This is a genomic window from Luteibacter sp. NPDC031894, from assembly GCF_050273135.1.
Lineage (GTDB): Bacteria > Pseudomonadota > Gammaproteobacteria > Xanthomonadales > Rhodanobacteraceae > Luteibacter.
The window spans coordinates 171999-224297 of record NZ_JBNNMV010000005.1; the positions used below are offsets into that span (position 1 = coordinate 171999).

The following is a 52299-nucleotide window of genomic DNA, read 5'->3' on the forward strand; positions in this document are numbered from 1 at the left end:
AAGGCGCGCGGCACGAACTGCGCACGCGACGGGCATTGGCATCCGCCGGAGCCAGGAGCGCCTTAAGGCGACAACCTCGGCACGCCGTGCTGATCGCGCTCTTCCACCGCGGTAACACGCGTGTCGATCCGCCGGCCGCGCAAGTCCTCGGGCAAGGCTTCGGCGGCTTCGCCACGTGCCAGCGCGAGGGCATTGCGGTAGCAGCGCTGCGCAAGTTCCGGCTCGCCTTCGCCGACGTAGACGTCGCCGAGCGCTTCCCACGCCGTGGCATTCGGTTCGATCGCCAACGCGCGCTCGAGGTAAGGCCTGGCTTTGCCCCACAGGCGCAAGCGCACGCACATGCGACCGAGCGCGGTAAGCAACGCGGCATCGTTCGGATGCGCGTCCACCCAGCTTTCGGCGCGACGCAGGCGCTGCTCGATGTCTTCGGCGCCCATGCCGCCGTAGGTAGCGATGAGTGCGGGTGACCAGTCGCGACGCAGCGCGGTCTCTATCTCATCCATCGCCGCCATCGTCTGGCCGTAGCGTGCGGCTTGCCTCGCGTACGCATCGACCGCCGCGGGCAAGCGTCGCTGTCCCTTGGGCAACTGCGACCACAGCGTCGCGAGTGACGCGCCATCGGTAGCGCTCATGACATACGCGCCGACGACGCGGGACTCGATCTCCGCGTAGCCACGGGAGCCCAGTTCGCCGCTTTTCTGCAGTGGCTCCAGCGCACGCATCACGTTGCGTGCTTCGCCCGAGGCCAGCGATGCCTCGGCGTATTCGATCCACCCGGCCGGTGTGAGCGACCCGGCATTCGCCTCGGGAGCCAGCAAGGTCGCCGCTTCGCTCGCCCGGCCGCTGTTGCGCAGGTAGCGCGCACGCAGCACGCGAGCGGCACGCGGCGTTTCCTGCGCGGCCTGGTCCAGCGTTTCCAGCGCGCGGGCGGATTCGCCATGACGCTCGGCGGCTTCGGCGGCGGCCAGGAGCGCCGGACCGCGAACCGACGGATAACGCGCCGCCCGGTTGAGGTCGCGCTCCGCCTCGCCGTGCCGTCCCTCGATGAGCGACACCATGCCGTCGGCGAGACGGCGACGGCTAAGGTGGCGATGGCGTCGTGTCATCGCACCGAACGGCCAGCGCAGGAGGGCGACGATCAGCGCGATCGCGGCCCAGGCCAGAAGCAGCAAGGCGATGGCCGTGACCACCGTCATCTGCACGTTGGTGCCGCGCAGGCGGATGAGCACGTAGCCCGGGTCTTCCGCCACCCAATGCCACGCGAAGGCCGCGACGACCGCGACGAAGATCAGGCCGACGATCCAGCGCCACGGTTTCATGGCGTGCCCTCCCCCGGGGCAGCGGCACTGGCGGCCCGCGCGGGCGCGGCGGTGGAGCCGCTGGCGGCAGGCCTCGTCGTCGAAGCCGCGCCTTGCAAGGCATGCACCGAACGCAGGTTGCGCAGCTCGGCGAGGGCGGCACCGAGCTTGGGTTCGCTGCCGCGCGCCTGGCTGGCCAGGAGGGTGGCGATGCGCGAACGCGCGGCGCGCACCGCGGGAGCGGTCGTGTCGAAATGTGAAGCAAGCGCGGCATCCGCCCGCTTGAGCGCCGCGGCGCGACCCACGTCGTCATACGCGAGCACGGCGGCTTCCGCGTGGGCGACATCGAGGGCGGCGAGTTCACGCGCGATGCGCTCGTCCGCGAGGGCCACCGGCGAGCCGTCGTCATGGCTCACCCGCACGATGCTGCCGAGCGCCGCCCCTGCGCGCTGCCAGAACGTGGGCGCGGCGTCGCCGGACGGCGTCACGTCGTTGCGCTTCAAGGGCAGGCCCGGCAGCTGCGCGCGCAGGTCGGCCAACGTGGAAAGATCGCCGGCACGCGCGGCGGGCGCGACGGCGGCAAGTGCCTCGCGTTCGGCGGCAAGGTCCTGGCGTACCGCCGCGAAAGCGCTGTCGTTCACCGCGGCGAGGGTCTTGTCGGCGAGGTCGTACGCGGAGAGTGCGCCGCTGGCGTCGCCGAACAGGGCGAAGCGCTCCTTCGCCATCCGCAGCAGCGACTCGGCCTCGTCGAGCAGCATGGCATCGTGCCCGCTAAGGCTGCGCTCGGACAGGTTCGCCACGGCGTCCTCGAGGTTGCGTGTGCGCTCGGACATGCCGAGCATCTCTTCCCGCGCCGAGCGATTGACGGCATCGGCGTCGTTGAGCCGCCGGCGCAGGTTGGCGTTCTCTTCGCGCATGCCGTCCACGCCCGCCTGCAGCGTGTCGACCTGACCGCGCAGGCCGTTGGCCGCGCCGAGGTCCTCGCGCATGCCCCAAACCGTCCAGGCGGTGTAGCCGGCGACGCCGAGCGCGGCGAGGGAGAACAGGATCGCGATGGCCAGGGCTCCGCCGCCGCGTCGCGGTGCGGGGGCGACGGGCCGGCGCGGCGTGGCGGGCGAGGGCGCGGCGGCCGGAGCCGGCGTGGCCGGCGAGGGATCGGTCGGAGTGGTCTCGTTCGTCATGCCCGCCATGCTAGCAGGCCATACTCGAACGCACGGAACACGTCGCTCAACGGCCGGTGAACGAGACCTCGGAGGCGGCCTTCAAGAGGTCGCCGGGCAGTGCGGATTGGGCGACGGCGACGCGGGCGAATCCCGCCTCCATGGCGATGTCCCTCAGGCGCTCGCTGCTCACCACGGCCACGGCCTGGACCAGCCTGCGCCAGGCCGGGGCGATCAGGGCCCGGCGCAGGTGGTCGAGGGCTTCCGCGCTGGACAGCAACACCGCGGAACGCCGGCCCAGTTTCAGCAAGGGATCGATGTGGCGGCGGTCGATCCGGGGCGCCACGCGGTGGTAGACGTGGATTTCCTCGAGGTCGGCGCCCCGGAGGGCGAGTTGCTCGCGGAGCAGGCCACGCCCCCCCGGCGCGCCCACCAGCGCCACGCGCCGCCCGCCCAGGTCGGCCAGCTCGGGCATGCCGAGGACGCCCTCGCTGTCCTGCGATTTTTCGGGGAAACAGGCGTCGGGGACGTTCGCGGTCTTCAGCGCCCGCGCGGTGCCCCGCCCCACGGCGATCACGGTGGCGTTCGTGGCCAGCGGCAGCACGTCCGCGGCGAAGCGCACCGCCGCGGGGCTGGTGAACACCAGGACGTCACCCTCCAGCGCGCGCCGCAGGGCCGCGTTGACGGTGGACGCATCTTCCGTGGCGCGCAGGGACAGGCCCGGCACGCTGACGGGAATGCCGCCGAGCTTGCGAACGCGCCGGGCCAGGGGGCCGGCGGTACCTGCGGGACGGGTGATGACGACGGTGACGTTACGAAGGGGAAGGGAGCGACTCACTACTGAGAGTCCTGTCTGGCATCCTGCGACTGGGGATCAGGATAAGAAGGTGGGGACGACACCGCCAATGCCGAAGGTTGGGTCTACACATACGGATGCGAACGGGGCGTCGCCGCCCGTACACTTCGCCGCTTATGACGACGATCCACGCCCCCCTGGCCGACCTCGAACGCTTCATCCGCGACGGCATTCCCCTGGCCCGCGCCATGGACCTCCGTATCGCCGCCTTCGACGGCGACCGGCTCACCATGACCGCGCCGCTGGCACCGAACATCAACGACAAGGGCTGCGCCTTCGGCGGCAGCCTCGCCAGCCTCATGACCGTGGCCTGCTGGGCACTGGTGGAGGCACGCCTGCGCGAGCGCGGCCTGGATTGCGACGTCTTCGTGGCCGATTCCACGGTGCGTTACCTGGATCCGGTGTGGGACGACCTGCGGGCGGACGCGACGATGGCCCCCGGTGCCACCTGGGAGCCCTTCTTCGCCACCCTCGAGGCTCGCGGCCGTGCGCGGGCCGATTTCACCTGTGTCGTACCGGGTACCGAGGGCAAGCCGGCCGCCAGCCTGGACGCGCGCTTCGTGGCCAAGCGCCGGGCATAATGCCGCCCGACGCCCCGGAAACGCCAATGGAAGCCGCCATGCGCCCGCTCGCCCTGCCCGCCCTCGTCTTCACCCTCATGGCCCTCGCCGGCTGCGCCACGGATAAGCGCAACCAGGCGCTCAACAAGACCCTCATGAGCTACGCCTCGGCTATCCGCTGGGGCGACTTCGCCGGCGCACAGACGTTCGTCGACAAGGATTACGCCGCCGAGCACCCCATGAGTTCCATCGAACAGGGCCGCCTGCAACAGCTGCGGGTGACGGGATACGATGAGGGGTCCGGTCCGCGGCCGGACGGCGAGGACGACGTGGTCCAGGTTGTCCAGATCAATGTCGTGAACGTCAACACCCAGTCCGAGCGCGGCATCGTCGATCGCCAGCGCTGGCATTACGATCGCGAAAAGAACAAGTGGACCCTGACGACGGGCCTGCCGGACTTCTCGCCGCACTAACCGCGCTCTGGCGATATAATCGGCCGTTTACCCCCTTACTGGGACGCGGAAAGACCCGATGAACGACGTATTCCAGAAGCTGCCCGGTTTCGTGACCAACCACGCCTTGCTGGTCGCGGCCTTCGCCGTGATCCTGATCGCCCTCGTGGCGGGCGAGGTGGGCCGTCTCTTCCGCAAGTGGAAGTCCCTGACGCCGGCGGGACTCACCCAGCTGATCAACCGCGACACGCCACTGATCGTGGACCTCTCCGCGAGCGCGGATTTCGAGAAGGCGCACATCCCCGGCGCGAAGAACGTCGCCCTGAGCCAGTTCGATCCGGAGACGCAGAAGGACCTTTCGAAGGCGAAGGACCTCCCCGTCGTGCTCGTCGACAAGGACGGCCGCGGCGTGGGCAAGGCGGCCAATCGCCTCATCAAGGCCGGCTTCGCGCGCGTGTTCGTCCTCGACGGCGGCACGTACGCCTGGCAGACGGCGCAGCTGCCCGTCGTCAAGGGCAAGAAATAAAATAAGCGATCAGAGCCCGTGGATGCCGGCCCTGCTTTGCAGGATCGCCGTCAACACATCGGGCGCCACGTCGAACGAGTCGAAGTACAGGCGGTCCTCGGGCAGGTTCGCGTCGAGGAAGAACTGGCGGCCCGCCGCGACCATCGCCGGCGGTCCGCTCATGTAGAGGTCAACGCCGGACAGGTCTGGGTGGTCCTCGAGCAGCGCCTCATGGACCAGGCCCTCGCGCATGCCGCTCGCGCGCGCCGCTTCCGGATCGGACAATACGGGCGTGAAGCGCACGTTCGGCCATTCGACCGTCCAGTGCCGGGCCAGGTCGATGAGGTACAGGTCCTCCACGTGGCGCGCGCCCCAGTAGACGTGCATCGGCCGCCGCGTGCCGAGCGCGATGAAGTGCTCCACGATCGCCTTCACCGGGGCGAAGCCCGTGCCGCCGGCCATGAACAGCATCGGCCGCTCCGAGTCCTCGCGCGGCACGAAGGTGCCCAACGGCAACTCGACGGTGAGGCGGTCGCCGACCCGCAGCGCGTCGTATACCCATGAGGTGAAACCGCCGCCGGGCACATGGCGCACGTGCAGTTCGATCAGGCCATCCGTACGCGGCCCGCTGGCGATCGAGAACGGACGATGCTTCCCGTCGTCGAGGATCACATCGAGGTACTGCCCCGGCAGCCAGTTCACCCGCGTACCGTCGAGCGGTCGCAAGCCCACGCCCACGACATCGGGCGCGAGCGCACGGCGCTCCACCACCTCGGTGTCCACGCGCCGGTGCGGGATGTCCTCCACCGAGGCGATCTCGCGGGCCTGGATGGCAATGTCGCCGCAGGGCACCGCCTGGCACAGCAGGATCGCCCGTCGGGAACGCGCCGCGCCGGAGAGCGCCACGGGAGGATTGCGCGGGTAGCGGCACTCGCCCTCGACAAGGGTGGCCTTGCAACTGCCGCACACGCCGCCCCGGCATGAATACGGGAGAGCGATGCCCGCGCGCTGGGCGGCTTCGAGCACGGTCTCGTCGGCAGCGGCGTCGAAGCGCTTGCCGGACGCTGTCAGGGTTACGGTGGGCACCCGCACATTGTAGGACAATGAAGGCTTGCCCCACAGGAAGCCGCAGGCCATGGCCATCTGGAAACACCCCATCGACCTCGCCCGCATCAACGCATGGAGCCGCGGCACGATGATGGAAACGCTCGACATCCGCTTCACGGCCTTCGGCGACGACTGGCTGCAAGGCACCATGCCCGTTGACCACCGCACCCAGCAGCCCTTCGGCCTCCTCCACGGCGGCGCCTCCGTCGTGCTGGCGGAGACGCTGGGCAGCTCGGCCTCGCTGCTGACGCTGGACGTGGAAAAGGAAGTGGCGGTGGGGCTCGACATCAACGCCAACCATGTTCGCGGCGTTCGCGGAGGCATCGTTACCGGCACCGCGAAGGCGGTGCACATCGGCCGCACCACCCAGGTGTGGGAGATCCGCATCGAAGAGGAGCACGGCAAGCTCGTCTGCCTGTCGCGACTCACGATGGCCGTGATTCCATCGCCGGGCGGCGCCCCGGGGAACCTCCGCGCGTGAGCGAGGCCGCGCCCTACGCCGCGCTCTCGCCCGACCTCGTGCTAGCCGCTGTCGACGCGGCCGGGAGTTGGAGCGACGGGCGCCTGCTGACGCTCAACAGCTACGAGAATCGCGTCTTCCAGGTGGGCTTGGAGGACGGTGGTTTCGTCGTCGCGAAGTTCTACCGCCCCGGGCGCTGGACCGACGCCGCGATCGAGGAAGAACACGCCTTCGCGCTGGAACTCGCGGCGGCGGAACTGCCCGTGGTCGCGCCGCTCGTCTTCGACGGACGCACCCTGCTCCGCCATGGCGGCTACCGTTACGCGCTGTATCCGCGCAGGGGTGGGCGCGCGCCGTCGCTGGAATCGCCGGACCAGCTCGAATGGCTGGGGCGCCTGCTCGGGCGCATGCACGCCACGGGTTCCCGCGAGCGCTTCCATGCACGCGGCACGCTCGACCGCAAGACGATGATCGACACGCCGATGCGCGCGGCCCTCGGGTCGGACCTGCTTCCCGCGCACCTGTTCGATGCCTACAGACAAGCGGCAGGTCGCGTGGACGAGGCGGTGGCGCGGCGACTCGACGCCGTGGGTCCGTTGCGGCTCATCCGCCTGCATGGCGACTGCCATCCTGGCAACGTGCTGTGGACGGATGCGGGGCCGCATTTCGTGGACCTCGACGACGCGCGCATGGGTCCCGCCGTGCAAGACCTGTGGATGCTGGCGGGCGACGAGGCGATGATGGACGCGCTGCTGGAAGGGTACGGGCAGTTCCGTGACTTCGATCCGGTGGAATTGGCCCTCGTCCCCGCGCTACGCGCGATGCGGCAGGTGCATTACGCAGGATGGATCGCGGAGCGCTGGCACGACCCCGCCTTCCCCGCCGCCTTCCCCTTCGCGGCCGAGGCGCGGTGGTGGGAACAGCACATCGCGGACCTGCACGACATCGCCGACGACCTCGGCTGATCTGACCCTTTATCCGGAGACTCCATGCATTCCTTCCTCACCCGCGTCATCGCCGTCTTCCAGATCGCTGGCGGCCTGTTCGGCCTCGTGCACCAGTTCAACCGGCTGCTCGGCGGACGCTTCGGTGGCGTGGACGCGATCGTCGCCGTCCTCGGCGTCCTCCTGTTCGCCTTCATCCTCGTCGCCGGCGTGCTCCTGGCCAGCAACGACGGGCGCGGTACCAGCATGTCGATCTGGGCGCAGTTCCTGCAGGCACCGCTCGTCGCCACGCCCTTCTTCAGCTACGCCCTTTCCAGCGGCGCCTACGCCAACCTCTCGCTGACCCTCCAGCACTCGCCGCGGCTCGGCTTCGACTGGGCCATCGCCGAGCATGGCTGGCTCCTCGCCATCGGCGGGCCGTCCGCCGCGCACATCGGGATCAACCTCCTCGCACTGGCATCGTGGCTGGTCCTGCGCTTCGGCCGCTGAGCACCGGTATCATTCACCGATGAACGCTCCCGCACTCCCCGTCATCCGCCTCAAGTCCGACCGCGTGCCGGGCCACCCCTGGATCTGGTCCGCCCAGATCGTGAAGCCGGCCGACCGCCTGCCGCCCGGCAGCGTGGTGGACGTCGAGGACGCCAAGGGCCGCTTCGTCGGCCGCGGCTTCTGGAATGGCCATGCCCGCGTGGCCCTGCGCCTGCTCACCACCCTTGCCGATGAAATCATCGACGATGGCTGGATTGCCACGCGGCTGGCGCGCGCGGTCGAGCTCCGCCGCGACCTGCTTCGCCTCGACGAGGTCAGCGACGCCTGGCGCGTGGTGCACAGCGAGGGCGACGGGCTCTCCGGGCTCGTGGTCGACCGGTATGCGAACCACCTGGTGGTGGAATACTTCGCGGCCGGCATGTGGCGCTTCCGCGACACCATCCACGGCGAACTGCAGCGCCTCTTTCCCGGCGCGTCGCTGTACTGGTTCGCCGAACAGCACGTGCAGCGCCAGGAATCCTTCGACGTCCGCTCCAACGACGCCCCCGCGGCGGTGGACGTGCACGAGCACGGCCTGGCGTTCCACGCCGCTCCCGGCCTTGGCCACAAGACCGGCTTCTTCGCCGATCAGCGCGAGAACCGCCGCCGCTTCGCCACGCTGGCGCGCGGACGGCGCGTGCTCGACCTCTGCTGCAACGCCGGTGGGTTTGCGGTGCATGCGATGAAGGCGGGCGCAAAGGAAGCCACGGGCGTGGACGCGGACGCGGCGATCCTCGAGGTCGCCCGCGAGAACGCACGCATGAACGGGGTGACGGCACGGTTCGAACAGGGCGATGTCTTCGAGTGGTTGCGCGCGGCCATCGCCCGCGGCGACACCTGGGACGCCATCGTGCTCGATCCGCCGAAGCTCACGCGCGACCGCAACCAGGTGATGAACGCGCTGAAGAAGTACTTCGCGATGAACCGTACCGCGCTCGACGTGCTCGCGCCCGGCGGCATCCTGCTCACCTGTTCCTGCACCGGGCTGGTCGGCGAGGGCGACTTCCTCGAGATGATCCGCCGCGTGGCCCTCAATGCCGGACGCGACATCCAGGTGCTGGACGTCACCGGCGCGGGTCCCGATCATCCGGTGGCGAGCAACGTGCCGGAGAACCGGTACCTCAAGGCGGTGTTCTGCCGGGTCGCCTGACGGAGCGTTCACCCGCCCTTGATTGGCCGCCGGACCATAGTGCCGGCCATGTCCAGAAACCCCCCGCCCGAAGCGCTCCAAGTGGCAAGCGTGGAACGGGCCCACGCGAAAGCGGCGGGCCTGGTCTATGTGTGCGATACCGATCCGGGCATCACCCGCTGCAAGCGCGGTCGTTCGTTCCAGTACATCGATGCGGACGGACGGCGCGTCACCGACGAAGCGGTACTCCAGCGCATACGTTCGCTCGCGGTGCCGCCGGCGTACACGCAGGTATGGATATGCGCCAACGAGCGCGGCCACCTGCAGGCGACCGGGCGCGATGCGCGCGGCCGCAAGCAGTACCGCTACCATCCGCGCTGGCGCAGCGTCCGCGACCGCGGCAAGTTCGAGCGCATCCTCGAGTTCGGGGAGGCCTTGCCGAAACTGCGTCGCCGCCTGCGCAAGGATCTGTCGCTGCCGGGCCTGCCACGGGAAAAAGTATTGGCGCTGGTCGTGAGCCTCTTGGAAGAGACCATGATCCGGGTGGGCAACGACGAGTACGCCAAGCAAAACAACTCCTATGGCCTGACCACCCTGCGCTCCCGCCACGTGGCGGTACGCAAAGGCCGCATCAGCTTCCACTTCCGAGGCAAGAGCGGCCTCTGGCGCGATGTCGACCTCGACGACCGCCGACTGGTGAAAGTGGTACGCCGCGTGCAGGAGTTGCCCGGGCAGCGGCTGTTCCAGTACATCGACGACGAGGGCCAGCCGCAGCCGGTGGATTCGGGCATGGTCAACGACTATCTGCGGGAGATTACCGGCGGCGAGTTCACGGCGAAGGATTTCCGCACCTGGGGCGGCACGGTGCAGGCGGTGGCGACGCTCGCCGCCCTCTCGCTGCCCGAGGCGGGTGGTGACCGGGCGGTGAAGTCGGCGCTGGCGGGAGCCGTGAAGGAGGTAGCGGCGGTGCTCGGCAACACGCCCGCCGTGTGCCGTGCCTCGTACATCCACCCGGAGGTATTCACGGGCTGGAGTGACGGACACCTGCACCGGTGGGTGCCGCAAGCCTGCGTACGGTTTCCGCGGAAATTGGAAGCAGCGACCCTGGTTTTCCTGAGACGGCGGCTTCGTGCAACGAAGCGCTCCCGTTAAGACGAATGGACGGCTATAGTGCGCGCGCGGGGTTCGCGTTCGAATGATCTTGGGGCTGTGGTGAAGATGTCACGGTGGAAGGCTATCCCCGTCGTGCTGTGCCTGTGGGCCGGCATGAATATCCATGCGCAGGACGCCCCCGTCGGGCCCCCGCTGGCGCTCCCCGGTCCCGGGGAGCATCGCGGCGTGGTCGACGACACCTGGATCGTCGCACCCAAGCGACTGGGCGATGCCACGCTGGCGGCCGTGAAGAACTACGCCGACGAAGGCGACATCGCCGCTGGCGTCTCGTTGCGCTACCGCATCGACAACGCCGAATGGATCATCGCCGACGTCTTCATCTATCCGGCGGGCGAAGGCGACAACACGACGATGCTGCGTCGGGCGATGGATGATTTCCGGGAGTCCGTTTCTTTCGCGGAGCGCCAGCAGATCTACCGCAACGTCTGGTGGGGCGATGAAAGTCCCTACGTGGCGACGCTGTCCGGTGGCCGGAAGATCGAAGGCCGTTTCCTGCCCATCGTGTTCGACGCGCAGCAGGACATGCTCACTTCGCGCGCCTACCTTTTCTACCGCAAGCTCTACTTCGTGAAAATCCGCCTCAGTACCACGGTCGATGCGGTGGACTCGCTGGCGGAAAACGCCGATGGCTTCATCGCGAGCCTGCTGGATGGCATCGACATCGTCAGCACGGGCACCTGCGGCAAGAAGATGGACATCGTGCTATCGGCCCCGGGGCAGTCGCCACCGGCCGGGCTGAAGGACGGCGTGAGCGCCGACGGCTATCGTCTGCTGTTGGCGCCCGACGGCAGCGGCACGACGGGTCGTGCCGCGCAGATGGCGAAAACGGCGGCGCTGGCGGCAAAGCGGCAGCAGGCGAACGGCTGCACCGCCCTGGAATACACGCCCCCACTCGAGGACGACACCCGCGCCGTGCTGCACCTGTCGTTCGGTCCGGACGACTGGGGTACGTCACAGAAGAAGCCTTGAACGAAGAACGGCCGGGGCGCGTCCCACGCCCCGGCCGTTGCCGTTCACCGGCCGGCGGACCGCGCTCAAGTCCTTGAGCGAACCCTGCCAACCTGCGGCGACCTGTCCATGATGCGCGACTTCATCGACGGGGCCCATGGAACGATTCTGAAAAACCGGTCGGTTTGGTTACGGCGCGAAGTCGGAAAGCTCCAGCGTCACCCTGCGACTGGTGGCCATGCCCAGGACGACCTTCTGTCCCGGCTTCGCCTGGTTGAAGACATCGCGGATGCCCCAGTTGCCGAGCTTCGCCGCGGACACGCCGTCGACGCTCAGGATGGCGTCGCCGGGCTTGATGCCCGCCTTCGCCGCGGGACTCCCCGGCACCACCAGCGCCACCGCGAAACGGTCCGGCCGCTCCGGTTTGCGGCCCAGACGCATGCCGGGGTCGAGGTTCCACGGACCCGCCGGCTTCGACGTCCGCGGCGCGAGGACCATGGCAGCGCGCCGGTAATCCACGTGCACGAGGAATTGCGAGAGGACGTCCTGTCCGATGTTTCCCGCTTCGCTCACGTTGGCGGTGGCACCTGCATCCGGCGGCGTCAGCTGGGCCACATGGCCATGGACGGTGACATCGCCGATGGCGAGCGAGTCGATATGCGAGATGCGGGAGACGAAGGCGCCGCCCACGCCACCGCCTCCACCCAAGGCATAGCCCTTGCTGTAGCGATCGAACAGGCCGTTGCGTTGCATCCATTGCGGAAAGACGAGGAGGTGGCCGCTATTGCCGGTGTCGATGCCGAACGCCCCCGGCTTGCCGTCGAGTGCGCCATCCACCAGCGGCATGTCGAACGTGAAGCGCAGCGGCACGGCCGTGCCCTTGCCCGGCAGGGGCGCGGCGCCGTGGTCGAAAGGGGCGAGGAGAAGCTGCTTCCGGTCGTAGTCGAAGGTGACGGCGAACCGCTCGAACACTTCCAGCCCAAGAATGCCGGCGACGGGCGTGCGATCGCCGCGATCGGAGAAACTGAATCCGAACGGCATCACCAGGACCGTCTGGTCGTGGATCTCCGCATCGCCGAGGGCGATGGAGGCGACGCGCGCATAGGCGACCGTCATCGATCCGGGGCCCGATCCCGTACTGACGCCCTTGCCTTGCCCCTTGATACCGAGCGCCTTCGCCGTCGCCTCGGTAAGGATGGCGTGCCCACCGGTGTCGAGGATGAACGGCAGCGGCTTCGCGCCGTCAATCGATACGTCCACGAGGAGCGCGCCGCCTTCCAGTGTCATCGGTGTCGAGGCCTCGCGTGCGCTCCCGCGCATGACGACGTCCCCGGGCAAGAGCGGCGGCCGCGCCAGTGACGTGGCGATCCTCGCGGTATCCGGAAACGCGTAGCGATCGATGCGTACCGTGTCGTTGCTGTCTTCGGTGCCGCTGTCCGTTTTCGCGACCGTCACGATGCGATGAGGCAAGGCGACGCCGCCGACGTCGCGGTAATCGGCGAAGTCGCGTGTCATGGTAAAAAACGACGAGCGCCATTGTGCACGCGTCACGCGCCCCGATGTGCGATCCAGCCAGAGCGTAACGGTACGTCCGGCGTGCGCCGTGGCGTCGACGCGCAAGAGGCCACCGTCGACTGTCGGCGCACCGTACACCGCATCGTCGGCGTCCAACCAGCCCATCCGCAACAACCAGCCCTCGGTCACCGCGACCTGTTGCGCTTCCCGCGAATCGAACGGATGTACGCCGCCGGATATATCCTGGTGCCAGCGGCCTTTCGCGTCCGCGCCGTCGGCATAGGAGCGTATCGGATGGGACACCGACACGCGCCATGCACCCGAGCGGCGATCGACCGTCTCGCGCCAATCGCTGACGAAGCCTTCGCTTTCCTGTTTGCCTTCGGCGGCGAAAGCACTTCGGCCCTGCCACGTTCCGGCCGCGGCCGATCGAGCGGCCTGCAAGGGCGCCGGAATGTCAGCGGCCCAAGCGGGCGGGAACGCGAGGACGAGCAGGAGAAGCAGGGACAGGCGCATCGTTCACCTCGTGCTACGTGGCTTTATCCCATCGTAGGGCGCACCGCCAACTGTGCGCCGGTGCCAGACGTCAGGGTCCGACGGGGTTCGAGCGGGCGATACGCCAGGATTTCAGGCCCATGGCCGCCAGGACGATCAGGGCCACGTAAAGCACCGCCGTGACCGGCAACGACTTATAGATGTACTCACCGACATAGATCACGTCCACCACGATCCACAGCCACCATGCCGCGGCGTGCCGGCGCGCCTGCCACCATTGCGCGACGAGGCTGAACGCCGTCAGCGCGGCATCCAGCCAAGGCAAGGAGGCGTCGGTATAGCGGTGCATGACGTAACCCAGCGCCAGCGCCGCCGCACTACCGATGGCGAGGTGCACGACCGCTTCGCGCGGCGACAGGCTGGCGACGCGCACATGCCCGTCGTCGTCGAGGTTGCGCAGCCAGCGATGCCACCCGTACACGATCAGCACCGCGAAGATCGCCTGCAACAACGTGTCCGAATAGAGTTTCGCGTCGACGAAGATCCACGCATACGCGACAACCGATACCAGGCCCACCGGCCAGCACCACGGGTTGCGCCGCGCCGTCAGCCAGACAGCTACCGCACTGACCACGGCGGCGGACACCTCGAAAGGCGAAAGCTCAAAAGTCATACGTCATCGACAGGCGTGCGAGGCGCGGCATGCCCGGGAACAGGTAACTGTCGCCACCCGAGCTTCCCGTGTCGCGCCAGTAGAAGCGGTTGAAAACGTTGTCGACGTTGAGGCGGAAGGTCAGCGCGTGACCGTTCGCGCTGGTGGTGTAACGAAGACCGGCGTCGAAGACGTGATAGGCAGGTACGCGATGCATGCCGTCCGGCGTCGCGACATTGGCGCTCGCGTAACGCCAGCCGCCGAGGACCGCGAGGTTCTGCACGAACGGGAGGCTGTAGTCGGCGTACACCGCCGTACGCCACTTCGGCACATTGACGACCTGGTGTCCCTCATAATCCGGTGCACCCGTATTCTCCGCGCGGGCGCGGATGATGTTCGCGCTCGCGGTCAACCGCAGGTTTTCGGTGACGCGTCCGGCGAGGTTCACTTCGACGCCGGTATGCACTTCCTGCCCTTGCTGCACGAAGGTGAAGCCTTCGGGCGTGCCGTCGGGCCGCGCGAACTGGTACGACTGGCGGATGCGATACAGCGCCGCCTGCAGGTCGAGCGCATCGTTCACGGCGACCTTCACGCCCGCTTCCACCTGGCGCGAATGCAGCGGCGCAAGCGTCGTGCCGCCATTGGACGTCCAGTACGGTGCCTCGCGGCCGAGCGACAGGCCCTCGCCATAGCTGACATAGGTCGTCAGCGCGTCACCGGGCTGCCAGAGGACGGCGGCCTGCGGAAGCGTCTTGCTCATGCGCGTCTGACGTTCCGGTGCACCCGCGTCGTCGTAGGCACGCTCGTCGAGGCGGACATGGCGCGCGCCGGCCAGAACCTGCCACGTGTCGCCCAGATGTACGCGGTCGATCGCGAACAGCGTGCGTTGCCAGCTCGTCAGTCGGCGCACCGACGGGCCGGGTTGATTGGGCGAGGGATCGAACACCGGCACCACGCGATCGCCGATGTTCGCCGTGCCCACGTAGTCGTACACGTCCGCGCGTTGGTCGACCGTGCGGCGGAACGACGTCGCACCGACGTTGAGTTCGTGATCGAGCGATCCGGTGGCGAAGCTGCCGGTGAGGACACCGCGCACTTCGTCGTTCTGTCGCGTGTCGTCGGGGCTGCGGTAATCGTAGACGTCGTAGTCGCCGTTCGGTGCGAAGAAGTAGCCCGGCGTGGCCCCGGAGGCGCAGTCCGCCGAGTAGAAGCAGCCATAGGCGAACGCGACGTTGTCGTCGATCACCGTATGGCTGTGCCCGGCCGACACCTGCGCGTTCCAGGTGTCGCTGAAGCGGTAGTTGAAGCGCAGCGCGCTGTTGCTAGAGTGGATGCCCACTGGCCGCTGCCAGGGTTGGTAACCGAGCAGGCGCGTGCGACTCGCATGCCGTGGTATCTCCGACCCACCGAGCAATTGATAGCCGGACGCCGAGCGCTGTCCGCTGGTCTGGTAGTCGGTATCGAGTAACAGCGTGGCTTTGTCGGTGATCTTCCAGTCCGCCGCGACGGAGACGAAACTGCGCCGGCCATCGGTATGCTCGACGGCCGCGTGCGTGTCCTCGTGGGCCGCGTTCACGCGCATGCCGAAGGTCGGCGAGAACCAAGCTCCGAGGTCCAGCGCCTCGTAATTCGACCCATGCGAGTCGGTGCCGACAGTCAGCGTATGCACGTTCGCGGCGCGCTTGCTCACGTAGTTCACGAGGCCACCCGGCTCGACGACGCCGGCCTCCAGACCACCGAGCCCCTTCAGGACCTCCACGCGCTCCTTGCCTTCCAGCGCCAGCAGTTGTTCCGCCGACATGATCATGCCGTTGAAACGAAAACCGGTGGCGAGGTCGAGGGGAAAGCCGCGGATGGAGACGTCCTGGTAGTAACCGGCCGGCGCGTAGTTGTCGTTGATCGCGGCATCGCCGCGCACCAGTTCGCTGAGGCTTCGCGGCTGCCGGTCGTCGATCTGCGCGCGGGTGATCACCGTGATGGCAGCCGGCGTGTCGTGCAACGGCGCACTGCCGAAGCTACCGAACGTGTCGAGTTGGGAGTCGGTGGCGCGGTAGCTGTTCGCCGTGGTCGCGTGGACGTCCACGCTCGGAAGCGTACGCGCCTGTTGCGGCGTCGACGCATCGTCGGCGGCGTGGGCGGTGGCCGCGGCGAGCAGCAGGGCGAGGAAAAGCGGGCTTCGGGAATAGGTCATCGTCGTCTTCGGGTCCACGGACGAAGCGACGGCGAACCACGTAGCCGCAACGGCCACCATGGTTCTGCAAGCTCCCTACGCCGGTACTAACCGGGTCAGGTTCCAAGGGACTCTCTCAGCCCGGCGATTGCCGGGCACCCCCGCTTCTAGAACGCCTATTGAACCACGAACGTCAGGCGATGTGGCGAATCGCGTCCAGCATCGCCCGGCCATGGCCGCCGGTGAACCAGGCGGCATGCCCCCGGAGGAAGGTGTCGTAGGCCACGTCGGCGTGGTCCCTGCGGCCCGTGACGCCTTCGAAGTACTCGACTTCGGAGAGAGCGAAATCCACGTGCACAAGGGGCAGGAGGTTGGCCAGCAGGTCCAGCGAGGCGGCGTCGAGGGGACGGACCGAGCGGTAACCCGCGATGAGCGCGAGCGCGAGGTCGTGCCGCCCGATATCGCCTCGGGCGATGTCCAACCAGGCGATGGCGTTCCGCTCGATGGCGGTGGCGAGATCGAACAGCGCGAGCGTCGCGGCGCTCAGGCCGAAGTCCAGCACGTCGGTGATCGACGCGTCGTGCTCCGGGCCGCTCCAGCACAGGTTGGAGACGTGCCAATCGCCGTGCGTCCAGAGGCGGGGCTGCAGGGCAAGCGCTGGGGCCACGAGCCCGTGCCATGGCGCGATGGCCGCACCGATCTCGCGTCGCCAGTCGCGACCCGAGAGGTAGCGCGCCAGCGCCGGACGCTCGGGCAACTCGCATGCGAGCTTTGCCAGCGGATCCGCCGAGGCGAGCAGATCGGCGCGGGCGACGAGGATGTGCGTGCGTCGCTGTGGCGCGTCGTAGCCTTCGGCCGCCGCATGCAGCGTTCCAAGCATGTGTCCCGCCGCCACGGCGTGCCCTTCCCCATCGATGGGCGACCACGAAAAGGCTTCGCGATAGATGTCGACGCCGCGCGCAGGGTCGTGCAATTCGTACACCCAATCGTCCGAACCGAACACGGTCGCGCCGTCCGGGGCGCGGTGAATGCGCGGCACGGGGAGGCCTTGCTCGCGCAGGAACGTGGCGAAGCGATGCTCCTCGGACAATGTGGCTTCGTCACGCACGCTCCGATGGTGGCGCTTCACGAAAACCCGCCCGGTCGTCGTCGTGGCCAGCGCCGCCGCGGACAACGGTCGTGGGCTACGCCAGTCCACGGCGACCAGCCCGCCCAGGGCCGGGACGTGCGCGATGGCGAAGGCGATCTCCTCCGGGGTCAGCGGCGGCCAATCCGGTGCAAGATGGTCACCGGCCAGCCCGTGCGTGAGGTGGGCATCGTCGATCACCGGCGCAGCCCGCGGATCATCCCTTCGGCGGTCCACGCCCCCAGACACCCTCCCACGATGCGAGCGGTCTGCTCGTCGTCGTAAAAGCGGCCCAGGCTGGCGCAGATTTCGCCGAAACTGGCGCCGGCCAGGGCGAGGTCCAGACAGGTGGACTCGTCGGCAGTCATGCTCGCGAAACGGGGGGACAGGCCGTGGCGCCAGACGCGGGCTCCCACCCCTTCAGCGACGATGACGACAGGCGGGGGCGTGGCACCGTCCGCGATCGCGCGCCAGATGGCGACCGCGTTGCTGCGCATGGGCCTGAAGCACAGCGTCGGTACGAAATCGATCTCGACGCTGTCCCAGTCGTCGGCGACGAGGTCGCGGACGGCCATCGGTTCCGCGTCGGGCCCGGAAAATGCGCGACGCAGGTACCAGTCCAACCACGCCAGCTCGCCCACCTCGACGTCCGCCGGGTAGCTGTCCTCGAGCCAGCGAACGAAGTGCTCGCCATAGGCGTCGAGCGTCCAGGACGACGGATGGTGGCGGTCGATGTAGCGCGTGGCGTTCGCATCGAAGGCGTCGTCCCCCAGCCAGAGGACGGTTTTTTCATAGGTCTCGCGCAGGCACGCACGGAGTTGGCCGCGGTAGTTGTTCGCGTAGACGGCCATGCCTTTCGCGTCGATGCCTTCGGGAACGGCGCCCGCCGCCAGCGCGACGGCGAACGCCCTCTGTCGGTCCCTCAGGCTCATACGGCGTGTCGACGTGCAGCGCGAGCCAGGTCGCGCGCGTGCGCCACCTCGGCCAGCAGTTCGGGGAGCGGCGGGATGTGGTCGTCGCGCTCGATCATCACGGCCACGTCGCCCAATCGTTCGATGAAGCGCGCATACAGCGCCCAGACCGGATCGGGGACTGGTGCGTCGTGCGTGTCCACGAGCATGTCGCGCCCCTGGCTGTGCCCGGCGAGGTGGACCTGGAGGACGCGGTCCAGCGGGAGCCGCCGCAGCCATTCGTCGGGGTCGACACCTTGGTTGGTCGCGCTGACGTAGATGTTGTTCACGTCGAGCAGGAGGTAACACCCCGTGCGCGCGCAAAGCTCGCCGAGGAAGGCGGCCTCGCTCATGCCCGCTTCGGGAAAGGCCAGGTAAGTGGACGGGTTCTCGAGCACGAGTGGCCTTCCGAGAGCATCCTGCGCGGCCTGCACGTTCGCCGCGACGAGCTCCAGCGCTTCGTCGGTATAAGGCAGCGGCAGGAGGTCATGCGAATTGAATCCGTCGATGCCTGTCCAGCACAGATGGTCGGAGATCCATAAAGGCTCGATGCGGTCGGCGAGCCGGCGCAGGCGCCGCAGGTAATCGATGTCGACGCCGTCGCTCGAGCCGATGTTCATCGACACGCCGTGCAACGCCACCGGGTAGCGCTCGCGCACACGGGCGATCACGTCCAGCGGCTTGCCGCCATCGACCATGAAATTCTCGGAGATTACCTCCAGGAAATCGACGGGCTGCGCGGTCTCGATGAACTCGTTGTAGTGCGGAATGCGCAGGCCTAGCCCGAAGCCGGACAACGGTGTCGGTGAAGGGTGGGACATGCTGCGCTCCAGGACGAGGGACCCGGCCGCCGCAAGAGCGGCCGGGCGATGGATCTTACTTGGTCGGTTCGGTGGTGCTGCCGCCCTGGGCCTTGCATTGCTGGACCGACACGGCCTTGAAACCCTGCCCCTTGCAGTCGTTCATGCCCTTGCACTGGTGGCTGCCCGACTTGCAGTCGGACGTGCCCTTGCAGCTGTTGATGCCGTAGCAATGCACCGTCTTGCCGGCGCCCTGTTCCGCGGCGTGGGCCGGCGCCGAGATCGCGGCGACCGAGACGGCGAAGACGGCGGCGGCAGCGGCGATGCTATGGGTGGCGGTATGCATGATGGTTCTCCGTGACAGGAAGGAATTGCCGGGATGGCATGGATGAATTCGTGACCACGGGCCATCCGGTTACAAGGCGCGGATCCATCTTGCCGGATTCTCCCTCGTCAGAACGTCCGACTCCAGACCGACGTCACCTCGGTCCAGCAGGCAAACCAGCCGTCGACGTGTTGCTCGACGCCTTCGCTCACGCACGTGCGCATGTAGACGTGGACCGTGCGGTCGTCGACGACGAGGAGAATCCTCGGCCCTTCCCTGGCTGGAACGTCCGCCATCGGCAGTCCGCGTACCCGTGGTTCCTGCCTGGCGAGCGCATCGAAGTCCAGCCGGGTCACGTGCCTGCTGCCGTCCCTTGCCGTCCACTCGAGCTCGGCCAGCCCGGGGAAAATGGGCGCTTCATGGTCACGAGGCACGACCAGATGACCGCCCTTGCCTTCCCAGCACGGCAGCCACTCCGCCGGCAGCGGTGGGGTCGCCCGATCGTAGTCGCCCTGGCTGTCCCGCCAGCGCGTGCCGAATTCGCGACGGTCGTAAACGATGCTGCAGGCCAGGGTGCCGTAGCACTCCGCCTGGAACCTGTGCCGATGGAAGTGCGCCGACGGGGAATCCGTCCCTTCTAGCGGGGTGACCCGTCTGGATGGCGGGTGGTGGGAAGGCATGGTTGGATGACTCTTCGAGTGCGCTGGATGGACCGACGTCCCGCCGAGCGCGGCGGCAGTCGACGGACCTGCGTCGCGCAACCCGAACGGGCGCGGCTTCGCACCCGTCTAGTGTGCCCGCCGCCGCCGGTGCATGACCCAAACCGCACCCGATTTCAGAATAGTTCGATGCACACGGCGGCGCGACGGAACCCTCAGCGGATACCGAGGGCCCGGTCGAGCGACACGCGCCCTGCGCCGCGGCCGATCAGGTAAAGCAGGATCGCCGCCCACGAGAGGTGTGTTGGCCAGGCGTCGGGATAGACGAAGATCTCGATGATGGTCGTCATGCCGAGTAGCACGAAGGCGGAAAAACGTGTGGCGAGGCCGAGGACCAGCAGCACGGGCACGAACGTCTCCACGCTCGCCGCGATGTGCGCGCCGATCTCCGGCGTCACCAGCTGTAGCCGGTATTCGCTGCGGAATAGTTCGTACGTGCTCTCGGTGACGGTGAGGAAGCCCTCCACTTTCGTGCGCCCCGACTGGAAAAAGATCGCCGCGATGGAAAAGCGGCCGGCCAGCGCCAGCAGGTCGTGACCGACCGCTCGCTCGAGGCGATCGGCAAGCGCATTCCAGCGGGTGCGCAGCGTGGGACGGGCGGAAGTGACGACGGTGGATGCCATGGCGGGTTCCTTCATGAAGTGGCGAATGCACCGGACCGCGACAGCCCGGAAAGTGTGAGGTCGATTCGGGCGTCACTGTGTCGTTCCGCCACCGCCAGTACGGCCTCGCCAAGGCTCGCGCCGGCGACGCACGCATCGAGCAAGGCGATGTCGACGGGGCCGGCCGGGATAACGTGCACGTGGTGCGCCACGCGGACTACCACGGCGCACTCGGCTTCCCAAAGCAGGTCATCTCGCACCGCTTCGCCGGCGCGGCTGGCTTCCCAGATCGTGCGCACCGGTAGTGCCGATGCGATCCAGCGCGTCGCCGGGTGGATGCGCAGGCGCAAGCCGTTCAGCGCCTGGGGGGCGAGTGCGGCCAGGTGCCGCGTGCCGAGCGGCGTCGCTTCCGCCGCGTCCGTGCTTTCCGAGCACAGGCGGTCGAGGCGGGCCACGTCGGCGAGGTAGGGCAGCACGGCGGCCGGTTCGAAGCCGGCAAGGAATGCAGGGAATGTCTCGCCGTACATGGCGAGGCGCGCGTCGCGCGGCGGGTCGGCCATGACATGCAGCGCCGCGGCGGAACGAAACCATTCACGTCCGACGAGGCAGGCCACCGATGGGAAGTTTGCCTCGAGCGCGTCCAGACAGGCTCGCATCACGGTGTTGCGGTACACGGCGAAGGCGGCCAGCTCCGCGGGAGGAAACGTCGACGACTCGTCGAACAAAGCCGATCGGAAATGCTCCTGGAACGCGGCGAGTCCGCTCATGCGGCCTCCCGGCACTCGGCAAGCAACGCATCCGCGAGAACGCATTCCTCATGCAGTTCGTCGAATGAAGGCACCTTGCCGTCGCGCTCGATGAGCGTCGGGCGCGCACCCGCCAGCGAGAGTACGTGGCGATAGAGACCCCACACGGCATCGGCGACCGGCGCATCGTGCGAATCCACGAGCAGGCCGCCTGCATCGCCCTCATCGATGGCATGGCCGGCGAGATGGATTTCAGTGACTGCGCGAAGGGGAAACCGATCGAGGTAGTCGCGAGCGTCCGTGCCGAGGTTATGAGCGCTGACGTGGACGTTGTTGATATCGAGGAGCAACCCACAGCCGGTCCGACGGACCAGTTCGGCCAGGAAATCGGTTTCGCTCCAGTCGTGCCCCGCGAGGGCGAGGTAATGCGCTGGGTTCTCCAGCGAGAGCTTCCGCCCGAGCGCATCCTGGCTCCGCTGCACGTTTTCCACCACGCGAGCCAATGCTTCGTGCGTGCGCGGGAACGGCAGGAGGTCGGGAACATACGTTCCGGCCCAGGTCGACCATGCCAGGTGCTCGGACACCAACACGGGTTTCACGCGGTCGACCAGCCGGCGCAAGCGGCGCAGGTGCTGCGCGTCGGGTGGGCCTGCCGCGGCCAGCGAGAGCGATACGCCATGGAGCGATACCGGATGGCGTTCCGCAAGGGCATCGAGCATCGCCGGGCGCGGGCCGCCCTCGGCGAGGTAGTTTTCGGGGTGGACCTCGAACCACATGCCGGGTGCGGCGCAATGCAATGCGTCGTCCATATGTTGCGGCTTGAAGCCCATTCCTGCGCCGAGCGACCCGCGCACCTGGTCAGCCCTTGCTGAGCGAGCCGTGGCCCTTCGGCGTCGCGATCGACGTGCACGTACCGGCGGGCACCAGCTTCCACGCATTCTTTTGGTAATCGGCCTTGGCCGTGCCCGCGCAAGTGGTGCCGGGTCCCGCGGCGCAATCGTTCTGCCCGGCCTTGGCGATGCCCCAGCACTTCTCCATGGCGGGCTTGGCGGCGTCGTTGTCGGCATGCGCGACACCGGCGACCAGGGCCGCCAACGAGAGGGCAAGCGATACGGCGTGACGATTCATGCGGATGCTCCTTTGGAAAACGGACGGGATGTCCGTGTCATGGGGAAATTCGCCGTTCGCGGCGTTCCGGTTACAGGCGAGTTGAAATGGCAGCCGGCTTGCGCGTGCCGTCGCGGCCGCTGTAACCAAAGCGGGCGCGGCAACGAACAGGAAGGCATGAGCACCCGCGCGACGCCATGGCCTTTCGCCCTCCCGGCATTTCCCGCGGGACCGTTGCCCCCACATCGAGGCTATTGCGATGTCAGACGAAGCACGGCTAAATCCCTGTCGATGAAGAGTCGGCAGGCAAGCGCGGAGATCGCGAAAGGACGCCTGGCCGGCACGCCGCCGGCGGAGATGGAACTGCGCGCGAGTTTCGTGGCGGGGCTGGCGGGGGACGCGACGAGCTACCGACGTTTCCTGGACGGTTTGTCGGGCCACCTGCGGGCCTACCTGCGTCGCCGCCTGCCCCGCGCGCAGGCCGACGTCGAGGACATCCTGCAGGAAACCTTGCTGGCCGTGCACAACGCGCGGCACACCTACCGCCTCGAGCAACCACTCACTGCCTGGGTCCACGCAATCGCCCGTTACAAGCTGATGGATTTCTTCCGAGCCCATTCCCGTCGCGAAGCCCTGAATGAGCCCTTCGAGGACGACGGGGGGCTGTTCGTCGCGTCCGACACCGCCTCGACCGACGCGCGCCGCGACGTCAGCCTCCTGCTACAGGCCCTGCCGGACCGCCATCGCGTGCCCATCCAGCTCGTCAAGCTGGAGGGCCTCTCGGTCGCGGAAGCCGCGGAGCGCAGCGGCATGTCCGAATCCGCAGTGAAGGTAGGCGTGCACCGAGGGCTGAAAGCCCTGGCGGCGCGCATCCGGGGGCACGCATGAAGACCGACGACCTCATCGCCCTGCTCGCCACCCAGGCGCCACCGGTGGATCGGCATGCGCCGGCGCGCCGGTTCGCGCTTGCCTGGGTCGCCGGCTTCGTGGCCGCGCTGCTGCTCATGGTGGCCATGCTGGGCGTGCGCCCGGACATCGAAGACGCCATCCGCATGCCGAACTTCTGGTTCCGGCTGTGCTACGCGAGCGCCATCGCCGCTTCCGCCCTTTGGGTCACGGCACGCCTGGCTCGGCCAGGCGTGCACGTCGGCGGCGCCTGGGCGGTACTGGCGGCACCGGTCGCGCTGGGCTGGATCGCGATGGGTTGGATCCTTGCCCATGCAGCGGCGGGCACCCACCTGCCGCTGATCCTGGGCCATACCTGGCGGGTCTGTCCCATCCTCATCGCCATGCTGGCCATGCCTGCCTTCGTGGCGATGCTCTGGGCGGTTCGGGGCATGGCTCCCGTCCGGCCGCGCCTTGCCGGCGCCGCCGTGGGGCTTCTGGCGGGCGCGACCGGCACGGTCGCGTACTGCCTTCACTGCCCGGAAATGGCGACGCCGTTCTGGTCCACCTGGTACCTGCTTGGCATGCTCATCCCGGCGGCCCTCGGGGCACTGGTCGGCCGCCGCGTGCTCCGCTGGTGACACGGATAAATCCCGGCGCGTATTCGGCAAATCGTCGAAAACGCTATTCAGTCGATGGCGAAGGGGCCGCTATACCTTCAAACTAGGCCAGGATCGAGAACCTCCTGGGTGCCGCCAGGAACTCGGGCCAGCAGCGGTCAGTGGATGAAGTGCCTCGTCATCGGCTGGCCACCCGTGTCAGGACGAGCGAGAGTGGGGGGCGACATCGTGGGCAGAGCGAACATGGATCCGTTGACCTGGGGGCGCTACCTCGCCGTCGCGGGCGCCTATGCGGCCTGTTACGAGGTCACCCGCTATTTTTCGTTCTCCCACTGGACGCTCACCGCCGGCCTCCGCCTCGCCTGCCTCCTCCTCGTTCCGAAGCGTTACTGGATCGCTCTTGCTATCGGCGAAGCCCTCCCGACTGCCGAAAGCGCCGCGCTGAATGCGCATCTCTACGGCACCCTGTGGGCCGCCCTTACGTCCATTCCGCTCATCCTCGTCTGCATGCCCGTGGTCGGGTGGCTACGCTCGCGCAGCACGCTCCTGCGCGACGATGGGCAGATCAACATGGGCATGGTGATGTGCGCGACGCTGGGTTGCGCGCTGCTCAGCGCGCTGGATAACTCGCTGACCTTGTCCACGGTCGTCATGGACGACGGCACCTCGCCATCCGCGACGCTTCCCATCTTCCTGGCGTGGACCTTGGGCGCCTATCTGGGCGCGCTGACGCTGACACCGACCATCATGGCCTTGCGCGAACGCCTCGCCGGTCAACCCAAGGGGGTCGTCACATGGAACGCCGTATGGCATAGCCACCTGACGCGCGACGCCCTGCTGATCGTCGTTCCCTCGCTCGCCCTGCTGATGTTCCTCTCGTCCCAGGCGGGCGATGGCGCGTTGCAAGCCACGCGGATCGCTATGGCGCTCCCTGTCGTGCTGATGACGTTGCGGCATGGGTGGCATGGCAGTGCGATCGGCGGCATGCTCGCCAGCATCGCGATGGCCTCGACGTCCTTCCACTTGCAGGACCCGGCGATGATCCAGGCGCAGACTGTGTTGGCCTTCGTCCTCTCCACATCGCTGCTGTTTGGGGTGCGCGTGGCCCGCCGCATCGCGGCGAGCCACGGGGTTCGCGAAGCGACCATCCTGCCCCACCGCTGAGGACGGCCCCTGCCGGCCATCCCCAGAAGCTTTGCGTACCGCGGCGCCTCAGTTGCCCCGCGTGGTGCACTCGACCGGATTCTTGCATTCCGCCGGGACGAGCATCATCCGCATCGTGCCATCGGGCTGCGGAGCAACGAACAGCTGGACCGAGTCGTCCTTGTAGACAGTCTCACCCGCCGTGCTGGCAGGCGCCGGCAGCGGCTCGTCGGGCGTGGCGAGGTGTTCCGCATCAACGCCGATGGGCAGGCCGCCCAAGACATAGGGCGTGCGTTGGAATGCACCACGCACGTTGCCGTTGCCATCGTTGACCTGGATGTAGCGCGTGTTGCCACGCTGGAAGACATAGACGTGGAAGTTCGGGCTGCGGCTGACGTCGGTGGCATTCGGCCACGCCTGTCCCAATCCGGCAAGAGCGGTTTGTGCGTTTACCGCACCGATACCGAGGGCGAGCGTCACGAACGTAGCGAGCAGGGTGCGAGTCGGGTTGCGCATGGTGGTGGTCCTCGTGGGTTGGTGGATGCAGTCTGCGCCCGTCGGACGTCAGAACATGCGAACCGCCCGTGGTCAATCCACGGACGGTCAAGGCCACTTTCCCGCAGGAATCCTGCCAATGCGGAGGTGCGTGCCGAATTCGCGCATAGGTCGCCGTCGAAACCGCCCCGAGCGGCGGCACTAGACGCTATTGAGCGGAATCTTGAGGTAGCTCACGCCGTTGGACTCGGGCGGCGGCAGCGCGCCTGCGCGCATGTTCACCTGCACGGCCGGCAGTAGGAGCTTCGGCACCGGCAACGTCGCGTCGCGTGCGGTCCGCATGGCGACGAAGGCCTCTTCGTCGATGCCGTCATGGAGGTGGATGTTCTCCCGGCGCTCCGCAACGATCGTCGTTTCGTGGACGAAGCGATCACGCCCCGGCGCTTTGTAATCGTGACAAAGGAAGAGACGCGTCTCGTCGGGAAGTGCAAAGAGCTTCCGGATCGATCGGTAGAGCGTCCGCGCGTCGCCGCCGGGGAAATCGCAACGTGCGGTGCCGTAGTCGGGCATGAACAACGTGTCGCCGACAAAGGCCGCGTCACCGATGACATGGGTCATGCAAGCCGGTGTGTGCCCAGGCGTATGCAAGGCGATCGCCTCAATGCTTCCCAATCGATAACGCTCGCCATCCGTGAAGAGGTGGTCGAACTGACTGCCGTCTCGCCGGAAGTCTTCACCGGTGTTGAGCAATCGCCCGAAGGACTCCTGCACGGTGACGATGTGTTCGCCAATGGCGACGCGGCCACCGAGCACCGACTGCACATAGGCGGCCGCGGAGAGGTGGTCCGCGTGCACGTGCGTGTCGATGACCCATTGCACGGTGAATGCGTTCGCCCTGACGAAGTCGACCATCGCATCCGCCGACGCGTGGTGGATCCTTCCCGCCGCCGCGTCGTAATCCAGCACGCTGTCGATCACGGCCGCCATCAGCGTGGAGGGATCCCAAACCACGTAACTGAAGGTGTTGCTCGCCTCGTCGAAGAACACCTTGACGTCGGGCTTCTGCATGGCGATCACCTCGTGGTTCATGGCAAGGACGCCGCGGGCGGGCCGCGGCGCCTGCCATCATGCGTCCTTCATGGCCTTGCTTCCAGCACGATATTGAAAGGTGTCTCGGCGGCGCGCCGGAAGCGACGGAAGCCACCGGCGTCGACGATCACCTGACGGAGGCGTGCCTCCCCCGCCTGCGCGCCGAGGGCCGGGCCGTGGCGCGCCAGCGACACCGGCACGCAGATCATCGACGAGGCCGCGTAATACACGCGCCCGACGGGATTCAGGTTCTCGGCTGCGCTGTCACCCGCATGGGGCTCGACGACCATGCAGGTGCCGTCGTCCTTCAGGGCACCCCGTGCGTGGCGGGCGGCGCCATCGGGGTCGGCCATGTCGTGCAGGCAGTCGAAGAACGCGATGAGGTCGAAGTCGCGGCCCGCGTATCCCGATGCATCCGCCTGTTCGAATGTCGCGTTGGTCACGCCAGCCGACTTCGCACGTTCGCGGGCGACGTCGATCGACGGCGCGTGATAGTCGTAGCCGACGAAGTGGGATGCCGGGAAAGCCTGCGCCATCAACACCGTGCTCGCGCCGTGGCCGCAACCGATGTCGGCGACCTTGCCACCGCGCCCCAGCTTGTCGACGACACCGTCGAGCGCAGGAAGCCAAGCATCGATCAGGTTCGAGTTATAGCCGGCGCGGAAGAAGCGCTCGACGCCATGGAACAGGCAGGGGTGGTGCTCGCCCCACTCCATGCCTTCACCGGTGCGGAAGTTTTCGCGCACGCGCGGATACGCGTGGAATAGCGCCAGCGCGATTTCATACGCGCCGGAGAGGTCGACCGGGCCGGCGGGATCGGCAAGGCATGCCGCTTGTTCGTCGTTGAGTCGGTACTTGCCCGCGGTCGAGTCGTAGTCCACATAACCGCCGGCGGCCTGGTTACCGAGCCACTCGCGTACGTAACGTTCGTTGGTGCCCGTGCGGGAGGCGAGCTCCGTCGGCGTCAGGGAATCCTTCGCCAAGGCTTTGTACAAGCCGAACTCGTCGCCGAGCAGGACCAGCACCGCGCTGAATGCGGCGCCGATATCGCCGACCGCCTTTCCCAGGAAAGCATTGAGTCGTTCTTCGTTGATAGGCATGAGTACACGCTCCGAAACCGGTGGGTTCGATGCGGCGAATCGTCAACGGTTCCGGCCAGCCGCGAGGCTTGGAACCGGAGACTTCGTCCTGCCGACGGAGGGTCTCTTCTGCAGTCCGCCGCATGTTTGAGCGGCGGCTGGAGTATAGCGCCGCGATGCAGGCCGGGCGTGCCTGGCGAGAGACGCGCGGGAAGGCGTATGGCTGTCGAGGACATAATGTTTGGGTGCCTTCCCGCGTCCACCTCACCAGATACGGATGCGCTCAGCGGGCTCGGTGAACAAGCGATCCCCCGCCTTCACCTGAAACGCGTCATACCAGGCATCGAGGTTGCGCACGATGGAAAGGCGCACGGCCCCGGGCGGATGGGCGTCCGTGTGCAACAAGGTGCGCAGGTATTCGGGGCGGTACGTGCTTCGCCACAGTTGCGCCCATGCGATGAAGAAGCGGCGGTCGGCGACGCGGCGCCCTTCCGCTACCGCCCCGGGTGTCGCCAGGAAGGCGTCGTGCGCGGCCTGGACGCCGGCAAGATCGGCAAGCGACTCACCGATGACAAGGTCGCCGTTGACGTGCTCTCCCGGCAACGGCGTGTACGTGGCGAGTTGTTCGACCAATGCATGTACCTTGACGTCGAACTGGCGCACGTCGGCGGCGTTCCACGTCTCGCGTAGCTGGCCAGTCGCATCGTAGTGCCTACCCTGGTCGTCGAAGAGGTGGCTCAGTTCGTGTCCGATCGTCGCACCCAGGCGCGCATAGTTGGCCGCGGGGTCGGCCGAGGGATCGAACATCGGGGGTTGCAATACGGCGGCGGGGAAAATGATTTCATTGGCCGATGCACTCGCATAGGCGTTGGGCACGCTGACCGGAGAGGTCCATTCGTCGCGCTCGATCGGGAGGTCGAGCTCTGCTACGGCGCGGGCGAATCGCCACGCGTGGATGCCCGCCACGTTTTCCACCAGTCGATCGTCGCGCAACACCGCCGCCGGAGTGGCGGGCCACGTATCGGGATAACCGATATGCAAGCGTGTGCGCTGCAGTTTCTCCCGTACTTCGCGTCGTGCCGTCTCCGATAACCACGTGGCCTCGCTTACACGCGCAACCAGGGCAGCGCGCACCGACTCCGCGATGGCCCGCGCCCGGTGCTTGGCGGCAGCAGGGAAATATCGTGCCGCGTAGGTGCGACCCAGTGTTTCCGGCAACAAGTTCGTCACCAGCTCGACGCCCCGTCGCCATGCGGGCGCCTCCGTCTGCGTGCCCCTCAGCGCCTTGCCAAAATAGTCGAATCGCGCCGCGGTGGTGTCGGCATCCAGGTATCGGCTATAGGTGCTCAGGAGCCTCAGCTTGAGATGGTCGCGAAGCACAGGCAGCGGCGTGGCGCGCACTACCGCGGCCTGTGCACGGAGGGCCTCCGGCTGCGGGACGATGATCCGATCGACGCGAGCGGCGCCAAGCCCTGCCAGCCATCGGTGCCACGCGAACCCAGGAATGCGTGCTTCCAGTTCTCGCACGCTCATCGGGTGGTACGAGTGCGCGGCATCGCGTTCCACCTCGCGGCTTACTTGCGCTCGTGCCAGGCGCAATTCGAAGGCGAGCACCGCATCGACGCGCTCGCCGGCCTCCGCTTGAGCCACGCCCGTCGACGCGAGCATGGCGATGAGGAATGTCCGGTAGGCATCGCGGCGCGCGCGGCCAGCGCCCTCCGATGCCTGGTATGCGCTGGCGTCCGGCAGGCCCAGGCCTCCCTGGCGCAAGCTCAACACCCGATGACCCGGACGCCCGTCGTCCTCGCCGATTGCTGGCAACACGAATCCAGCGACGTCGATCCGTGCGAGACGGCCTATCTCGTTGGCGAGCGCCGGACCGTCGCGGATGGTGTCGATGTCGGCCAACCATCCATGCAGCGGGCGGAGACCCTGGCGGTCTCGCGCCGGCTGATTCAGATAGCTCGCATAGAGGACTCCCACCGGCGCGCCTTCGGTCGCGGCCGCTTCGACCAGCGTGCGCGACTGCGCGAGTGCCTGGGCCTGGAGGTCGGCCCAAGTGCCGACCCAGCTGCGGTCGGAAGGCACGGCGTGGGTTTTCGCCCAAGCGCCATTGACGTACCGGTCGAAGTCATCGCCAGCTTTGACGGCGTCATCGGGAACGTCGACGACAGCGGCGGCGGGAATCACCTTGTGAGTATGTTGGGCAAGCGCGGGAAGCGCGGCCAATGCGATGAGTGCCGTGGCCAGGCCGAGGGCGGTTTTCATGGGATGCTCCTGTGGGGCGCGTGGCGCCAGTGGTGCTCAAACGCGGCGCGACTGCGTTTTGGATGTGTCCGGCAACTCATCCAAATCACGCACGGCGTTCGTTATGGCAGGACCAAGGCAGGAGAATCCCTATGCTCGACGCCCATTTCCTCGGCAGTGTCATCATCGTGCTCGCGATGCTGGTCGCCTTGCACCAGCTCGTCCGGCTAACCATGGTCGCCATGCTCCACCGCACCCTCCGCCACGCCTTGCAGGCGGGCGTGCCCTTGACTGTCGAGCAGCTCGACCGGGCCCTGGGTCGCCGGCCCACCGTCGAGCGGGCGGCCACCGACTGGCGAAACGGCTGGTTGCTCATAGCGATCGGGCTCGCTTGCGCCGGTTGCGTCGCGATCCAGGGCTCGGGCGATACGCTGCGAATGGCTGCCGGCGCCGCCCTCTTTCCGCTGCTCACCGGCGTGACGCTCCTGGCGTTGTCGAAGCGAGCGAGCCGTGGAACCTGATGCGCCCCCGATCGACGACGACACGTTGAATCGTCGCGTCATCGCAGGTGATCGTGCTGCCTTCGACGTCCTGGTCGCACGGCACGAAGCACGCTTGCGCGGCTTCTTGCGCAAGCTCACCGGGCAACCCGCGACGGCCGACGACCTCGCCCAGGAAACTTTCGTCCGCGCCTGGCAACGCTGCAGGCTCTTCGACGGCAACGGCAGCTACCCGGCATGGCTGGTACGCATCGGCTGGCGGCTGTTCCTCGACCTGGAGCGCCACGAGCACCACCTGCGCGACAAGCACGCACGGTCCGCGGGCGGCAGCGAAGCGTTCGAGCCCAACTACGGAACCCGGCTGGACATCGTGGCCGCGCTGGCGGTACTGCCGCCACGCGAGCGGGCGTGCATCCTCCTGTGCGACATGGAAGGTTGGTCGCACGGCGAAGCCGCGAAACTGCTGGACATTCCGCTCGGCACACTCAAGAGCGTCGTTGCACGTGCACGCGAGCAGCTACGCCGCCACCTCACGACAGAGGCAAGGACCTCATGACCGTTCCTGACGACGACACATTGCGCCGCCTCCTCGCCGAACCCGAACGGCCGCCCGACGGCGAGTTCGTCATGCGGACACACCGGGTGGTCTCGGTGGAAGCCCTTGCCCGGCTCGAGCGGACCGGGGCATGGCGATCGTGCGTGCGGGACCTGCTGGTGAGCACATCCATCGTCGGCGGCATGGTCGTCACTGCGCTGGTGGCGTTCCACCAGGGCACGGAGGGACTGGCGCTCGCGCTACCCCTCGCCCTCGGCGTCGCCACGTGGATGCTCGTGCATGATTTTCGCCATCCCTCTTTCGATGCCTCGGCGACTACGGAGCACGAACCCGACGAGTCCCGGCCTCCAAACGACGTGCAAAAAGAAAGCCCCTGATTGCTCAGGGGCTTTCGATCGGTGGCTGGGAGACTAGGATTCGAACCTAGATAAACGGAGTCAGAGTCCGTTGTCCTACCGTTAGACGATCTCCCAATAAACCGGGCTTTGGTGCGCTCTGACCGTGGAGCACCAAAGTGTGAAGCGTATGCTGTGGGCTTAGCGCTTCGAGAACTGCGTGGCGCGGCGGGCCTTGTGCAGACCGACCTTCTTACGCTCGACTTCGCGGGCGTCGCGGGTCATGAAACCGGCCTTGCGCAGCGGCGACTTGAGCGCTTCGTCGTATTCGACGAGGGCGCGGGCGATGCCGAGGCGGATGGCGCCGGCCTGGCCCGTGATGCCGCCACCGGCGACGGTGACCATAATATCAAACTTCTCGCTGTTGTCGGTCAGCTCGAGCGGCTGACGAACGATCATGCGCGAGGTTTCACGACCGAAGAACTGGTCGAGCGGCTTGCCGTTGACGACGATGCCACCGGTGCCCTTGCGGAGGAACACGCGGGCGGCGGAGGTCTTGCGGCGGCCGGTACCGTAATTCTGCTGGGTAGCCATGTCGATTCCTTAGAGTTCCAGCGCCTGCGGCTGCTGTGCGGTATGCGGGTGATCGGCGCCGCCGTACACCTTGAGCTTGCGGTACATGGCGCGACCCAGCGGGTTCTTCGGCAGCATGCCCTTGACGGCGATCTCGATCACGCGCTCCGGGTGCGTGGCGAGCAGGTCCTTCAGACTGGTGGTCTTCAGGTTGCCGACGTAGCCGGTGAAGCGGTGGTACATCTTGTCGTCCAGCTTCGCACCGGTGACGGCCACCTTCGCGGCGTTGATCACGACGATGTAATCGCCGGTATCGACGTGCGGGGTAAACTCGGGCTTGTGCTTGCCGCGGAGACGGCGCGCGACCTCGGTCGACAGGCGACCCAGGGTCTTGTTCGTGGCGTCGATCACGAACCAATCGCGCTTGACGCTCTCCGGCTTGGCGCTGAACGTTTTCATTTCGAAAATACCTGGTTTGCCGCCGTGGAAGGCGGAACACGGAATCGGTGAAAGCAAAGGCGCGAGAGAATAGCGAACTTTTCCCTCATCGCGCAAGCCCACGGTGGTGGTGAGCTTTGGGCCGACAATCATAACATGAGAGCCGGGAACCTTCACAAGCCTGTCGCATTCGGGGCGGGCGCGGCATGCAGCCGCAGCGCCTTCACCCACGGCGTGACAACGGGCATTGTAACGTGTGTCGTCCCCGCACGCTGGAGCCTCCGATGTCCGTCCGCAACCTCAGTCGCCTCGACCGCCTGCTGGACGGCCTGGAGCGGGCCATGGAGGCCGTTGCGGGATCGCCGGAAGCCTCGCGGCCATCGCCCGCCGCCACGCTGGCCGACGCCGCCCTGAGCGATGCCGACCGCCGCCACGCGGCGGGCCTGATGCGGATCAACCACGTCGGCGAAGTCTGCGCGCAAGCCCTTTACGTCGGCCAGGCCGCCCTCGCCCGGACGGAGGAGACCCGCCAGCACCTGATGCACGCCGCCAGGGAAGAGACCGACCACCTGGCCTGGTGCGCCGAGCGCCTGGCGCAGCTCGACAGCCGCCCCAGCCTGCTCAACCCCGTCTGGTACGCGGGCAGCTACGCCATCGGCGTCGCGGCGGCGGCCGTCGGCGACCCGATCAGCCTCGGCTTCGTCGTGGAAACGGAGCGGCAGGTGGAAGCGCACCTGGCCGACCACCTCGAACGGCTACCCCCGCAAGACGAGCGCTCGCGGGCCATCCTTGCCCAGATGCAGACCGACGAAGTGCGCCACGCCGAGGCCGCCCAGGCCCGCGGGGGGGTCGACCTTCCCTGGCCCCTGCCCGGCCTCATGCACGCCGCCTCGTCCGTGATGAAGGCCGTGGCCTACCGGGTCTAGCGGCAAAAGCCGAACCCACGTCCCTGCAAGTGGAAGTGCGTGCGGTGGGCCGCGTTGTAGTCGGGCCCCAGGAAGGCACCGAAATACCGGCAGCCGTCCGCTTGCAGCGCATGCAGGAAGCCCGCCTCGCCCGGAGCCGACCATCCTTTCGCCACGGTGACCCTCCGGCCATCGGCAAGGCGCCAGCCCGTGACGTCGATGGCGTCCGCCTGGGCGTGGCGGCTGAGTGGCGCCTGGTCGCGGTGATAGACGTTCCGGCAGGCGTAGCTGCCCACGTGGTCGACGACGCGGACGGGCGTGCCGAAGCTGCTTTCCGCGGCGGGCTCGAGCACATGGCGATGGAACAGGACCAGCGAGGCGGCCAGGGGACAGGTGAGCGTCACGGGCGAAGCGAGACGCGCGGGACCGATCGCCGAAAGACGCACGGCGTCGGTCCAGCCGCACCCATTCGGCTCCTCGCGGTCCGCCACGGGAGTGAAGACCGCACCGGCGTCCTTGATGGCCGCCCGGCACTGCGCGGGATCATCGCCGAGCCTTGCGAGCTTGAAGCGCAGGAACATGTCCGGCTCGGCCTTCAGGTCGAGCGGCGCCCAGGGGTTGTAGCGATCGGGCGGGCGCCAGCCGCGCGTCCAGACGAGGGCGGCCAGGGCGAGCAGGAGGATGAGGAGCAGGAACGGGCGCATGAAGCCACGCTACCGAACGGCGCGTGAAGGCTTGCAGGGACGCCATGAAGAAGCCCCGCATTCGCGGGGCTTTTCGTTACATCAGGTTGCGGCCGTGGAAGAGTTCTTCGATCTCCCGGCGGAGCAGCGACTCGATGCGCTGGCGTTCCTTGAAGGAGAGGTCGTCGGCCTGCGCTTCGAAGAGGTACGTGTCGAGGTCGAAGTCCTTGATGTGCATCTTCGTGTGGAAGATGTTCTCCTGGTACACGTTGACGTCGAACATCTCGTACTTCTGCCGGATGTGCTTCGCCAGGTAGTCCTGCACAGAATTGATCTTGTGGTCGATGAAGTGCTTCTTGCCCTTCACGTCGCGCGTGAAGCCGCGCACGCGGTAGTCGGCGATCACGATGTCCGACTCGAAGCTGTCGATCAGGTAGTTCAGGGCCTTCAGCGGCGAGATGACGCCGCAGGTGGCCACGTCGATGTCCGCGCGGAAGGTGGCGATGCCGTTGTGCGGATGCGTTTCCGGATACGTATGGACGGTGATGTGGCTCTTGTCCATGTGCGCGACGACGGCGCCCGAGATCGTGTCCCGGCCCAGCTTCTCGACAACCGGCTCCTCGGAAATGAGGATCGTGACCGACGCGCCCTGCGGGTCGTAATCCTGGCGCGCGATGTTCAGGATGTTCGCGCCGATGATCTCCGCCACGTCGGTGAGGATCTGGGTCAGGCGGTCGGCATCGTACTGTTCGTCGATGTACTCGATGTAGTTCTGCCGCTGCTGTTCGGAAACGGCATAGCAGATATCGTAGATGTTGAAGCTCAACGCCTTGGTAAGGTTGTTGAAACCCTGCAGGCGAAGGCGGGGAAGCGGTTTGACCACAGCGACTCTCCGAGGCCGGGGGAACGGCCAGCAGCAGACGCGGGTTAGCAGCAAGGGTCCCCGCAACGATGAAAGCACCGGACGGGGCCAAAGCCTGCCCGATGCTTGTGTACGGCGTGAGACAGGGGGTCTGGACGCCGAGGGGGTGAAATTATGGGGCAAGATGGACAGGATTTGAACACGCCAGGGCAACATCCCTCCAAATGGGTGGATTCTGGCGCCCGGATGTCTGCAATAATCGGATAGGGACATGGCGAGTCGGCGACGCATGACCGAATTCCGTCATCGCCAGCCGAAGGGGACGCCATGCCATTGAGGCTCAACGGAATCTGCTGTGGCTCAACTCAAATATATGTTGCAACAGGCGTTCGAACGGTCGCAGGCTCCCTCGAGCTTCGCACCCGACCCGACTTCCATGGGTCGATTCCTCGACGCCTGCCACCGCCGCCGTTATCCGGGAAAGACGGCAATCATCCGGCCCGGCGACCCGGCCAACACGCTCTATTACGTGGTCGACGGCTCGCTCGCCGTCTGCACGGAGGATGAAGAAGGCCGCGAACTGATCCTCGCCTACATCAACCGGGGCCAGTTCATCGGCGAAATGGGCCTTTTCGTCGAGCAGGCGCAGCGCGAGTCGCTCGTGCGCACCCGCACGGCCGTGGAAATGGCCGAAATCAGCTACGAACGGCTCTTCCAGCTGCTGGAAGGCCCGCTCGCGGCCGAATGCCCCAAGCTGCTCTTCGCCATCGGCTCGCAGCTGACCCAGCGGCTTCTGCGGACCTCCCGACAGGTGAGCCGCATGGCGTTCATGGATGTGACGAACCGGGTGTCGCGCACCCTGCTCGACCTTTGCCAGGAACCGGATGCCATGACCCATCCGGACGGCACGCAGATCCGCATCTCGCGCCAGGAAGTCAGCCGCATCGTCGGCTGCTCCCGCGAGATGGTGGGCCGGGTGCTCAAGCAGCTCGAAGAAGAGCGGATGATCGACGTTTCGGGCAAGACCATCGTGGTCCGCGGCACCCGTTGAGGGGCCGCGACCCCACTCACTTGCCGCGGTACACCATGTAGACGTCGGCCCGCTCGTAATGCGAGCCGGGCCGTACGGCGGGCTCTCGGACGAAGCCGGCGCGCTCGTACATGCCGAGGGCACGATCCAGCTTGCTGTTCGATTCCAGGAAGAGCTCCCGACCGCCCCGGCGCCGGTATTCGGCGATCGCGGCATCGAGCAGCGCACGCCCCGCGCCCAGTCCGCGAAAATTCTCGTCCACGCCCATCTTCGACAGCTCGAAGACGCCGTCGTCCTCGCGAATGAGTGCACAGGTGCCCACCACTTCGCCCGCATAGAGGGCGAAGAAGATGGCGCCGCCGCGCGCGACGATCAGCCCCTCCGGATCGGCGAACAACGCCCGGTCCACCGCCTCCACGCGGAAATGGCGCTCGAGCCATTGCTGGTTGAGGCGACGGAAGTGGTCGCTCAACGCCGGGTCGAATGGGACGACCTCGACCCCGGCGCGACTGAGCGCGTCGCGCTGGTCGAGGATGGGCGCCACGAGGGGCCGGTCGCGCAGGGCCTGTTCGCAATCCTCGATGTCCTGGAGCATGGCCGCGACGCGCGGACCCAGCGTGTCGTTCATGCCGCGCCGGATCGCCAGCCACACCGGCCCCAGCGCGCCCAGCGCCCGCTCGCCGGCGTCGGTCAGCGCCAGGACGCTGCGCCGTCCGTCATGCGGATCGCGACCCCGCACCACCATGCCGGCCTCGACCAGCCGGTCGGCCAGCTGACTGACCGCCGAGTGCGTCTGCCCGATGGCCAGGGCCATGTCGGTGACGGTGGTGGGGCCTACGTCGCGGAGGTAGCGCATCACCGGGAACCAGCGCGATTCGATCCCGGCGCCACAGGCGCGGTAGACCTCGTCGATGGCCGTATAGAACTGGTCGCTCAAGGCCTTGAGCCGACTGCCGAGCGCCAGCTCGCGCAGGGAGGAGAGGTACATCGGTGATCTCGCCAAGTGTGAAGGATCAGGCTAGCTGTCGCGGATCGCCGCACGCAAGCGCCAGAAGTCGCCCTTCATGCCGCCGTGGCGCCCACCTCGTATATGGTGGCCCTCGGAACCACCGGAGGACGAAACCATGGACTGGAACCAATTCCTTATCTTCGTCGGCGTCGGCCTGCTCGCACAGCTGGTCGACGGCGCGCTCGGCATGGCCTACGGCATCGTTTCGAACGCCGTACTGCTGGCGCTCGGCCTGCCGCCGGCAGTCGCCAGCGCGACGGTGCACACCGCCGAGGTCTTCACGACCGGCGTCTCCGGCGGCGCGCATGCCCTGTTCGGCAACGTCGACTGGAAGGCGTTTCGCCGTCTCGCCATTCCCGGCGTGGTCGGCGGCATCATCGGCGCCTGGTTCCTTGCCAGCGTGCCGGGCGAGGCGCTGAAGCCGTTCGTCTACGCCTACCTCCTCATCCTCGGCATCGTCGTGCTGGTGCGCGCCGCGGGCCGGGTGGTGTCGCACCACCGCGTGCGCCACAAGGGCATCCTGGGATTCGTCGCGGGCCTTCTCGACGCCATCGGCGGGGGCGGCTGGGGTCCCATCGCCACGTCCACCTTGCTTGCCCGCGGTGGCCCGGTGCGGCAGACGATCGGCACGGTGAACGCGGCCGAATTCGTGGTCACCATCGCCATCTCGACGACCCTCATCGCGCACATGGGCGTCCACCACTGGCCGATAGTGCTGGGACTGCTCACTGGTGGCGTGCTGGCCGCGCCGCTGGCGGCGTGGCTCGTGCGGCACCTGCCCCCGCGCTACGTGATGACCGCGGTCGGCTGCCTCATCGTGGGGATCAGTCTCTACCAGCTCGGACGCTATGCCCTGGCTTGACCCTCAGTACCAGTGCAACACCTCGAGCTTCTCGCCAAGCAGGCGGCTGGCCTTCTTCAGGGTCTTCGGCGTCGGATTCACGAGGCGCGCCAGATCGGCGGCCTTCAGTATCGGGATATCCGACAGGGAGTCGCCATAAGCGATCGTCCACGGACGCGCGATGCCGGCGCGGTAGAGCGTGCGCACCTTGGCATGGTGGACGTTGTGGAGGACGAAGCGCATGCCGAAGAGTCCCATGCGGGTCCGCGAGGCGACGAGCTCATAGCCCGTCAACCTGACCTCGTCGAGCATCGCCTCCACCATCTGTTGATCGTTGCCGGTGACGATCACCACGCGGTCGCCGGCATCGACATGCCGACGTAGCGCCGCCACGGCGTCGCGGCAAAACACGCCGGGGCGCCGCGCGTAGGTGCGACCGAAAGCCTGCATGAGGCGCCGGCATCCGGCATCGCTGCGCCCGAAGGTGACGACGCGCAGGAACACGCGGCTGAGGAACCGGTTGCCCGCCACGCTTCCGATGAGCAGCGGGACGAACGGCACGAGCGGAAACGCCAGCAACAACCGCCAGCGACCGATGCCCGAAAGGCGCTCGCGGTAGAACAGCTCCAGGGTTTGGTGGCGCACGATGACGCCATCGAAATCGAACAAGACGACGCGCTGCGCGTCGACGGCGGCCTCTTCGACGGTCGCCGTTTCCATCCGCTGGTCCATGCGTTCCTTAGTGTCGGTGCGGTGCGGGATGAGGGTGCACGCCGAACAGCTTCTGCAGTTCGGCACCGGGGTCCGCCGCGCGCATGAAGGCCTCGCCCACCAGGAAGGTATGGATGCCCGCTTCGCGCAGCTTGCGCACGTCTTCCACCGTATGGATGCCAGATTCCGCGACGATCGCCGTCTCCGGCCCGACGCGGTCCTTCAGGCGCAGCGACGTACCGAGGGACGTCTCGAACGTGCGCAGGTTGCGATTGTTCACGCCGATCAACGGTGCGGGCGTACCCAGGGCGATCTCCAGTTCCTCTTCGTTATGGACTTCCATGAGCACGTCGAGGTCGAGCTCCGCCGCGAGCAGCGAAAGCTCCGTCAGTCGCCCTTCGTCATAGATGCGATCGCCGTCCGATTCCTTTTGCGCGAACGCGGCGACGATGAGCAGGATGCAGTCGGCACCGATCGTGCGGGCCTCGTACACCTGGTACTCGTCCACGATGAAATCCTTGCGCAGGATCGGCAACGAACAGGCATCGTGCGCCTGGCGCACGAAATCCTCGTGCCCCTGGAAGAAATCGGCGTCGGTGAGCACGGACAGACAGGTGGCACCGCCGGCCTCGTAGCTGCGCGCGATGGCCGCCGGGTCGAAATCCTCGCGGATCAGGCCCTTGCTCGGGCTCGCCTTCTTGATCTCGGCGATGACCGCCGGATCGCCGTCATGCAGGCGCGCATCGATCGCGGCAACGAAGCCTCGCGTCGGCTCGAGATCGGCGATACGCGCGGCGAGGTCGTCGAGCGTGTGCTTACGGCTGCGCTCTGCGATCTCTTCCAGTTTGCGCTCGAGGATGCGATGAAGGATGTCGGGCATCGGGGGAGTTCCTAGGGTAAGGCCGGGGGACCTGGGGAGCCCCGACGATATCAGGCACCGAGCCGCTGCGTCTCGGCCACGAACGCGTCCATTTTTGCACGAGCCGCGCCACTTGCAATGGTGGCGCGGGCAAGGTCGATGCCCGCCTGTATCGATGGGGTGACATCGGCCGTGTAAAGCGCCGCGCCGGCGTTGAGGCAGACGATGTCATGGGGCACGCCCGGCACACCGCTGATCGCGTCGAGCAGCATGGCTTTCGAGCCCTCGGCGTCATCCACGCGCAGATTGCGGCTGGAGGCCATCGCAAGGCCGAAATCCTCCGGCTCGATCTCGTATTCGTGCACCGTGCCGTCGCGGAGTTCACCCACCAGGGTGGCCGCGCCCAGCGATATCTCGTCCATGCCGTCACGGCCCCAGACCACCATGGCATGACGGGCGCCGAGCGCCTGCAAGACGCGGATCTGGATGCCCACGAGGTCGGGGTGGAACACGCCCATGAGGATGTTAGGGGCGCCGGCGGGGTTGGTCAGCGGCCCGAGGATGTTGAAGATCGTGCGGACGCCCATTTCCTTCCGCACCGGCGACACCACCTTCATCGCCGGATGGTGGTTCGGCGCGAACATGAATCCGATGTCGACCTGCGCCATGCAGACGGCCACCTGGGCGGGCAGCAGGTCGATGCGGGCGCCGAGCGCCTCGAGCACGTCGGCACTGCCCGATTTGGACGAAACGCTGCGGCCGCCATGCTTGGCGACCCTGGCACCCGCGGCCGCGGCGACGAACATCGAGGCCGTCGAGATGTTGAACGTGGAGGCGCCGTCGCCGCCCGTGCCCACGATGTCGAGGAAATGCGGGTGCGGACCAACGTCCACTTTTGACGAAAGATCGCGCATGACACGCGCGGCACCGGTGATTTCGCCAACGGTTTCCTTCTTCACGCGCAGGCCGGTGAGGATCGCGGCGGTCATCAGCGGGCTCACGTCGCCGCGCATGATCTGGTGCATCAGCTCGATCATCTCGTCATGGAAGATCTCGCGATGCTCGATCGTGCGCTGGAGCGCCTCGGAAGGAGTGATGGGCATGGAGCGCGATCCTTTACGCGGCGAGCGGCAGCGGCATGCCGAGGAAATTGCGCAGCAGGTCGTGGCCGTGCTGGGTGAGGATCGATTCGGGATGGAACTGCACTCCCTCGATGTCGAGCGTGCGGTGGCGCAAACCCATGATCTCGTCGATCGAGCCGTCCTCGCGCTCCGTCCATGCGGTGACTTCGAGGCAGTCGGGCACCGAGTCCTTTTCGACCACCAGCGAGTGGTAGCGCGTGGCCTCGAAGGGGTTGGGCAGGCCGGCGAATACGCCCTGACCGAGATGCCGTACCGGCGAGGTCTTGCCGTGCATGATTTCGCGCGCCCGGATCACCTTCCCCCCGAACACCTGGCCGATGGCCTGGTGCCCGAGGCAGACGCCAAAAATGGGCAGCTCGCCCGCCATCTCGCGCAGGATGTCCATCGATACGCCGGAATCGTCCGGCGTTCCCGGCCCCGGCGAAATCATGATCCGCGAAGGCGCCAGCGCGCGGATGTCCGCCACGGTGAGCGCGTCGTTCCGTACGACCTTGACCTCCTGCCCCAGCTCGCCGAGGTACTGGACGAGGTTGAAGGTGAAGCTGTCGTAGTTGTCGATCATGAGGAGCATGGGATCACCAAGCCGTTGTTTTGCAACGAATGACATGAAGAACTTCAAGCTTCGACGATGGCTGGCCATCGAGCGGAACCTTGGGGAGCTGGCATTATCCATTGAAGTGCGATTCGCATCGACACCCCTCCTCCCCAAGGAATCCCCATGGAACACCGTCAACTCGGCCGCTCCGGCCTCAAAGTCCCCGTCCTCAGCCTCGGCACCGGCACCTTCGGCGGCTCCGGCGAATTCTTCGAGCGCTGGGGCTCCACCCAGGTCGCTGAGGCGAAACGCATCGTCGACCTCTGCCTCGAGCACGGCCTCAACATGTTCGACACGGCGGACATCTATTCGCGCGGCATGGCCGAGGAAGTGCTCGGCGAGGCGCTCAAGGGGCGCCGCGACCAGGCGCTGATCGCCACTAAGTCCACCTTCTCCATGGGCGACGGCCCGAACGACAAGGGGTCGTCGCGCTACCACATCATCCGGGCATGCGAGGCGAGCCTGCGCCGCCTGCAGACGGACCATATCGACCTGTACTTCATGCACGGCTTCGACGCGCTCACGCCGGTGGAGGAAACGCTGCGTGCCCTCGACGACCTGATCTCCAGCGGCAAGATCGGTTACATCGGTGCGTCGAACTTCTCCGGCTGGCACCTCATGAAGTCGCTCGCCGCGTCGGAAAAGTACGGCCTCGGCCGCTACGTGGCCTATCAGGGTTTCTACTCACTTGTCGGCCGCGACTACGAGTGGGAGCTGATGCCGTTGGCGCTCGACCAGGGCGTGGGCACCATGGTGTGGAGCGCCCTGGGCTGGGGTCGCCTCACCGGCAAGATCCGCCGCGGCAAACCTGCCGACGCCGGGCGTATCGCCGCCGGCGGCGCCGTCGGCGGTCCGCCGGTGGACGAGGAAAAGCTGTACGACATCGTCGACGTGCTGGACGAGATCGCCCAGGAACGGGGCAAGACGATCACCCAGGTCGCCCTCAACTGGGTGCTGAGCCGCCCCTCCATCTCGAACATCGTGATCGGCGCGCGCGACGAGACCCAGCTCACGCAGAACCTTGGCGCGGTCGGCTGGACCTTGACGGCGGACGAAGTCGCCCGCCTCGACAGCGTGAGCCAGGCCACGCCGCCTTACCCGTACTGGCACCAGAAGGGCTTCGACGAGCGCAATCCGAAGCCGACCACCTGGTAAACCTGGGGGAGGCACGCTGGCGCGTTCGTCGCGAGCACCTTCGCGCGCCAGCGCGCTTTCCACAACCGCGGCATCGCGCTCGGCGGCGAACACGACACGCATTCCTGATATCCATCGCCGAGCCTGAAAGGATTCCGGACGGTGCCCGGTCAGCCTTGGTTGAACCCGACCAAGGACCACCATGATGAGCACCTCGTCCGCCGGCGCCCGCCTGACCTCCCTCCTGTTCGCGCGCCCCGCGCGCCTCTCGCGCTGGGCACCGCTGGTGCTTCGCCTGGTCATCGGCGGCGGCTTCATGCAGCACGGGTTCGCGAAGCTCCTGCGCGGGCCGGAGATGTTCGCCGGAATCCTGGCCGCCATCGGCGTGCCGGCACCGGAACTGATGGCATGGCTGACCGTCGCGATCGAAATCCTCGGAGGATTCGCCATCGTCATCGGTGCCTTCGTCACGCTCGCCAGCATCCCGATGATCGTCGTCCTGCTCGTCGCGACGTTCACCGTGCACCTGCCCTACGGGTTCAGTTCGATCAAGCTGATGTCCGTGCGGGATGGCGTGGCGCACTTCGGTCAGCCGGGTTACGAGTGCGACTTGCTTTATCTCGCGGGGATCGTGGCGCTGGTGTTGTGGGGTGCGGGGCCGTGGAGCGTGGACGGGCGATTCGCGCGCAGGCTGGACGGCGCAAGGTAAATCCCTCTTCACTTGCCCGGCGCGACCGCAGCGCCGATGCTGGATATCGACTTCGCTGGACCTAAACCATGAACGAACGACCCGTGCGGATCGCCATCCTCGACGACTATCAACACGTGGCGATGCGCAGCGCCGACTGGTCCTCGCTGGAGGGTCGTGCAGAGATCACCGTCTTCCACGACCACCAAGCCAAGCACGACGCACTCGTACAGCGACTACAGCCGTTCGACGCCATCTGCGTCATGCGCGAGCGCACGCCAATCACAGCAACGCTGATCGACGCCCTGCCCCGTCTTCGCCTCATCGCCTCGACCGGTCGCGGTAACGCCTCGATCGATCTGGACGCGGCGGCGGCGCGCGGCGTGGAGGTGGTGCATACGAATTACTCGTCCACGCCGACGATCGAGTTCACCTGGGCCGCCATCCTCGGCCTCATGCGCGGCATCGCCACGGAGGCGGCCTCGTTGCGCGCCGGTGGCTGGCAGGTGGGGCTCGGCTCGGAGCTGGAGGGCAAGACGCTCGGCATCCTCGGCCTCGGCCGGATTGGCTCGAAGGTGGCGCGCATCGGGCAGGCCTTCGGCATGCCGGTGATCGCATGGAGCCAGAACCTGCAAGAAGAGACGGCCAGCGCGCTTGGCGTGCGGCGGGTCTCGAAGCAGGAGCTCCTTTCCGATTCGGACGTGCTGACGATCCATACGCGACTGAGCGAGCGAACACGTGGACTGATCGGAGCGGCCGACCTTGCCGCGATGAAACCCACCGCCCGGCTGGTCAACAGTTCCCGCGGGCCCATCGTGGATGAAGCCGCCCTGGTGGACGCGCTGCGCGCCGGCCGAATCGCCGGTGCGGCGGTCGACGTCTTCGACGACGAGCCGCTGCCCGCCGACCACCCCTTCCGTTCGCTGCCGAACGTGCTGGCGACGCCGCACATCGGCTACGTCACTGAGGAGATGTACCGCACGTTCTACGGCGACACGGTACGCAACCTCGTGGACTGGCTAGATCGCCGGTCCACCTGAGAGGCCAACGGGTCAGGACGACGCGACCTTCTTATGGTCGCCCTTGTCGTCGTCACTGTGCTTCGGCTTGATCGTCATCAGCTCCAGCGGCTTGCCATTGTCGAGACGAACCTTCCAACCGCGTTGCAACTCGGCAAGGTCGTTGAGGCGGGGGCAAAGGGTCTTGGTTTTCGCTTCGAGCGCCTCGGAGCGCTTGTCCATCTCGCGATCCATGGTCTTGTCCAGCGAATCCGCCCTGGCCTGCAGCGCGGCGACCTTACTGGAATCACCTGAGAGCGCGGCCGTCACCGCGCTCGAGGTGACGGAGCCGACGAGTTCCCCAATGGAATCGGACACCGAACCGGCGACCGTCTCCGTCATGCGGTCCGACGACCAGTGACCGGCGCCAATGCCTTCGTCGATCTCGCGTAACGCCTGGGCCTGCTTGCGCTTCAGCTTCTCGAGCATGCTCGCGCGCTGGTCGCCGTCTGCGAAGGTCAAGGTGACGCTGGTCATCGCGGAAAAGCCCATCTGGACGCCTTCGCGGGCGATTGCGGCCACCTGGGGCACGAGCTGGCGCACACCGTCCTCGTACCGGCGCAGGGCCTCTGCATCCGCTCGCGACACCGCGACTTCCTTGCCGTCGACGCGCAGCGCACCGTCATGCAGGAAGATTTTCGCGGGCACACCATCGGTACGATGGAAAGATAGGCCCGCGGTCGTCACATCCACGTCGTAAGGCGTCGAATAGTCGTGGTCGCAGGTATCCGTGCTGAAGCCTACGGTCCGGGCGTGTCCGGCCGCGGCGGCGACGGACAACGCGAGCACGGCAGTGCCGGTAATGAACGGGTGGCGCATGATCCTTCTCCCCAGGTTGGCGCGGGTAGGATGCTCCCGGCACGCCCATGGTTTAAGCCGATCGCGCAGTCGATGCATGGGCGCTTCGTCACCCCATGACTTCCGGCAGGGTCAGGACGCAAGCCCCCGTTCACGGGCGTACTCCGAAAGCCGGCTGTCGTGGTCGATGCCGAGCTTGCGCATGGCGTCGCGCTTCTGCCGGCTCACGGTCTTGACACTGCGACTGAGCCGTTCGGCGATCTGAGTGATGGACATGCCGCTGACGTACAGCCGCACCACTTCGATCTCCCGCGCGGATAACCGTGCCGCGTCTGCACTCGTATGCACACCGGCCTCGTCGAACTGGCGCCGGATCGTATCGCTCAAGTAAGGGCGCCCCGCCGCCGCATGACGCACGGCCACCGCCACTTCCTTCAAGGGCGCCCGCTTGTCGCACAAGCCAAGCGCTCCGCGTGCACGCATGGTCTGCAGCACTGCCGCATTGTTGACCATCGTCAATACGACAATAGGCAGCCGCGGGTAGCGACGCCGCACGAGGTCGATCAGTGAGAGGCCGTCGCCGTGACGGCCACCGGGCATGGAGAAGTCCGTGACGAGGACATCGCACGGGCGCGATGCGAGGAGGTCGACGAGCTGGTCCCCATTGGCGGCCTCGCCAACCACATCGATATCGCCGGCTGCTTCGAGTGCTGCGCGCGTACCCATGAGTACCACGGGATGATCGTCGGCGATGATCGTGCGCAGAATCATGTCTTTCCTCGTCGGCGGCAAGGTGCAGCCGCCATCCGTGAGATGTGTTACTCGTCGTACTGCGCGCAGATTACAGTAAACGTTCATGCGCGTTCCGGCGTGCGCCGCGGCGCTATTGAGATTTCTCGTCGTTCCACTGCACGGCGTGGTGTAGGCGACATCTACACGAAAGTACGCGGCGCCCTGGCGACTGCGCCGAAGCACGCTATTCCTTTGCGATGGGCGCGAGTTCGAAAGACGGCGCTCGGTGACAATGCGAGGGCGTTGAGGATCTACTCAGAAAAAAGATCCGCATTTTCAGACTTGTCTTATTCTCTTGCCGCCGTCGAACGAGCCATGCTGTGCGGAACACGCCGCCATGGCGCATGACAGGACTCATGCATGCTTGCGACAGCCATCGAATACCACATTGCCGACGTCGGCGACGCCTGGGGCATCTTTCGCGAAGGGGTGCAAATTGCCGCGCGCCGCGATCCGGGCGATGCGATCGCCTTCGCCAATTTCTTTGCCGATCGCGAAACACTCATGTCGCCGCATGCCGTCAACGTGTCTGCGGATATCAACCTGCATCGAACACTCAAGCACCTTCGCGACGTAGCGTAAGGTTCCGCGCGGATCAACGACCGGCGGCGCTGCCCAGGTTGGTCATGTCCAGGTGGAGCAGGCGCAATCGCGCGATGTGGCGCCCGACCATGGCGCGGTCGCCGGATGTCGCTTCCAGGCGCAGGAAAGCGTCGAGCAGGCGACGCTCCATCTGCTCCAGGGTCCGGATGTAGGTCACATCCGGATCGTGCGACAGTTTGACCGATGCTTCCATCATCGTCCGGCGGACGCCGCTCATGGCGCCACCCGCGGTTGCGGGGCGACCACCGGTGGCACTTACCTGGGCCTGGAGTTCGTGCGCGATCGCGGTGAGCGCGTCGGCGGACTCTTCGAGAATGACCTTCAGACCGGGCTCGCGAACGCCGCGAGCCGCCTGCAGGTACAGGTCACGGTCTGCGATGACACGTTTTATCAGACCGTTAACGACGCGAGTCGAAGTGCTTTCCATGGTTTGGACCTTATTCCCGTGGCACTTAGCCGGTCCTAAACGTAGAAGTATCCGGTCAGCGGACGGTCATCCGCCCGGCTCGACGAGTAACAGGGGGTGGCCCGCCGCGTCGTGCAGACTCGCAGACAGCTCTACGAGTTGGCGCACGGCGGGGCACAGGGCCTGGATCCTGGGCCTGAGCGCCGACTCGACGCGCGCCACCACCCGGGCCTGACCGCCCGTGGAGACCGCCGCGACACGATCACGCAGCTCCGCCGCGCCTTGCAGGTCGCCGTTCATGGCCAGCTGCATCGCTTCGCTTCCCACGTCCTGAGTGAGTATGGGGCCGACGTCCGCCACGATCTCCTGGGCGTAGGCGCGCATGGCGCCCTCTTGCCAGTCTCGCGTGCTCTGGCTGGCGGCGATACGGCGCTTGATGTCGGCGACGCGAGCATTCAGCACACGATCGAGTTCGCCGCTGGCCACGGCGTTGGGCGCCGCAGTGGCGGCCTCGTCCTGAACGGCGCGCGCCGCGAGATCCACACCGTCGTTCGCTATCGCCTTGGCTTTCGGCACCAGCGATCGGACCTGCCGCTCGAACAGGGCCACCCTGTCCTGTTCGTCAGGACGGAGCGAGACCGCTCGTCCATCCGTTTCCAGGGTGCCGTCATGCATGCGCACGGCACGCGGCGGGGCCTCGGACCGGTTGAACTCGAGGGCCGTGGGGCCCAGCGTGAGGTCGTAGGTACTGGCCACGCCGCACGTGGTCGCAAGGTCCTGGGCGGACGCCGTGCCGGCGATGCAAAGAAGGGCTGCAACGAGGGGTAAGCGTGCGGTCATGACTGTGGCCAGCGGAAAACCCACTCGATACCGGGCAGCGGACGAATGCCCGCTGAACCGATCAGAAGGGCGAGCGCGCGAACTGCTGGCGCACCCGAAGGGTGCCGAGGACCCAGGCGAGCCAGCCCAGCACGGGAACCGAAACCGCCTTGAGTACCACGCCGACCAGGAGGATCGTCCGGTGTTTTTCGCCTGATGCGAGCAGGTCCGCGGGGAGGCCGGGCTGGGTAAGCACGACGCCAAGTTGCCGCCATTGGTCGAAGGATACCCAGGCCGTGTAGGCCGACCACACCAGCAAGAGGATGGCGATGATGCGCATGGCCCGGCGTCCCCAGTCACGCCAGCGCAAGGTGCCAAGCGCCACGATGACGACGACGAAGGCGCCGAGCGCATAGGCCAGCGACCACGCCACACCGACGCGCGGATCGCCCGCGCCGGCGGCGATGGCCTCGGCACTCACAGCGCCCACGGCATTGGCGAGGATCACCGACGCGTAGGTGTTGATGACGAGGCCCACGGCCGCCAGCAGCATCACCAGCCAGACCACGATGCGCCAGGCGGCGAAAGGACGCGAGCGCTGTGCGCCCTTGACGGTACCGAACACGATCAGGCGCCCGCCTTCTTCAGTGCGGCGAGGTCGGTCAGCACCTGGCCGGAATTCTTCTCGGGATCGACATCCTTGTAGACCTTGACGATCTTGCCGGCGGGGTCGATGAGGAACGTCTCGCGCCGGGCGTACTTCTGGCCGGTGGGCGTGGTCGTGAGCACGTCGTACTTCACCGCGACGGCGCTGTCCGCGTCGGAAAGCAGCGGGAACGGCACGTGGTACTTCTCGGCGAATTCCTTATGCGACTTGACGTCGTCGAGGCTCACGCCAAGGACGACCGCGCCAGCCTTGTGCAGCTTGACGGTGTCGTCGCGGTAGGTGCAGACCTCCGTGGTGCAGCCGGCGGTGAAGTCCTTCGGGTAGAAATAGAGCACCAGCCACTTGCCCTTGTGGGTTTCCAGCGTGTGCCAATCACCCTTCTGGTCCTGCAGGCGGAAGTCGGGCGCCTTGTCGCCCACGACGGGGGCGGCGGCCCAGGCGGTGGCGGTCACGATGCACAGCACGAAGAGAGTGAGGAGGCGACGCATGGAGGAACCTCGGGTGGGGAATGCCGTGAGTGTACTCGCGGCGGCCGGAGGTTGCGCCCGCTCGCGGCGACCGAAGAAAAAGGCGCCCCCTTGCGGGAGCGCCCTTCGTCTGCAGACCACCGCAGTTACTTGCGGGAGATCTCGAAACGCGTCACGTCCACGCCGAGGTTGAAGCCACGGCCGGTACCCGTGATGGCGAGGGACACTTCGCCCTTGGTCATCGCGACGCTCTCCGCGCTCTTGACCGCACCGGCATTGGCGCCCGCCGTCGCATAGTCACCGAAGATCTCGCTGATGTTCTTGACGTTGGTGAACTCGCCCTTGCCGTTCTCGATGCTGTACTTGCCGGCCGTCAGGCCGCCGCCTCGCACGTGGATCATCACCGTGGCCGACTGGCCGTTGTCGCAACGCACGTGGCCTTCGCCGTCGAGGCGCTTGTAGATCGCCGCCCAACCGCTGGTGTTGAAGGTCATGTGGCACTTCGTGGACGCCTCGGCGGCCTGCGCCGGCTGCATGCCGAAGGAACCTGCCGCCGCCAGTACCAGGGCGGCCATACCCGTGAAGCGCTTGATCATGTTCGTTCTCCGTGGAAAAGGTGGCAGGGAACTGCGAGGCGGATTCTCCACTCACGATTGTGAAGAAACACGGAGCGGAATTTTGGCCGTTCAGGAACGGCCCGGCTACGTGGACGCCTCGTGAACCGCTTCGCCGGGCGGAGCCGCCGGCCTAAGATGGCGCCATCCCCCCCCACCGGACTCCGCCCATGCCCAAGCACATCCTGGTCGGCTACGACAGCTCCGAAACGGCCCGCCGTGCCTGCCTTTTCGCCCTCGAACTCGCCGCCTGCGCCGGTGCCCGGGTCCACGTCGTGTCGGTCCTGCAGATCGAGAACGGCGCGGACACTTCGGCCCTGATGATGACGGACAACGGGGGCGAGGAGCGCCTGGCGGCCCTGCGCGCGGAGGTGGCGGCGTTGAACCCGGGGGGTCGCGTCGCGGTCGAGGTCGACTTGGTCCACGGCAGCCCTGGCGACGCCCTCCTCTCCTATGTGGCCCAGCACGGGGTCGATCACATCGTCATCGGCCATACCGAACGAGGCGCCCTGGCCCGCTGGCTGGTCGGCTCGACCGCCACCGACGTCCTCGCCAAGGCCCACGTCCCGGTCACCGTCGTGCGTTGAGCGTCCGCCTTTGTCACAATCCTGCCATTGCCCGACGGGGGCGCACGATCAAGAGACCGGGGTACACCAGCAGTGAGCTATGCCGCCACCTTGCCATGGACGCTCGAAACACTGGACCTTTCGCGGATCGACGTCGCAAAGGTCAGGGACAACGAAGACCTGTTCCTGCTCCTGTGCAGCTCCTCCTTCGTCGAAAGCGGATCGGACCTGTATACCCACAATCTCGTGGACCACTTCGCCGGCGACGACGAATTGCAGGGCTGGCTACGCGACCATTGGGAGCACGAGGAACTGCAGCACGGCCGCGCGCTGGCGGCCTACGTTCGCCACGTGTGGCCCGAGTTCGACTGGGACGCCGGCTTCCGCAATTTCTTCGCCCATTACGGTTCGGTGTGCACCTCCGAGGAACTGGAACCCAACCGTGGACTCGAGCTCGCCGCGCGATGCGTCGTGGAGACCGGTACGGCCAGCCTCTATCGCGCCTTGAACGACGTCACCGACGAGCCCGTGCTGCGTGAGCTGACCAACTACATCAAGAGCGACGAAGTGCGGCACTACAAGCACTTCTACCAGCACTTCCGCATCTATCGCGAGCGCGACCGCATTGGCCGGATGAGCACCTTCCGCACCTTGCTGAAGCGCCTGCGCGAGATCAAGAACGAAGACAGCGACATCGCACTGCGCCATGTCTTCAACGTGCGCTACCCGGAGAAGGCCCACGACGACGCGGAGTTCCGCCGCGTCACCTCGCGTGCCGAAGGCCTGTTGAAGCGGCATATTCCCGCGGAGATGACGGTGAAGATGCTGCTGCGTCCGCTCGACCTGCCGGCGAAGGTCAATGCGATGCTGGAGTGGCCCCTGACGCGAATTACCGAGAAGCTGTTCCTGCACTGAGTGCGGGGTAGGAGCGCGCTCCTACTTTTTCTTCGGCAGCGGCGTCCACTTGGCGGGGTCGAAGCCACCGGTTTCAAAGGTCAGCGTCGTCTCGCCGCGACTGACGGTCACGACGTCGATGGTCAGGCGCTTCGTCTTGGCGAGGTCCTTCAGGAACTGCGCATCGTTGCGGAACAGGAGGGCCGGCTCGCCCGTCGGGGGCCGGAAGGCCTTGATGGTCTTGGGCTTGCCGTCGAAGGTGGCTTTCAGTGAGCAGTCGCCCTTGCAGACGAAACCCTTCCCGGTGGTGGCGTAGAGGAACACGCTCTGCCCCCACGCGGTATGCCGGCGCAGGATGAGACGCACCGTCTGATCCCCGGTCGGCCGGCTCGAGTGGATCGTGGCCGTACTCTGCGTGCCGCCCTGCATGGGCGAGGTCTGGTAGAGCCACAGCGCGGACAGGCGCGCCTTCTCGCTCGCTGCCTTGTAGTTGGACTCAAGCGCGTCGAGCGTCTTCTTCACCTCGGCCGCCGCGGGCGTGTCGGGGTACGTCTCGACGATCTCGTGGCCCAGCTGCACTGCGGGGCCATCGTTATGCAGCTTCAGGAGCTGCTGGTAGGTTTCCAGCTTCCTTGCCGCTTCGTCGGCGCGATTGTCGGGCGCGGGCGCCTGCGCGGCCTGCTGGTCCTGTGGCGACGAACAGGCGCTGGCGAGCGCGGCGACGGCGATGAGGGTGGCGATACGACGCATGATCTTGCGGACCCCGGGCGGAAAGGCCTTAGCTTCCCCGATACGGCGATGCTGAGCAAACGCCTGCGGGGATCGGCGTAAAATCTGAGGAAATCCTCAAGGATCGCCGATGTCGTCCTCCCCCCGGGAAGCGGTTTCGCTTCTGCGTTATCGCGCCTTCGTGCAGTTCTGGTTCGCCAAGAACGCCTCCAGCTTCGGTTTCCAGATGATGTCGGTCGCCGTCGGCTGGCAGGTCTACGAGATCACCCACCGCGCACTCGACCTCGGGCTCATCGGCCTCGTGCAATTCGTCCCGTCGGTGCTGCTGGCCCTGCCCGCCGGGCACGTGGCCGACCAGTTCGACCGCCGCCGCATCGTCACCATCTGCCAGGCCATCGAGTGGGTCGCCATCGCCCTGCTCGCTGTTTTCAGTCTCTCGGGACACCTGACAGAGACCGGCATCCTGGCCCTCGTCTTCGTCGTCAGCCTGGCCAAGACCTTCGAATTCCCGGCCCTGCAGTCGATGCTGCCGGCCCTCGTGCCCATGCATGCCTTGCCACGCGCCATGGCGGCGAACGCCGCCGCGGGCCAGGCGGCGATGATCGCCGGTCCGGCCCTGGGTGGCCTGCTCTATGTCGCCGGACCGGCGACGGTATACGGCGTCTCGGCCGTCCTTTACCTCGTCGCGCTGGTCCTGATGTCGCGGCTCGCTTACGACCACCTCCCGCCACGGCGCGAGCCGGCCACGCTCAAGACCTTGTTCGCCGGCATCCACTTCATCCGCAACCGCCCGGCGGTCTTCGGCGTGATCTCGCTAGATCTCTTCGCGGTGCTGCTGGGCGGCGCGACGGCGCTGTTGCCCATCTTCGCCAAGGACATCCTGCACACGGGTCCGTGGGGCCTGGGCGTCCTGCGTGCCGCGCCCGCGGTGGGCGCCCTACTGATGTCCCTCTGGCTGTCCCGTCACTCCCTGGAGCGGCGCGTCGGACCGATCATGTTCGCGTCGGTGGCGGGCTTCGGCATGGCGACACTGGTCTTCGCGCTGTCGAACGTGCTCTGGCTCTCCGTGGTGGCGCTGTTCGCCCTGGGCGCCTTCGACATGGTCAGCATGGTGATCCGCGGTGCACTGGTGCAGCTGGA

63 protein-coding genes, 1 tRNA gene and 1 riboswitch (2 of these 65 running past the window's edge) are annotated in these 52299 nt (G+C 67.0%); of the genes, 26 read left to right on the forward strand and 38 right to left on the reverse strand.

What is annotated here, in order from left to right:
- On the forward strand, positions 1 to 66 hold the final stretch of the coding sequence (locus tag ACQKIE_RS14400) for a hypothetical protein (protein WP_427460252.1). The gene continues 1107 nt to the left of window position 1, outside the view; 66 of the gene's 1173 nt are visible here — the last part of the coding sequence; its start codon lies off the left edge, out of view; it ends in the stop codon at positions 64 to 66.
- Here ACQKIE_RS14400 and ACQKIE_RS14405 read toward each other — a convergent pair.
- The 3 genes from ACQKIE_RS14405 to ACQKIE_RS14415 are packed head-to-tail and all read right to left on the reverse strand — an operon-like array spanning position 63 to position 3296.
- On the reverse strand, positions 63 to 1319 hold the full coding sequence (locus ACQKIE_RS14405; RefSeq protein ID WP_427460254.1) for a heme biosynthesis protein HemY: 1257 nt from the start codon (positions 1317 to 1319) through the stop codon (positions 63 to 65). The genes ACQKIE_RS14400 and ACQKIE_RS14405 overlap by 4 nt on opposite strands.
- Positions 1316 to 2479 (reverse strand): uroporphyrinogen-III C-methyltransferase, encoded by a 1164-nt coding sequence (locus tag ACQKIE_RS14410; RefSeq protein ID WP_427460256.1) that lies wholly within the window; start codon positions 2477 to 2479, stop codon positions 1316 to 1318. Before ACQKIE_RS14410 ends, ACQKIE_RS14405 begins: the two co-directional genes overlap by 4 nt.
- A 46-nt stretch (positions 2480 to 2525) precedes the next feature.
- Positions 2526 to 3296: a uroporphyrinogen-III synthase gene (locus ACQKIE_RS14415; RefSeq protein WP_427460258.1), complete on the reverse strand. Its 771-nt coding sequence runs from the start codon at positions 3294 to 3296 to the stop codon at positions 2526 to 2528.
- A gap of 134 nt (positions 3297 to 3430) precedes the next feature.
- Here ACQKIE_RS14415 and ACQKIE_RS14420 point away from each other — a divergent pair, with 134 nt between their 5' ends.
- From ACQKIE_RS14420 to ACQKIE_RS14430, 3 genes are read left to right on the forward strand one after another with little or no spacing between them, the layout of a single operon-like run.
- Positions 3431 to 3895, forward strand: coding sequence for a YiiD C-terminal domain-containing protein (locus ACQKIE_RS14420; RefSeq protein WP_427460260.1), 465 nt, complete (start codon positions 3431 to 3433; stop codon positions 3893 to 3895).
- Between the two features lie 38 nt (positions 3896 to 3933).
- Positions 3934 to 4347, forward strand: a complete 414-nt coding sequence (locus tag ACQKIE_RS14425) for a hypothetical protein (RefSeq protein WP_427460262.1) — start codon at positions 3934 to 3936, stop codon at positions 4345 to 4347.
- Between the two features lie 58 nt (positions 4348 to 4405).
- Positions 4406 to 4852 carry a rhodanese-like domain-containing protein gene (locus ACQKIE_RS14430; protein ID WP_427460264.1) on the forward strand — a complete coding sequence of 149 codons (447 nt, stop codon included), beginning with the start codon at positions 4406 to 4408 and terminating at the stop codon, positions 4850 to 4852.
- Positions 4853 to 4861: 9 nt separating this feature from the next.
- Here ACQKIE_RS14430 and ACQKIE_RS14435 read toward each other — a convergent pair whose 3' ends face one another.
- Positions 4862 to 5917: a 2Fe-2S iron-sulfur cluster-binding protein gene (locus tag ACQKIE_RS14435; protein ID WP_427460266.1), complete on the reverse strand. Its 1056-nt coding sequence runs from the start codon at positions 5915 to 5917 to the stop codon at positions 4862 to 4864.
- A gap of 49 nt (positions 5918 to 5966) precedes the next feature.
- Between ACQKIE_RS14435 and ACQKIE_RS14440 the strand changes: the two genes are divergently transcribed.
- The 6 genes from ACQKIE_RS14440 (at position 5967) to ACQKIE_RS14465 (ending at position 11141) form a co-directional block, all read left to right on the forward strand.
- On the forward strand, positions 5967 to 6419 hold the full coding sequence (locus ACQKIE_RS14440; protein WP_427460268.1) for a hotdog fold thioesterase: 453 nt from the start codon (positions 5967 to 5969) through the stop codon (positions 6417 to 6419).
- Positions 6416 to 7363: a serine/threonine protein kinase gene (locus ACQKIE_RS14445; RefSeq protein WP_427460271.1), complete on the forward strand. Its 948-nt coding sequence runs from the start codon at positions 6416 to 6418 to the stop codon at positions 7361 to 7363. Before ACQKIE_RS14440 ends, ACQKIE_RS14445 begins: the two co-directional genes overlap by 4 nt.
- 24 nt (positions 7364 to 7387) lie before the next feature.
- Complete coding sequence (locus ACQKIE_RS14450; protein WP_427460273.1) at positions 7388 to 7831, forward strand: hypothetical protein; 444 nt, start codon at positions 7388 to 7390, stop codon at positions 7829 to 7831.
- Between the two features lie 19 nt (positions 7832 to 7850).
- Entirely contained in the window at positions 7851 to 9020 is a 1170-nt protein-coding gene (locus ACQKIE_RS14455) for a class I SAM-dependent rRNA methyltransferase (protein ID WP_427460275.1), read from the forward strand.
- 48 nt (positions 9021 to 9068) lie between these two features.
- Entirely contained in the window at positions 9069 to 10151 is a 1083-nt protein-coding gene (locus tag ACQKIE_RS14460) for a DNA topoisomerase IB (protein ID WP_427460277.1), read from the forward strand.
- A 66-nt stretch (positions 10152 to 10217) separates the two neighbouring features.
- A complete protein-coding gene (locus ACQKIE_RS14465) occupies positions 10218 to 11141 on the forward strand; it encodes a hypothetical protein (RefSeq protein ID WP_427460279.1) in 924 nt (307 codons plus the stop codon).
- A 168-nt stretch (positions 11142 to 11309) separates the two neighbouring features.
- Here ACQKIE_RS14465 and ACQKIE_RS14470 read toward each other — a convergent pair whose 3' ends face one another.
- The 12 genes from ACQKIE_RS14470 to ACQKIE_RS14525 all read right to left on the reverse strand — a co-directional run bounded on the left by ACQKIE_RS14470 (position 11310) and on the right by ACQKIE_RS14525 (position 22348).
- Positions 11310 to 13151, reverse strand: a complete 1842-nt coding sequence (locus tag ACQKIE_RS14470; protein ID WP_427460281.1) for an aspartyl protease family protein — start codon at positions 13149 to 13151, stop codon at positions 11310 to 11312.
- Between the two features lie 70 nt (positions 13152 to 13221).
- Positions 13222 to 13803 carry a nicotinamide riboside transporter PnuC gene (pnuC, locus tag ACQKIE_RS14475; protein ID WP_427460283.1) on the reverse strand — a complete coding sequence of 194 codons (582 nt, stop codon included), beginning with the start codon at positions 13801 to 13803 and terminating at the stop codon, positions 13222 to 13224.
- Positions 13793 to 15973, reverse strand: a complete 2181-nt coding sequence (locus ACQKIE_RS14480; RefSeq protein ID WP_427460285.1) for a TonB-dependent siderophore receptor — start codon at positions 15971 to 15973, stop codon at positions 13793 to 13795. Before ACQKIE_RS14480 ends, pnuC begins: the two co-directional genes overlap by 11 nt.
- A 55-nt stretch (positions 15974 to 16028) precedes the next feature.
- A riboswitch (TPP riboswitch) is annotated at positions 16029 to 16125 on the reverse strand.
- A 20-nt stretch (positions 16126 to 16145) separates the two neighbouring features.
- Positions 16146 to 17279 (reverse strand): phosphotransferase enzyme family protein, encoded by a 1134-nt coding sequence (locus ACQKIE_RS14485; protein WP_427460287.1) that lies wholly within the window; start codon positions 17277 to 17279, stop codon positions 16146 to 16148.
- Entirely contained in the window at positions 17276 to 18010 is a 735-nt protein-coding gene (locus ACQKIE_RS14490) for a DNA-binding domain-containing protein (protein ID WP_427460289.1), read from the reverse strand. Before ACQKIE_RS14490 ends, ACQKIE_RS14485 begins: the two co-directional genes overlap by 4 nt.
- Positions 18007 to 18849, reverse strand: coding sequence for a DUF692 domain-containing protein (locus ACQKIE_RS14495; protein WP_427460291.1), 843 nt, complete (start codon positions 18847 to 18849; stop codon positions 18007 to 18009). Before ACQKIE_RS14495 ends, ACQKIE_RS14490 begins: the two co-directional genes overlap by 4 nt.
- Before the next feature lie 55 nt (positions 18850 to 18904).
- Complete coding sequence (locus ACQKIE_RS14500; RefSeq protein WP_427460293.1) at positions 18905 to 19174, reverse strand: hypothetical protein; 270 nt, start codon at positions 19172 to 19174, stop codon at positions 18905 to 18907.
- A 107-nt stretch (positions 19175 to 19281) separates the two neighbouring features.
- The gene (locus ACQKIE_RS14505) at positions 19282 to 19833 is read right to left on the reverse strand and encodes a hypothetical protein (protein ID WP_427460295.1); all 552 of its coding nucleotides are present in this window, start codon (positions 19831 to 19833) and stop codon (positions 19282 to 19284) included.
- A 194-nt stretch (positions 19834 to 20027) separates the two neighbouring features.
- Positions 20028 to 20495, reverse strand: coding sequence for a DoxX family protein (locus ACQKIE_RS14510; RefSeq protein WP_427460297.1), 468 nt, complete (start codon positions 20493 to 20495; stop codon positions 20028 to 20030).
- Positions 20496 to 20506: 11 nt separating this feature from the next.
- Positions 20507 to 21241: a putative DNA-binding domain-containing protein gene (locus tag ACQKIE_RS14515; RefSeq protein ID WP_427460299.1), complete on the reverse strand. Its 735-nt coding sequence runs from the start codon at positions 21239 to 21241 to the stop codon at positions 20507 to 20509.
- Positions 21238 to 22158: a DUF692 domain-containing protein gene (locus tag ACQKIE_RS14520; RefSeq protein ID WP_427460301.1), complete on the reverse strand. Its 921-nt coding sequence runs from the start codon at positions 22156 to 22158 to the stop codon at positions 21238 to 21240. Before ACQKIE_RS14520 ends, ACQKIE_RS14515 begins: the two co-directional genes overlap by 4 nt.
- Positions 22079 to 22348: a DUF2282 domain-containing protein gene (locus tag ACQKIE_RS14525; protein ID WP_427460303.1), complete on the reverse strand. Its 270-nt coding sequence runs from the start codon at positions 22346 to 22348 to the stop codon at positions 22079 to 22081. The genes ACQKIE_RS14520 and ACQKIE_RS14525 overlap by 80 nt, the downstream gene beginning before the upstream one ends.
- A 270-nt stretch (positions 22349 to 22618) precedes the next feature.
- On the opposite strand from ACQKIE_RS14525, the gene ACQKIE_RS14530 reads away from it, so the two are divergent.
- The 3 genes from ACQKIE_RS14530 (at position 22619) to ACQKIE_RS14540 (ending at position 24996) form a co-directional block, all read left to right on the forward strand.
- On the forward strand, positions 22619 to 23215 hold the full coding sequence (locus ACQKIE_RS14530) for a sigma-70 family RNA polymerase sigma factor (protein ID WP_427460305.1): 597 nt from the start codon (positions 22619 to 22621) through the stop codon (positions 23213 to 23215).
- Positions 23212 to 23853: a DUF1109 domain-containing protein gene (locus ACQKIE_RS14535; protein ID WP_427460307.1), complete on the forward strand. Its 642-nt coding sequence runs from the start codon at positions 23212 to 23214 to the stop codon at positions 23851 to 23853. The genes ACQKIE_RS14530 and ACQKIE_RS14535 overlap by 4 nt, the downstream gene beginning before the upstream one ends.
- A gap of 222 nt (positions 23854 to 24075) precedes the next feature.
- A complete protein-coding gene (locus ACQKIE_RS14540) occupies positions 24076 to 24996 on the forward strand; it encodes an MASE1 domain-containing protein (protein WP_427460309.1) in 921 nt (306 codons plus the stop codon).
- A gap of 48 nt (positions 24997 to 25044) precedes the next feature.
- Here the strand turns inward: ACQKIE_RS14540 and ACQKIE_RS14545 are convergent, their stop codons facing one another.
- The 4 genes from ACQKIE_RS14545 to ACQKIE_RS14560 all read right to left on the reverse strand — a co-directional run bounded on the left by ACQKIE_RS14545 (position 25045) and on the right by ACQKIE_RS14560 (position 29906).
- The gene (locus ACQKIE_RS14545) at positions 25045 to 25491 is read right to left on the reverse strand and encodes a hypothetical protein (RefSeq protein ID WP_427460311.1); all 447 of its coding nucleotides are present in this window, start codon (positions 25489 to 25491) and stop codon (positions 25045 to 25047) included.
- Positions 25492 to 25671: 180 nt separating this feature from the next.
- The gene (locus ACQKIE_RS14550) at positions 25672 to 26538 is read right to left on the reverse strand and encodes an MBL fold metallo-hydrolase (RefSeq protein ID WP_427460507.1); all 867 of its coding nucleotides are present in this window, start codon (positions 26536 to 26538) and stop codon (positions 25672 to 25674) included.
- 68 nt (positions 26539 to 26606) lie between these two features.
- Positions 26607 to 27659, reverse strand: a complete 1053-nt coding sequence (locus tag ACQKIE_RS14555; protein WP_427460313.1) for a class I SAM-dependent methyltransferase — start codon at positions 27657 to 27659, stop codon at positions 26607 to 26609.
- Positions 27660 to 27902: 243 nt separating this feature from the next.
- Entirely contained in the window at positions 27903 to 29906 is a 2004-nt protein-coding gene (locus ACQKIE_RS14560; protein WP_427460315.1) for a M13 family metallopeptidase, read from the reverse strand.
- A 131-nt stretch (positions 29907 to 30037) separates the two neighbouring features.
- Here ACQKIE_RS14560 and ACQKIE_RS14565 point away from each other — a divergent pair, with 131 nt between their 5' ends.
- The 3 genes from ACQKIE_RS14565 to ACQKIE_RS14575 are packed head-to-tail and all read left to right on the forward strand — an operon-like array spanning position 30038 to position 31318.
- Positions 30038 to 30406, forward strand: coding sequence for a hypothetical protein (locus tag ACQKIE_RS14565; protein WP_427460317.1), 369 nt, complete (start codon positions 30038 to 30040; stop codon positions 30404 to 30406).
- Complete coding sequence (locus tag ACQKIE_RS14570; protein ID WP_427460319.1) at positions 30396 to 30941, forward strand: RNA polymerase sigma factor; 546 nt, start codon at positions 30396 to 30398, stop codon at positions 30939 to 30941. Before ACQKIE_RS14565 ends, ACQKIE_RS14570 begins: the two co-directional genes overlap by 11 nt.
- A complete protein-coding gene (locus ACQKIE_RS14575) occupies positions 30938 to 31318 on the forward strand; it encodes a hypothetical protein (RefSeq protein WP_427460321.1) in 381 nt (126 codons plus the stop codon). Before ACQKIE_RS14570 ends, ACQKIE_RS14575 begins: the two co-directional genes overlap by 4 nt.
- 22 nt (positions 31319 to 31340) lie before the next feature.
- Here ACQKIE_RS14575 and ACQKIE_RS14580 read toward each other — a convergent pair.
- The 3 genes from ACQKIE_RS14580 to rplM form a co-directional block, all read right to left on the reverse strand.
- A tRNA-Gln gene (locus tag ACQKIE_RS14580) sits at positions 31341 to 31414 on the reverse strand.
- Between the two features lie 63 nt (positions 31415 to 31477).
- Positions 31478 to 31870, reverse strand: coding sequence for a 30S ribosomal protein S9 (gene rpsI, locus ACQKIE_RS14585; protein ID WP_144916175.1), 393 nt, complete (start codon positions 31868 to 31870; stop codon positions 31478 to 31480).
- Positions 31871 to 31879: 9 nt separating this feature from the next.
- Positions 31880 to 32308, reverse strand: coding sequence for a 50S ribosomal protein L13 (gene rplM, locus ACQKIE_RS14590; protein ID WP_427460324.1), 429 nt, complete (start codon positions 32306 to 32308; stop codon positions 31880 to 31882).
- A 263-nt stretch (positions 32309 to 32571) separates the two neighbouring features.
- Between rplM and coq7 the strand changes: the two genes are divergently transcribed.
- Positions 32572 to 33213 (forward strand): 2-polyprenyl-3-methyl-6-methoxy-1,4-benzoquinone monooxygenase, encoded by a 642-nt coding sequence (gene coq7 / locus ACQKIE_RS14595; RefSeq protein ID WP_427460326.1) that lies wholly within the window; start codon positions 32572 to 32574, stop codon positions 33211 to 33213.
- Here the strand turns inward: coq7 and ACQKIE_RS14600 are convergent.
- Both ACQKIE_RS14600 and speD read right to left on the reverse strand, forming a co-directional pair.
- A complete protein-coding gene (locus ACQKIE_RS14600) occupies positions 33210 to 33896 on the reverse strand; it encodes an extensin family protein (RefSeq protein WP_427460328.1) in 687 nt (228 codons plus the stop codon). The two genes, coq7 and ACQKIE_RS14600, sit on opposite strands and share 4 nt — an antisense overlap.
- 76 nt (positions 33897 to 33972) lie before the next feature.
- Positions 33973 to 34758 (reverse strand): adenosylmethionine decarboxylase, encoded by a 786-nt coding sequence (gene speD / locus ACQKIE_RS14605; RefSeq protein WP_036109987.1) that lies wholly within the window; start codon positions 34756 to 34758, stop codon positions 33973 to 33975.
- Between the two features lie 352 nt (positions 34759 to 35110).
- On the opposite strand from speD, the gene crp reads away from it, so the two are divergent.
- Complete coding sequence (gene crp / locus ACQKIE_RS14610) at positions 35111 to 35788, forward strand: cAMP-activated global transcriptional regulator CRP (RefSeq protein WP_427460509.1); 678 nt, start codon at positions 35111 to 35113, stop codon at positions 35786 to 35788.
- A 16-nt stretch (positions 35789 to 35804) separates the two neighbouring features.
- Here crp and ACQKIE_RS14615 read toward each other — a convergent pair whose 3' ends face one another.
- Complete coding sequence (locus ACQKIE_RS14615) at positions 35805 to 36755, reverse strand: bifunctional helix-turn-helix transcriptional regulator/GNAT family N-acetyltransferase (RefSeq protein WP_427460330.1); 951 nt, start codon at positions 36753 to 36755, stop codon at positions 35805 to 35807.
- A 136-nt stretch (positions 36756 to 36891) separates the two neighbouring features.
- On the opposite strand from ACQKIE_RS14615, the gene ACQKIE_RS14620 reads away from it, so the two are divergent.
- On the forward strand, positions 36892 to 37638 hold the full coding sequence (locus tag ACQKIE_RS14620; protein ID WP_427460332.1) for a sulfite exporter TauE/SafE family protein: 747 nt from the start codon (positions 36892 to 36894) through the stop codon (positions 37636 to 37638).
- A gap of 3 nt (positions 37639 to 37641) precedes the next feature.
- Here ACQKIE_RS14620 and ACQKIE_RS14625 read toward each other — a convergent pair whose 3' ends face one another.
- From ACQKIE_RS14625 to ACQKIE_RS14640, 4 genes are read right to left on the reverse strand one after another with little or no spacing between them, the layout of a single operon-like run.
- The gene (locus tag ACQKIE_RS14625) at positions 37642 to 38349 is read right to left on the reverse strand and encodes a haloacid dehalogenase-like hydrolase (RefSeq protein WP_427460334.1); all 708 of its coding nucleotides are present in this window, start codon (positions 38347 to 38349) and stop codon (positions 37642 to 37644) included.
- A 7-nt stretch (positions 38350 to 38356) separates the two neighbouring features.
- On the reverse strand, positions 38357 to 39208 hold the full coding sequence (gene trpC / locus ACQKIE_RS14630) for an indole-3-glycerol phosphate synthase TrpC (protein ID WP_427460336.1): 852 nt from the start codon (positions 39206 to 39208) through the stop codon (positions 38357 to 38359).
- A gap of 50 nt (positions 39209 to 39258) precedes the next feature.
- Positions 39259 to 40290 (reverse strand): anthranilate phosphoribosyltransferase, encoded by a 1032-nt coding sequence (gene trpD, locus ACQKIE_RS14635; RefSeq protein ID WP_427460338.1) that lies wholly within the window; start codon positions 40288 to 40290, stop codon positions 39259 to 39261.
- Between the two features lie 13 nt (positions 40291 to 40303).
- A complete protein-coding gene (locus ACQKIE_RS14640) occupies positions 40304 to 40900 on the reverse strand; it encodes an anthranilate synthase component II (protein ID WP_427460340.1) in 597 nt (198 codons plus the stop codon).
- Between the two features lie 147 nt (positions 40901 to 41047).
- On the opposite strand from ACQKIE_RS14640, the gene ACQKIE_RS14645 reads away from it, so the two are divergent.
- The 3 genes from ACQKIE_RS14645 (at position 41048) to ACQKIE_RS14655 (ending at position 43786) form a co-directional block, all read left to right on the forward strand.
- Entirely contained in the window at positions 41048 to 42079 is a 1032-nt protein-coding gene (locus ACQKIE_RS14645; RefSeq protein WP_427460342.1) for an aldo/keto reductase, read from the forward strand.
- 184 nt (positions 42080 to 42263) lie between these two features.
- Positions 42264 to 42767 carry a DoxX family protein gene (locus ACQKIE_RS14650; protein ID WP_427460344.1) on the forward strand — a complete coding sequence of 168 codons (504 nt, stop codon included), beginning with the start codon at positions 42264 to 42266 and terminating at the stop codon, positions 42765 to 42767.
- A 68-nt stretch (positions 42768 to 42835) separates the two neighbouring features.
- On the forward strand, positions 42836 to 43786 hold the full coding sequence (locus ACQKIE_RS14655) for a D-2-hydroxyacid dehydrogenase family protein (RefSeq protein WP_427460346.1): 951 nt from the start codon (positions 42836 to 42838) through the stop codon (positions 43784 to 43786).
- Between the two features lie 12 nt (positions 43787 to 43798).
- Here the strand turns inward: ACQKIE_RS14655 and ACQKIE_RS14660 are convergent, their stop codons facing one another.
- Together ACQKIE_RS14660 and ACQKIE_RS14665 are read right to left on the reverse strand one after the other, a co-directional pair.
- Positions 43799 to 44623, reverse strand: coding sequence for a DUF2884 family protein (locus ACQKIE_RS14660; RefSeq protein WP_427460348.1), 825 nt, complete (start codon positions 44621 to 44623; stop codon positions 43799 to 43801).
- Between the two features lie 111 nt (positions 44624 to 44734).
- Entirely contained in the window at positions 44735 to 45373 is a 639-nt protein-coding gene (locus ACQKIE_RS14665) for a response regulator (protein ID WP_427460350.1), read from the reverse strand.
- Positions 45374 to 45754: 381 nt separating this feature from the next.
- Between ACQKIE_RS14665 and ACQKIE_RS14670 the strand changes: the two genes are divergently transcribed.
- Positions 45755 to 45976, forward strand: coding sequence for a hypothetical protein (locus tag ACQKIE_RS14670; protein WP_427460352.1), 222 nt, complete (start codon positions 45755 to 45757; stop codon positions 45974 to 45976).
- 13 nt (positions 45977 to 45989) lie between these two features.
- Here ACQKIE_RS14670 and ACQKIE_RS14675 read toward each other — a convergent pair whose 3' ends face one another.
- The 5 genes from ACQKIE_RS14675 to ACQKIE_RS14695 form a co-directional block, all read right to left on the reverse strand.
- The gene (locus ACQKIE_RS14675; RefSeq protein ID WP_427460354.1) at positions 45990 to 46424 is read right to left on the reverse strand and encodes a PA2169 family four-helix-bundle protein; all 435 of its coding nucleotides are present in this window, start codon (positions 46422 to 46424) and stop codon (positions 45990 to 45992) included.
- 66 nt (positions 46425 to 46490) lie between these two features.
- A complete protein-coding gene (locus ACQKIE_RS14680; protein ID WP_427460356.1) occupies positions 46491 to 47243 on the reverse strand; it encodes a DUF2884 family protein in 753 nt (250 codons plus the stop codon).
- Positions 47244 to 47304: 61 nt separating this feature from the next.
- The gene (locus ACQKIE_RS14685; protein ID WP_427460358.1) at positions 47305 to 47847 is read right to left on the reverse strand and encodes a hypothetical protein; all 543 of its coding nucleotides are present in this window, start codon (positions 47845 to 47847) and stop codon (positions 47305 to 47307) included.
- Positions 47848 to 47849: 2 nt separating this feature from the next.
- Complete coding sequence (locus tag ACQKIE_RS14690; RefSeq protein WP_427460360.1) at positions 47850 to 48377, reverse strand: peroxiredoxin; 528 nt, start codon at positions 48375 to 48377, stop codon at positions 47850 to 47852.
- Positions 48378 to 48502: 125 nt separating this feature from the next.
- Positions 48503 to 48952 (reverse strand): hypothetical protein, encoded by a 450-nt coding sequence (locus tag ACQKIE_RS14695; protein ID WP_427460362.1) that lies wholly within the window; start codon positions 48950 to 48952, stop codon positions 48503 to 48505.
- A 188-nt stretch (positions 48953 to 49140) separates the two neighbouring features.
- Between ACQKIE_RS14695 and ACQKIE_RS14700 the strand changes: the two genes are divergently transcribed.
- Both ACQKIE_RS14700 and ACQKIE_RS14705 read left to right on the forward strand, forming a co-directional pair.
- Positions 49141 to 49557, forward strand: a complete 417-nt coding sequence (locus ACQKIE_RS14700; protein WP_427460364.1) for a universal stress protein — start codon at positions 49141 to 49143, stop codon at positions 49555 to 49557.
- Positions 49558 to 49629: 72 nt separating this feature from the next.
- Positions 49630 to 50451, forward strand: a complete 822-nt coding sequence (locus tag ACQKIE_RS14705) for a ferritin-like domain-containing protein (protein ID WP_427460366.1) — start codon at positions 49630 to 49632, stop codon at positions 50449 to 50451.
- 21 nt (positions 50452 to 50472) lie between these two features.
- Here ACQKIE_RS14705 and ACQKIE_RS14710 read toward each other — a convergent pair whose 3' ends face one another.
- A complete protein-coding gene (locus ACQKIE_RS14710; protein WP_427460368.1) occupies positions 50473 to 51180 on the reverse strand; it encodes a hypothetical protein in 708 nt (235 codons plus the stop codon).
- Positions 51181 to 51289: 109 nt separating this feature from the next.
- Here ACQKIE_RS14710 and ACQKIE_RS14715 point away from each other — a divergent pair, with 109 nt between their 5' ends.
- Positions 51290 to 52299: the 5' portion of an MFS transporter gene (locus ACQKIE_RS14715; protein ID WP_427460370.1), read on the forward strand. Its footprint extends 250 nt past the window's final position; 1010 of the gene's 1260 nt are visible here — the first part of the coding sequence; the start codon lies at positions 51290 to 51292; the stop codon falls past the right edge of the window.

What these genes read in the sequence shown, in the direction of transcription:
- ACQKIE_RS14620 (WP_427460332.1), top strand. Translation starts at nt 36,892, where the DNA reads ATGGACTGGAACCAATTCCTTATCTTCGTCGGCGTCGGCCTGCTCGCA.
- ACQKIE_RS14430 (WP_427460264.1), top strand. Translation starts at nt 4,406, where the DNA reads ATGAACGACGTATTCCAGAAGCTGCCCGGTTTCGTGACCAACCACGCC.
- ACQKIE_RS14450 (WP_427460273.1), top strand. Translation starts at nt 7,388, where the DNA reads ATGCATTCCTTCCTCACCCGCGTCATCGCCGTCTTCCAGATCGCTGGC.
- ACQKIE_RS14470 (WP_427460281.1), bottom strand. Translation starts at nt 13,151, where the DNA reads ATGCGCCTGTCCCTGCTTCTCCTGCTCGTCCTCGCGTTCCCGCCCGCT.
- ACQKIE_RS14690 (WP_427460360.1), bottom strand. Translation starts at nt 48,377, where the DNA reads ATGCGTCGCCTCCTCACTCTCTTCGTGCTGTGCATCGTGACCGCCACC.
- ACQKIE_RS14500 (WP_427460293.1), bottom strand. Translation starts at nt 19,174, where the DNA reads ATGCATACCGCCACCCATAGCATCGCCGCTGCCGCCGCCGTCTTCGCC.
- ACQKIE_RS14655 (WP_427460346.1), top strand. Translation starts at nt 42,836, where the DNA reads ATGAACGAACGACCCGTGCGGATCGCCATCCTCGACGACTATCAACAC.
- ACQKIE_RS14675 (WP_427460354.1), bottom strand. Translation starts at nt 46,424, where the DNA reads ATGGAAAGCACTTCGACTCGCGTCGTTAACGGTCTGATAAAACGTGTC.
- ACQKIE_RS14505 (WP_427460295.1), bottom strand. Translation starts at nt 19,833, where the DNA reads ATGCCTTCCCACCACCCGCCATCCAGACGGGTCACCCCGCTAGAAGGG.
- ACQKIE_RS14665 (WP_427460350.1), bottom strand. Translation starts at nt 45,373, where the DNA reads ATGATTCTGCGCACGATCATCGCCGACGATCATCCCGTGGTACTCATG.
- ACQKIE_RS14645 (WP_427460342.1), top strand. Translation starts at nt 41,048, where the DNA reads ATGGAACACCGTCAACTCGGCCGCTCCGGCCTCAAAGTCCCCGTCCTC.
- ACQKIE_RS14710 (WP_427460368.1), bottom strand. Translation starts at nt 51,180, where the DNA reads ATGCGTCGTATCGCCACCCTCATCGCCGTCGCCGCGCTCGCCAGCGCC.
- ACQKIE_RS14640 (WP_427460340.1), bottom strand. Translation starts at nt 40,900, where the DNA reads ATGCTCCTCATGATCGACAACTACGACAGCTTCACCTTCAACCTCGTC.
- ACQKIE_RS14550 (WP_427460507.1), bottom strand. Translation starts at nt 26,538, where the DNA reads ATGCAGAAGCCCGACGTCAAGGTGTTCTTCGACGAGGCGAGCAACACC.
- crp (WP_427460509.1), top strand. Translation starts at nt 35,111, where the DNA reads ATGTTGCAACAGGCGTTCGAACGGTCGCAGGCTCCCTCGAGCTTCGCA.
- ACQKIE_RS14510 (WP_427460297.1), bottom strand. Translation starts at nt 20,495, where the DNA reads ATGGCATCCACCGTCGTCACTTCCGCCCGTCCCACGCTGCGCACCCGC.
- ACQKIE_RS14425 (WP_427460262.1), top strand. Translation starts at nt 3,934, where the DNA reads ATGCGCCCGCTCGCCCTGCCCGCCCTCGTCTTCACCCTCATGGCCCTC.
- ACQKIE_RS14600 (WP_427460328.1), bottom strand. Translation starts at nt 33,896, where the DNA reads ATGCGCCCGTTCCTGCTCCTCATCCTCCTGCTCGCCCTGGCCGCCCTC.
- ACQKIE_RS14575 (WP_427460321.1), top strand. Translation starts at nt 30,938, where the DNA reads ATGACCGTTCCTGACGACGACACATTGCGCCGCCTCCTCGCCGAACCC.
- ACQKIE_RS14515 (WP_427460299.1), bottom strand. Translation starts at nt 21,241, where the DNA reads ATGAGCGGACTCGCCGCGTTCCAGGAGCATTTCCGATCGGCTTTGTTC.
- ACQKIE_RS14520 (WP_427460301.1), bottom strand. Translation starts at nt 22,158, where the DNA reads ATGCGTGGAAGCTGGTGCCCGCCGGTACGTGCACGTCGATCGCGACGC.
- trpC (WP_427460336.1), bottom strand. Translation starts at nt 39,208, where the DNA reads ATGCCCGACATCCTTCATCGCATCCTCGAGCGCAAACTGGAAGAGATC.
- ACQKIE_RS14565 (WP_427460317.1), top strand. Translation starts at nt 30,038, where the DNA reads ATGCTCGACGCCCATTTCCTCGGCAGTGTCATCATCGTGCTCGCGATG.
- ACQKIE_RS14540 (WP_427460309.1), top strand. Translation starts at nt 24,076, where the DNA reads ATGGATCCGTTGACCTGGGGGCGCTACCTCGCCGTCGCGGGCGCCTAT.
- ACQKIE_RS14420 (WP_427460260.1), top strand. Translation starts at nt 3,431, where the DNA reads ATGACGACGATCCACGCCCCCCTGGCCGACCTCGAACGCTTCATCCGC.
- ACQKIE_RS14465 (WP_427460279.1), top strand. Translation starts at nt 10,218, where the DNA reads ATGTCACGGTGGAAGGCTATCCCCGTCGTGCTGTGCCTGTGGGCCGGC.
- ACQKIE_RS14535 (WP_427460307.1), top strand. Translation starts at nt 23,212, where the DNA reads ATGAAGACCGACGACCTCATCGCCCTGCTCGCCACCCAGGCGCCACCG.
- rplM (WP_427460324.1), bottom strand. Translation starts at nt 32,308, where the DNA reads ATGAAAACGTTCAGCGCCAAGCCGGAGAGCGTCAAGCGCGATTGGTTC.
- ACQKIE_RS14625 (WP_427460334.1), bottom strand. Translation starts at nt 38,349, where the DNA reads ATGGACCAGCGGATGGAAACGGCGACCGTCGAAGAGGCCGCCGTCGAC.
- ACQKIE_RS14495 (WP_427460291.1), bottom strand. Translation starts at nt 18,849, where the DNA reads ATGTCCCACCCTTCACCGACACCGTTGTCCGGCTTCGGGCTAGGCCTG.
- ACQKIE_RS14700 (WP_427460364.1), top strand. Translation starts at nt 49,141, where the DNA reads ATGCCCAAGCACATCCTGGTCGGCTACGACAGCTCCGAAACGGCCCGC.
- ACQKIE_RS14455 (WP_427460275.1), top strand. Translation starts at nt 7,851, where the DNA reads ATGAACGCTCCCGCACTCCCCGTCATCCGCCTCAAGTCCGACCGCGTG.
- coq7 (WP_427460326.1), top strand. Translation starts at nt 32,572, where the DNA reads ATGTCCGTCCGCAACCTCAGTCGCCTCGACCGCCTGCTGGACGGCCTG.
- ACQKIE_RS14670 (WP_427460352.1), top strand. Translation starts at nt 45,755, where the DNA reads ATGCTTGCGACAGCCATCGAATACCACATTGCCGACGTCGGCGACGCC.
- pnuC (WP_427460283.1), bottom strand. Translation starts at nt 13,803, where the DNA reads ATGACTTTTGAGCTTTCGCCTTTCGAGGTGTCCGCCGCCGTGGTCAGT.
- ACQKIE_RS14525 (WP_427460303.1), bottom strand. Translation starts at nt 22,348, where the DNA reads ATGAATCGTCACGCCGTATCGCTTGCCCTCTCGTTGGCGGCCCTGGTC.
- ACQKIE_RS14530 (WP_427460305.1), top strand. Translation starts at nt 22,619, where the DNA reads ATGAAGAGTCGGCAGGCAAGCGCGGAGATCGCGAAAGGACGCCTGGCC.
- ACQKIE_RS14480 (WP_427460285.1), bottom strand. Translation starts at nt 15,973, where the DNA reads ATGACCTATTCCCGAAGCCCGCTTTTCCTCGCCCTGCTGCTCGCCGCG.
- ACQKIE_RS14440 (WP_427460268.1), top strand. Translation starts at nt 5,967, where the DNA reads ATGGCCATCTGGAAACACCCCATCGACCTCGCCCGCATCAACGCATGG.
- ACQKIE_RS14560 (WP_427460315.1), bottom strand. Translation starts at nt 29,906, where the DNA reads ATGAAAACCGCCCTCGGCCTGGCCACGGCACTCATCGCATTGGCCGCG.
- ACQKIE_RS14410 (WP_427460256.1), bottom strand. Translation starts at nt 2,479, where the DNA reads ATGACGAACGAGACCACTCCGACCGATCCCTCGCCGGCCACGCCGGCT.
- ACQKIE_RS14695 (WP_427460362.1), bottom strand. Translation starts at nt 48,952, where the DNA reads ATGATCAAGCGCTTCACGGGTATGGCCGCCCTGGTACTGGCGGCGGCA.
- ACQKIE_RS14650 (WP_427460344.1), top strand. Translation starts at nt 42,264, where the DNA reads ATGAGCACCTCGTCCGCCGGCGCCCGCCTGACCTCCCTCCTGTTCGCG.
- ACQKIE_RS14405 (WP_427460254.1), bottom strand. Translation starts at nt 1,319, where the DNA reads ATGAAACCGTGGCGCTGGATCGTCGGCCTGATCTTCGTCGCGGTCGTC.
- trpD (WP_427460338.1), bottom strand. Translation starts at nt 40,290, where the DNA reads ATGCCCATCACTCCTTCCGAGGCGCTCCAGCGCACGATCGAGCATCGC.
- ACQKIE_RS14460 (WP_427460277.1), top strand. Translation starts at nt 9,069, where the DNA reads ATGTCCAGAAACCCCCCGCCCGAAGCGCTCCAAGTGGCAAGCGTGGAA.
- rpsI (WP_144916175.1), bottom strand. Translation starts at nt 31,870, where the DNA reads ATGGCTACCCAGCAGAATTACGGTACCGGCCGCCGCAAGACCTCCGCC.
- ACQKIE_RS14555 (WP_427460313.1), bottom strand. Translation starts at nt 27,659, where the DNA reads ATGCCTATCAACGAAGAACGACTCAATGCTTTCCTGGGAAAGGCGGTC.
- ACQKIE_RS14490 (WP_427460289.1), bottom strand. Translation starts at nt 18,010, where the DNA reads ATGAGCCTGAGGGACCGACAGAGGGCGTTCGCCGTCGCGCTGGCGGCG.
- ACQKIE_RS14615 (WP_427460330.1), bottom strand. Translation starts at nt 36,755, where the DNA reads ATGTACCTCTCCTCCCTGCGCGAGCTGGCGCTCGGCAGTCGGCTCAAG.
- ACQKIE_RS14680 (WP_427460356.1), bottom strand. Translation starts at nt 47,243, where the DNA reads ATGACCGCACGCTTACCCCTCGTTGCAGCCCTTCTTTGCATCGCCGGC.
- ACQKIE_RS14660 (WP_427460348.1), bottom strand. Translation starts at nt 44,623, where the DNA reads ATGCGCCACCCGTTCATTACCGGCACTGCCGTGCTCGCGTTGTCCGTC.
- ACQKIE_RS14545 (WP_427460311.1), bottom strand. Translation starts at nt 25,491, where the DNA reads ATGCGCAACCCGACTCGCACCCTGCTCGCTACGTTCGTGACGCTCGCC.